This is a genomic window from Aeromonas sp. 9A, assembly GCF_963900955.1.
In the GTDB taxonomy this organism is placed as follows: domain Bacteria; phylum Pseudomonadota; class Gammaproteobacteria; order Enterobacterales; family Aeromonadaceae; genus Aeromonas; species Aeromonas salmonicida.
In genome coordinates this window covers 120537-178207 of sequence record NZ_CAWRFG010000001.1, presented here as the reverse complement: position 1 = coordinate 178207, position 57671 = coordinate 120537, and the positions used below count along the sequence as shown (strand labels likewise).

Sequence of the window (57671 nt, the reverse complement as noted above, 5' to 3'; positions counted from 1 at the left end):
GCGATGCAGGCTTCGATATTGGTGCGGGTGGAGTAAAGCGTCTTGAGGGCCGGGCCATAGAGGCTGTCCAGCTCCCGCAGGCGCGGCAGGGATCGATCCAGAATGGTGACATCAGCCCCCAGACCCAGCGCCATGCGCGCCGAGTTGACGCCCACCACGCCGCCCCCCAGCACCACTACCTTGGCAGGGGCCACTGCAGGCACACCACCCAGCAGGGTGCCATTACCCCCCTGCGCCTTCTCCAGACTGTGGGCGCCGGCCTGGATTGCCATCCGTCCCGCCACCTCGGACATGGGTGCCAGCAGCGGCAGACCGCCACGCTCGTCGGTCACCGTCTCGTAGGCGATGGCCACCGCCCCCGAGTGGACCAGCAGCTGGGTCTGCACCGGATCCGGCGCCAGGTGCAGATAGGTAAAGAGCAGCTGACCGGGGCGCAGCAGTTCACACTCCTCCGGCTGGGGCTCCTTCACCTTCACTATCATCTCGGCCCGGGCGAATATCTCAGCCGCACTCGCCACCAGCTCAGCACCGGCAGCCTGGTACTCAGCATCGGACAGCCCGATCGCCTCGCCCCCCTGCTGTTGCACCAGCACAGTGTGTCCCCGGGCCGCCAGTTCCTGCACTCCGGCGGGAGTCATGCCGACCCGGTATTCATGGTTTTTGATTTCCTTGGGTACGCCAATAATCATGCTCGCTCTCCTGCTGTGATCCCGCCGGTCGCCCTTTCGCTACCGGGCAGGATGCCCAAAAATTGTAACAACCACTGCATCATGGTGGCCGAATCCACCTCCCCCTCCAGCGAAGAGAGGCTGCTCTGATAACGATCATCGGACAAGAAGTCCCGCCGCCGCTCGATCAGCGCCCGGTTGTACTCCACCGAAAACTCCGGATGCCCCTGAATGGCGACTATGTGGTCCCCCTGCAAGAACATGAAGTTGGGACAAAAATCGTTGCCAGCCAGCCGGGTCGCACCGGGTGGCAACAGGGCCACCTGATCCTGATGGCTGGCCAGGATCCGGATCTGATCCAGCCCGGGCTGCATCCAGGATCCGGTCGCCAGCATGGGGTGAACCGAGACCCCCCGCCCCCCCCCCCGTCCCCTTTACACATCTCCCCGCCCCCCCCCACCCCTTGGTGGATTTCACCACCTCGCCCCCCAACGCCTGCGCAATCACCTGATGGCCGAAGCAGACCCCGGCCAGCTTGACGTCGGCATCGTGGGCCAGCCGGATCCAGGCGCGCAGTGCCTGGATCCAGGGCAGATCGCTGTAGGCATCGTGCCGCGAACCCGTGATGAGCCAGGCATCACACTCTTGCAGATCGTCCGGCAGCTCGCCATCGAGCGCCGACCAGATCCTGAACTCCAGCTCGGGGGCCAACGCCCGAAAGCCCTTGATAAACATCTCGGAGTAAACGGGGCCAAAATGATCCGCCAAATCGGGATCCAGCCGGTCACAATCGAGAATTCCCAGTCGCATCTGTTACTCCTTCAACAGGGATAGCGGGGCACTCCGGCAGCGTTTCACCACCGGGCCATGCCTGGACTAGCTGCTGCATGGTTGCTTACTTCATGGTCGGCATGGAGAACTCGGCACCGGCCCGCAGGCTCTGTGGCCAGCGCGCCGTTACCGTCTTCATCCGGGTATAGAAGCGCACCCCATCCGGCCCGTGCATGTTGAGCGGCCCGAAGATGGACCGTTTCCAACCCCCAAAGCTGTGAAACGCCATGGGCACGGGAATGGGGACGTTCACCCCTACCATACCGACCTGAACCCTGGCAGTGAAGTCCCGCGCAGTATCGCCGTCGCAAGTAAAGATGGCAGTGCCATTGCCATACTCGTGCTGGTTGATGAGCCCGAGCGCTGTCTCGTAATCCGGGGCCCGCACTATGGCGAGCACGGGGCCGAAAATCTCCTCCCGGTAGATGCGCATCTCGGGGGTTACCTCGTCAAACAAGCTGCCACCGATAAAGTAGCCTTCCCCGTGACTCACGCCGCGACCATCCACTCGCAGCAGGGCGCCCTCGGCCACCCCCTGATCCACATAATTCCGCACCTTGGCCAGATGCTCACGGCTGATGAGAGGCCCCATCTCGTTCTCCGGTACCTGACCCAGGCCAGGCCCGACCCGTAGTGCTTCCACCAGCGGTGCCAGCTTGGCAACCAGTGCATCGGCGGTCTCATCCCCCACCACCACAGCGACCGAAATGGCCATACAGCGCTCGCCCGCCGCCCCATAAGCCGCCCCCATCAGGGCGGAGACCGCCTGATCGAGATCCGCATCCGGCATCACCAGCATGTGGTTCTTGGCGCCGCCCAACGCCTGCACCCGCTTGCCGTGGGCCGAGGCGGTGGCATAGATATATTCGGCGATGGGAGTGGAGCCCACGAAAGAGACGGCGCCGACCCGCGGATCGGTCAGCAGCACATCCACCACCTCCTTGTCGCCGTTGACCACGTTGAGCACACCATCTGGCAAACCGGCCTGCTTGAGCAGCTCGGCCATGCGCAGGGAGAGGGATGGATCCTTCTCGGAGGGCTTGAGAATAAAGGTATTGCCGCAGGCGATGGCCACCGGGAACATCCAGAGCGGCACCATGGCCGGAAAGTTGAACGGGGTTATGCCGGCGCACACCCCCACCGGCTGCATCATGGAATGGCTGTCTACCCCCCGGCCCACATTGAGGGAGTGCTCCCCCTTGAGCAGATGGGGAATGCCGCAGGCAAACTCCACCACTTCCAGCCCCCGGGTCAGCTCACCCTGGGCATCGGAGAAGACTTTGCCATGCTCGCGGCTGATGAGCTCCGCAAGCTCATCCCTGTGCCGCTCCATCAGCTCTTTGAAGCGAAAAAGCACGCGCGCGCGCACCAGCGGCGGTGTCAGGGACCAGTCGGTGAAAGCACGCTCCGCCACGGCGATGGCCTCGCCACATTCGGCGGCGGTGGCGAGTGTCACACTCCCCTGCTGCTGGCCGGTGGCCGGGTTGAAGATGGCACCAAACCGCTCGCTGTGACTCTGTTGCAGCTGGCCGTCGATAAAATTGCTGACCCTGTATGTCATATATCCTCCATGATGAGTAATCCGCATTCCCCTGCGGGCCTACGGGCCGGGCACAGGGAGATGGCGCCCGACAAGCCGGGCGCCATGAAACAAGGTGAAAAAGGTCAGTCCTGGGTCTGCAACACATCCTGCAGCAGGGTGAAGAGGTCGTCGATCTGGCTGCGCTCGATAATGAGCGGTGGCGACAGGGCGATAATGTCCCCTGTCACGCGAACCAGGGCCCCCTTCTCAAAGCAGCGCACGAACACCTCGTAGGCACGCTTGCCAGGGGCATCGGGCATGGATTCCAGCTCGATACCCGCCACCAGACCGTAGTTGCGCACATCCTTCACATGCTTGCAGCCCTTGAGGGAGTGGGCCGCCTCTTCCCAGTAGCCCGCCAGATCGGCGGCGCGGGTGAGCAGGTTCTCGTTGCGGTAGATGTCGAGGGTCGCCAGCGCGGCGGCGGCGGCCACCGGGTGACCCGAGTAGGTGTAGCCGTGGAACAGCTCGATGGCACCCTTGCCGGCAGCCATCATGTCGTCATAGATGTGCTTCTGCACCAGCACGGCTCCCATGGGGATGGCGCCATTGGTGAGCCCCTTGGCACAGGTGATCATGTCGGGAATGACATCGAACTCCTGTGCCGCGAAGGGGGAACCGAGGCGACCGAAGCCAGTGATCACCTCGTCGAAGATCAGCAGAATGCCGTGTTTGGTGCAGATCTCCCGCAGCCGCTTGAGGTAACCCTTGGGTGGCATGATGACACCGGTACTGCCGGCTATGGGCTCGACGATGACAGCCGCTATGTTGCTGGCATCGTGCAGGAAGACGATCTTCTCCAGCTCGTCGGCCAGGGTCACGTCTTCGTCGGGCAATCCCCTGGTGAAGGCATGCTTGGCAATATTGAGGGTGTGGGGCAGATGATCCACCCCGGTCAGCAGGGAGCCGAACCACTTGCGGTTGCCGGGGATCCCCCCCACAGAGATGCCGCCAAAGCCGACTCCATGATAGCCACGCTCGCGGCCAATCAGCCGGGTACGGGTGCCCTGACCACGGGCCCGCTGCCAGGCCAGCGCTATTTTCAGCGCCGTATCCACAGATTCGGAACCCGAGTTGGTATAGAAGACTTGACCGAACCCTTGGGGGGCTATCTCCACCAGCTGGTTGGCCAGCTCGAACGGCAGGGGATGCCCCATCTGGAACGTAGGAGCAAAATCGAGGTGGGAAATCTGCTGGGAAACCGCCTCGGCGATCTCGCGGCGACCATGGCCCGCGTTGCAACACCAGAGCCCGGCAGTGCCATCCAGTATCTTGCGGCCATCCTCTGAGTGATAATACATCCCCTCTGCCGACTTCAGGATGCGCGGCGCCGCCTTGAATTGCTGGTTGGCGGTGAACGGCATCCAGAAGGCGGACATGTCGGAGGGCGTATTGATGTCGCTGATCGGTTTCATGGTCACCTCATCCTTAAGGTGTTTAGTAACTATCGGCTTATGCCTATTAAATTAAACACCTGAATCCATAAAAAAGGGCTCAATATTGCCCTGCTTGGTGTCACCCCGACCGGGGTGGTATAAGATATTTAACACAATTTTAATAATAGTAAACAGTCAAGGAGTGTCTATTGATGGATATAGGTCACCGCCTCAAGGCGGTTCGCACCAAGGCGGCCCTCTCCCAGCGCGAGCTAGCCAAACGCTCCGGTGTGACCAACGGTTTTATCTCCCAGATCGAGAAGAATCAGGTGAGCCCCTCAGTGTCCTCGCTGCGCAAGGTACTCGAAGGCATTCCCATGTCTCTGGCCAGCTTCTTCACCGAAGAGACAGAGATGGGGACAGAGGTGATCTTCCGCGCCAGCGACATGCCGGATCTTGGCACCCATCCCATCAGCTACCGACTGGTGGGCCACAGCCGCGCCAACCGTGCCATCGGCATGATGCAGGAGATACTGCCGCCAGGCGCAGACACGGGTGACGACATGCTGAGCCACGAAGGGGAAGAGTGCGGCATCGTCATTCAGGGGACGGTCGAGGTGACCATTGGCGAGCAGATCCACCAGCTGGCACCGGGTGATGGCTACTACTTCGACAGCCGCACGCCGCACCGTTTTCGCAACGTGGGCGAGCAGGAGTGCGTGCTGATCTCGGCCAACACGCCTGCCAGTTTCTAAGTCGCCATTTGACAGGGTTCAGACTGATCTCGGGCAAATCACGCCGGCCAGTTTCCAAGCCGCCATTTGACAGAATTCGGGCTGATCTCGGGCAAATCAAGCCGGCCAGTTTCCAAGCCGCCGTTTGACAGAGTTCGGGCTGATCTCAAACAGATCACATCAGCCACACAGAGTCGCAAGGCAGTATCATTGAACAGTGTTCGAGCCGCTCTCAGGTAAAGCATCCCGGCCAGTTTCTGACGGGAACAGCCTCAGCTGTTTAATAAAATGTTACAGGATGGATTTACAAGCGGCGGTATGTTTAGCATATTGATACGCGGATACCAATTCTTTGCCGGTTCAAGGAGTGAACATGAGTGACCTGACTCTGGCCCAGTGGCAACACAAGGCCGCCCATCTGACCCTGCCCTCCCAAGCCTTCATCGACGGCAGCTACCGGGATGCCATCAATGGTGCCACCTTCGACTGCATCAACCCGGCCAACGGCAAGTTGCTGACCAAGGTCGCCGCCTGCGATGCCGCCGATGCCGAGCTGGCGGTGCAGGCCGCCCGCGCCGCCTTCGATGACAAACGCTGGAGCGGGCTGGCCCCGAAACAGCGCAAGCTGATCATGCAGCGCTTCGCCGACCTGATGCGTCTGAACAAGGTGGAGCTGGCACTGCTGGAGTCGCTGGACATGGGCAAGCCCATCAGCGATGCCATGGGGTATGACGCTCCCGCCGCCGCCAACTGCATCGCCTGGAACGCCGAAGCCATCGACAAGATCTACGATCAGGTCGCACCGGTGGAAGAGTCCGCCCTGGCGCTGGTGACCCGCGAGGCGCTTGGCGTGGTCGCCGCCATTGTGCCCTGGAACTTCCCGCTGGTGATGGCCTGCTGGAAGCTGGGCCCGGCGCTGGCGACCGGCAACTCCGTCATTCTCAAGCCCTCCGAGAAATCCCCTCTCACCGCCCTGCGCATCGCAGGTATCGCGAAAGAGGCGGGCATTCCGGATGGGGTCTTCAACGTGTTGCCGGGCTTTGGCCATACGGTGGGCGAGGCGCTGGCCATGCACATGGACGTGGATTGCATCACCTTCACCGGCTCCACCAAGATCGGCAAACATCTGGTGGAGTGCTCCGGCAAATCCAACCTCAAGCGCGCCTTTATGGAGTGCGGTGGCAAGAGCCCCAACATCATACTGGCGGATGCGCCGGACCTGGACGCCGCGGCCAAGAGTGCCGCCGGCGCCATCTTCTACAACCAGGGTGAGGTGTGTACCGCCGCCTCTCGCCTGCTGGTGCAAAACAGCATCAAGCCGCAATTTATGGAACGGTTGCTGGCCCATGCCCGCGAGTGGATTGCGGCCAACCCGATCGATCCCTCCACCCGCATCGGCGCCATGGTGGATAACATCCAGATGGAGCAGGTGCTGCGCTACATCGATATCGGCCAGCAGGAGGGCGCCAAGCTGCTGCTGGGGGGCAAGCGCACCAATATGGAGAGCGGTGGCTTCTACATCGAACCCACCATCTTCGACGAGGTGACGCCCGAGATGCGCATCTTCCGCGAGGAGATCTTCGGCCCTGTGCTGGCGGTAACCGGCTTCGATAACTTGGAAGAGGCGATAGCACTCGGCAACGACACCGACTACGGCCTGGCGGCGGCTATCTGGACCGCTGACCTCAACAAGGCGATCAAGGGCTCCCGCGCCCTGCGTGCCGGCACCGTCTTCGTCAACAACTGGGATGGCGGCGACATGACGATGCCGTTCGGCGGCTTCAAGCAATCCGGCAACGGCCGCGACAAGTCACTGCACGCCCTGGAGAAGTACACCGAGCTGAAAAGCACCTGGATCCAGCTCGAATAGCATCAGAAATGACGCTCATTCGTGAAATAGGGGGAGAAATCCTCCTTTTTCATTTTTGCCCTTTCATCGCCCGCCTCAATCGATATAATCGTCAAATAGACAAGCCCTTAAATATAAAGATAAAAATGCTATTTTTTCTGGGAAGTGTACTGTTTCTGGTGATAGGACTTCCCCTGCTGTTCTACCTCTTGGGGCAGGGTGAGGCCTATGTGACCTGGGGTCCGTGGATCTCCGCCATCGCACTCATGCTGTGGTTGCTGGTGGACGTCGAGAAGATCCGTCGTGGGCGTTGATCACTCCCACTCATTATCAACCAGTTGATCGGCAACCTGTTTTTGCAAACCCAAGTTCAATGGTGTCAGCCTCATCTTCAATCCAAATGGCCGGAATACCTGATCGACCGTCTTCATTGAAGGAGTGGCAGTATTGCGTTCGATTGCTGACAAGGTGCGTCGACTGATGCCAATTAGACTGGCATAGCCCTCCTGATCCATCCCTAGCATCTCTTTGCGCAACTTACGTAGCAGGTCGCCTTCGTGGATGACGCCACAATGCAACTTGACCAACAGTTCACGCAGCAGCTCCTCACGCTCCTCTATAGATAGTTTTTTCATCCTCATGCCCCCCACTGCTCAATCCAGACTGTCAGCCTTTCATCGAGCGTATTGAAATTGAATGTCGGCATAGTCAGGATGGAAACGGGTACTCCACGTCGAGCTAAGCGTTCCGGTAACCCCTTGAGCCTTAGTGCCAGCTCGGTCAACGATGCCAACAAGACGTCAGGCTCAACCCGGTGTGACAGACGTTGCGCAATGGCTACCCAATCAAACTGCCCTCCCTCTTCGAGCCCCAACCCCCACTGTGTCGTGCGACGGATCCCCTCTGGATCGGCTTTCATGGGGGCAAAGTCGTAGACTGGTGCGAGCCAGATCCCCTCGTCGCTCTTGAGCAATGCCGTATTGCGGCCATGGTTGTCCGAATTTCCAAAGACCACGTTGAGTAAGTCACGTCTGACCCACTCGATCACAAATGCAGAGCCGTTAAAACGAGTGTTGCGCTGTCGGGCCTCACCCTCCAGCATGGGCAGCAAGGTATCGAGAATATCCAGATGGTTAAGGTCCGAGCCTGGAGCTGCGTCCATCACGCTGTAGACAGATTCCACTCCGAAGCGAACCAATTTTTGCTCCTGCACCGCTACATCAAAGCGGGGAAGCCACAACGAAGGGTATCTGCTCCCTTCGTCAAGACGCATGCCATGAATCGGAATCGTATCGATCCCTAAGGCATTAAGTTCTTGATAATAGTGATACTCAGCTCTGAGGATATCCTGATCAATGGCGCTGCGATTGTTACGCGGGAACTTGACCAGATAGAAATCATCCAGGCAGTAGGGATCATCCTGAAAAGTGTCTATCCACACCTCCTGATTGCGATTTTGCCGCAACAACAGCTTGGGAGCCTCTCCACCGGCCCCAGTCGCACCACCGCTGGCGGCCCCCATCTGCTGGGCATATTCCAGAAAATCGGTATCACGTTCCAACACCATCGCCACAGGGAAGCGCAGTTGCGTGACCTGGCTCTGCTCGGGTATCTGAGCCGCGACTCTCTCTACAGCCTCCTTGATGCGCAAGTTTCCGATCGGAGCAATAGTACCGAGAGCCAGAAGGGTACGGTCTTGTCCCTCTTCACCCAAATGTCCGATGTCGAGCTGCCTGACCCAGTAACGGCGCGCACTACCCGCTGGCATAATGTCATCGAGAAAACGAAACCAGCCACCATCATGAGGGATCATCAGCTCAATGGGGTACCTCAAGGCACAGGCGTGCCATCCCTGTGTTTGGTGCAGATATTCAAGGGCATAATCAAACTCATAGGCGAGCCGGGCCGAACGTTTCCCTCCCTCATTCAGCCGCAAACGGGCTGCATCGCACCACCCCTTTCCACCATAAATCTGGATAGTCAGTTCCATCACACCTCGCCATGTGAATTATTTTGCTCAAAATTATGACGCCTTTTATATTATGAGAATTATATTACTCAAAACATAGATCCTTCAGTTTTTTTTGAGCAAAATAATTCACATAAAAACATGGTTCTTTGATCCCGCTACGGTACTCGTTACACTCATTGCCCTGTGATCTCCATCACCCCCCAACAAGCCATAAGGCAACATTCACGCATGCAGCAACAAGTTCAGCGTCAGGGCATCATCTATGCCTTGTGCGCCTATACCCTTTGGGGTCTCGCCCCCATCTATTTCAAAACCCTTTCCACCGTACCGGCTGCCGAAATCCTGACCCACCGCATGATCTGGTCCTGCGTTCTGCTGATGGTGCTGACCCTGCTCGGGCGCCAGTGGCACAAGGTGCAGGCCGTGCTGCGCCAGCCAAAAGTGCTGCTCACCCTGGCCTTCACTTCGGTCACCGTCGGCGGCAACTGGCTGCTCTTTATCTGGGCCATCAACAACGGCCACATGCTGGATGCGAGCCTCGGCTACTACATCAATCCGCTGTTCAACGTGCTGCTCGGCATGCTGTTTCTGAGCGAACAGCTGCGCCGCCTGCAGTGGTGGGCCGTGGGGCTGGCGGTGATCGGTGTCGCCGTCCAGCTCATCGCCTTCGGCTCCCTGCCCTGGATAGCCCTGGTACTGGCCTCGAGCTTTGCCATCTACGGCCTCATTCGCAAGAAGCTGGCCCTCGATGCCCTCACCGGCCTGCTGATCGAAACCATGATCATGCTGCCGCCAGCCGCCATCTACCTGTGGGGATTTGCCAACAGCCCCACCAGCCATATGACAGAGAACGACTGGCACCTCAATCTGTTGCTGATCGCCGCCGGAGCCGTCACCACGGCGCCCCTGCTCTGCTTCACCGCAGCTGCCACCCGCCTCAAGCTCTCCACCCTGGGTTTCTTCCAGTACATAGGCCCCAGCCTGATGTTCATACTGGCGGTGACTTTGTACGGGGAAGCGCTGACACCGGACAAGCTGATCACCTTCGGCTGCATCTGGAGTGCGCTTGTGCTGTTCAGCCTGGACGGACTGCGCAGCGGCAAGCGGCGTCGGGCTGCCAGTCAGGGTTGACGGCATGGCGCGTCGACACTGCAATAATCTACAAGCCAATATTCAGGTTTCAGGTTATCAATAGCCGATGAGCGCTCCCCAATCCCGCATCCACTACTGGCAATCCCGGCTGCTGCCGGGGGTTGAACTCTCCCACTCCCACCACAGGGAGTTCAGCTATGGCCGCCACGTTCACCTGGACTATCACATAGGTCTGGTGCAGCAGGGCGGCCAGAAATTCATCCACAAGGGCAGCAGCCACAATCTGGTGCGCGGCGAGCTCTCCACCGTCAACCCGGACGAGATGCACGACGGCCTCAGCCTGCTGCCGGAAGGGTACGAGGTGCGGGTATTTGCCATCGCCCCCGAACAGCTGGCGCGCTGGCTGCCGGACAGTCCCGAGCCCTTCTTCGACAAGGGCTTGCAGAGCCGTCCCGACCTCTATCAGGGCTTCGCCCGGCTGCACATGTATCTGGACGGTTCCGAGCCAGACGGTCTGCTGGCGGAGAGCCAGTTGCTGGGCCTGCTCGGCGAGCTGCTGCACATAGCGCCGGAGCGCCACGCCCTGGCGGACCCCCAACTCAGATACCTGCGCGACTATCTGCTGGCCCGACTGGATGAGCGCCACAGCCTGGAGGATCTGGCTGCCCTGTTCGGGCTGGATCGCTTCGCCTTCCTGCGTCAGTTCAAGAAGAAGACAGGCATGACCCCCTATGCCTGGCTCAAGCGACTGAGACTGGAGCAGGGCAAGCGCCTGCTCGGCAGCGGCCTGCCGGTAAGCGAGGTGGCGCTGGCGGTCGGCTTCTTCGATCAGAGCCACTTCCACCACGGTTTCCGGCAGGCATTCGGGCTGACCCCCGCCGATTACCGCCAGCAGATGCAGTCTTTTACGGGCCAGCCCGGCTAGCCAGGTCCATGACAGCCCAGCCCGGTCGATGACCGGCAGCAGATGCAATCTTTTACAATCGCCTCCCCGCCCTGATCCCCCATGCTGTCCCCTCATACAGTTATCGAGGTTTCACCATGTTCACCAGCCTGTTTCTGACCATAGGTCTCATCCACCTGATCGCCCTGGCGAGCCCTGGGCCGGACTTCGCGCTGATCTTGCGTACCAGCCTGCACAGGCCAACGGCACTGGGGGCTGCGCTCGGCATAGCACTCGCCATCTTGCTGCACGCCACCCTCAGCCTGACCGGCATCAGCCTGCTGATCGCTGAACATCCCTGGCTCTTCATGGCGGTGAAGGTGGTCGGCGCCCTCTATCTGGGTTGGCTCGGCTGGGGGGCGCTCAAGGCCGCCTGGCACAGCTCGGCAACTCTGGCCCTCAAGGCTGGCGGTGAGCAGCAGGGCTGGCGCAAGGGGATAGGGAGCGGGCTTGCCACCAATCTGCTCAATCCCAAGGCGCTGCTGTTCTTCATGGGACTGCTGGCGGCCATGGTGACGCCGCAGGTGGATGGGCTGACGCGCGGCCTGCTGGTGCTGGAGCTGTTCCTGCTCTCTCTGGTCTGGTTCGGCGTGCTGGCCTGGAGCCTCTCCACCCCGCGGGCCCAACGCCTGCTTGGCCGGATCCAGCGTCCACTCAATCTGGTCACGGGCCTGCTGTTCGGCGCCGTCAGCCTCTCCATCCTGACCGGCATGGCTGGCGAGGCCTATGCCCTGGTCCCGCACTGATCTCCTCCCGGCCCCATGAAAAAGAGGGATGGCCTGAGCCATCCCTCTTTGCATTCACTCGGATAAAGACCCGCGTGGCAATCTGGTTCACACCGGGCACCACCGATGGTGGTGCTTGATGACCAGGCTATCCCGTCAGAACCACTGACCATGGCGCTTGATGTAGATGGTCTTGATCGCCTGGGTCAGCCCCATGTAGGCCAGCATGGTGATCACCAGCCACATGAAGTACCTGGGCGCCTCAAGGGTGATGAAGCCGAAGTGCTCCGCCAGCGGCGAGAACGGCAGGTAGCAGCCGATGGCGATGGCGATGGAGGTCGACAACAGCACCGGCAAAGTGGCCGTGCTCTGCAGGAAGGGGATCTTCCGGGTCCGCAGCATGTGCACCACCAGGGTCTGGGAGACCAGCCCCTCGATGAACCAGCCCGAGTTCATGATGGCCTGACCATTGACCAGGGGATCCATGCTGCCGTTGGCGGTGGCATACATGGCGCCGGCACCGAACACGAACCACATCAGGCAGAAGGTGCTGATGTCGAACACTGAGGAGGTCGGGCCGAGCCACAGCATGAAGCGCTTGATGTTGCTGGCCTCCCACTTGCGCGGGCGCTTGAGGAACTCGGGATCCATCTTGTCCCAGGGCAGCAGCATCTGGGATACGTCATACACCAGGTTCTGGATCAGCATCTGCATCGCCAGCATGGGCGCCCAGGGCAGCCAGGCGGAGGCGACCAGCACCGAGAAGACGTTGCCGAAGTTGGAGCTGGCGGTCATGTTGAGGTACTTGAGGATGTTGCCGAAGGTCTCGCGTCCCTTTATCACCCCCTCTTCCAGCACCATCAGGCTCTTCTCAAGCAAGATGATGTCGGCCGTCTCCTTGGCGATGTCGGCGCCGCTGTCCACCGAGATCCCCACATCCGCATCCCGCAGCGCCGGGGCGTCATTGATGCCGTCACCGAGGAAACCGACCGTGTTGCCGTTGGCCTGCAATGCCTTCATCACCCGCGACTTCTGCAGCGGGGTGAGCTTGGCGAAGATGGTGGTGTGCTTGACGACTGCGCACAGGGCCACGTCGTCCATCACCTCTATGTCCTTGCCGAGCAGCGGCACCCCCGGGTTCAGCCCCACATCGCGACACACCTTGCTGGTGATGATGGGGTTGTCGCCGGTCAGCACCTTGACCGCCACGCCGTAGTCATTCAGCGCACGGATGGCCGGGGCGGCTGAATCCTTGGGCGGATCGAAGAAGGTGAGGAAGCCGCGCACCACCAGTCCGGCCTCGTCACTGGTGCGGTAGCTCTGCTTGCACTCGGCGGCCGGGATATCGCGGGTCGCCACTATCAGCACCCGATAACCGTCGGCGTTGTACTCCTCGCTGCGGCGCAGCAGGGCACGGCGCTCAATCTCATCCAGCTCGCGGATCTGCTTGCCGTCGTCGATGTGGCTGGAGACGGAGAGCATCTCCTCCACTGCCCCCTTGGAGACCATCAGCTGCTGGCCACTCTCATCCTGCACTATCACCGACAGGCGACGGCGCACGAAGTCGAACGGCAGTTCATCCACCTTGCTGTAGCCAGCCGGTTTGCAGCCCGCCCCCAGCGCATCGGCGTGCTCGATCACGGCTATGTCCATCAGGTTCTTCATGCCGCTCTGGTGATGACTGTTGAGCCAGGCCAGCTGCAGTATCCTGTCATCTCGGCTGCCGCGCACGTCGTAGTGGTGCTCCAGGATGATCTTGTCCTGGGTCAGGGTGCCTGTCTTGTCGGTGCAGAGCACGTCCATGGCACCAAAGTTCTGCACCGAGTTGAGCCGCTTGACCACCACCTTGCGTTTGGCCATGGCCACGGCGCCCCGCGCCAGGTTGGCGGAGACTATCATGGGCAGCATCTCCGGAGTCAGCCCCACCGCCACTGCCAGCGCGAAGGTCAGCGCCGACATCCAGTCACCACTGCTGACGCCGCTCAGCATGAAGACCACGGGCACCATCACCAGCATGAAGCGGATCAGCAGCCGGGTGACGCTGTTCACACCCCGATCGAAGCTGGTTTCGATGCGCTTGTGGCTCACCACGTTGCGGGCCAGCGAACCGAAGTAGGTGTCGCTGCCGGTCGCCACCACCACCGCCTTGGCGGTGCCGCTCACCACGTTGGTGCCCATGAAGCAGATGTTGGGCAGGTCGAGCAGGCCCACCTCTCCCGTGCTGCTGCCGTCCGCCGACTTCTCGGCCACGGCCCCCAGGGTGTCGTACTTCTCCACCGGCAGCGCTTCACCGGTCAACACCGCCTGACTGATGAAGAGATCGCGGGATTCGATCAGCTTGATGTCGGCAGGGATCATGTCCCCCGCCTGCAGGTGCACTATGTCACCGGCCACCAGCTCGACCATCGCCACCTCCTTGCGCAGGGAGGGGGCCCCCGGCGAAGGGCGGCGCAGCACGGTGGCGGTGTTGCGCACCAGCGACTTGAGGGTTTCGGCCGCCTTGGCCGAGCGGTACTCCTGCCAGAAGCGGAGCAGGCCGCTCAGGCTGACCATGACGCCGAGGATGATCACCTTGACCCAATCCTCGTCACCCGGCTCGGCCATCAGCACGTCCATCACGTAGCTGACCAGTCCGAGCACGATCAGCACCATCACGAAGGGGTTCTTGAACGCCTGCATCAGCTGGATCAGCGGATGGGGCGGTTTGTCGTGGGTCACCTCGTTGGGGCCGAACTGGACCAGACGGTTGGCCGCCTCGGTCGAGGTCAGGCCGTCGATATTGCCGCGCACGGCAGTGAGGGTGTATTCGAGGGACTTGTCGGCCTCGTCGAGCACCCGTGAGGAGAGCTTCTCATTGGCACGGCCCGGGGAGACGAATCCCTTTTGCTTGTGCCGGCTGGCGGTATGTTGTTGCTTCATAAGTCTTTATCCTGATTTTCGCTTGCAGCAAGGCCCTGACGCGGGCCAGGCCAGGCGTCAGTTCTAATGTGAGACAGGCAATGGGCCCCGGTTGGTGCAGGCGCAGCATGGCGCCGCCAGACGATATGTCTGTCGGGCACGCTTGCCAGCAGGTAGGGGGCTCTCAGGGATCAGGACTCCGCATCCTGTTACCCGCAGGGGATCAGGCGTGGGGAGGCGTGGACCCCGAGGGTCGAGGCTTGGGCTCTTCGGTCATACGATATCCTCCGAGTGGGGTGGAGAGAGGGCCGTGCGCGGCCACTGACAGCCAGATACACTGTCGTTGGCGAGCATGACCCACGGGTCTGTATTATCGGCGGACGAGTCCGGTGATCCCGCCACCAGAGCGGCATACACCCATAAAGGAAATAAGGATAACGACAGCTTGAAATAACTGGATGCCGGGCAGGGAATAATATCAGCGATGCCGGGCGGGTGAAGATAACGGAGAAAACCGCGCCCCATGGAAATATTACGGCGCAACCTTTGCCACGACCGAAATATATTGAGCAATCACGTCAATTATTTTATTTCGCAACCTGTCCTATCGAAAACGAATCTGTTTTCAATATGGCATTGTCCATCTTGTTATTTTACGCTCGATCACTTCCCGGCCACGGTACGGATGCACGGTTCCGACGCTGTGGCGGCCCTGACGGGCAGCACCCGGGGCGCATGATGAAGCGTTCAATTGCAGGGTCGCGAGGCGGCATGGCTCGCAGATGGGCGGAACAATCCAGATTTACAACGGTAATCCCTGATGAAGGCCGGGATTAAGCGGTTGTGAGAGTCGAAGATGACTCATATAAATGCTGCACTCTATGCTGCACTCTGAGCAATCAGAGTGAGGGGGAAGAAAGGATATCAACCTCAGCTCTGGCAAGCCCACATCGCGATTTGCAATCGGCTACAACTGTCGCTTTCCATAATATCCTTCCATCTGTTGATAACACGCCGAGATTCTACCCAAAAGCATTCGATGGCGCAAAATTTAAATTCATCTTTTTCCATTTAATTAGTTTCACACTCGTCACACCATTATTTCCCACCCCTGAAATAGATTCATACTCATTTCGCCATGTGCCCTTGCCAGGAATTGATCTGGATAGGGTTTCGCTTTCATTTTCCGCCACAGGCACGGATCCGCGCTGGAATCGGACTCAATGTGGGAATAGGATGCACGGCTTCCACTCACACATGACGCACAGGAAACAACAAGATGAATCGAAAATGGTCGCTCCCCATCGTGGCAATCGCGGGGGGAGCGTTACTCTGGCTCGGCAACACCTTTGGTATGAAATGGGCCCTGATGGCCCTGTTAGGATTCGGCTTCGGCTTCACCCTCTCCTTCAGCCGCTTCGGCATCGTCTTCGGTTGGCGCGAAATGCTGACCAAGCGCAACAGCTACTATGTGCGGGTTCACCTGCTCACCATCGCCATCGAAATTCTGCTGTTCACCTGCTTCCTCTCCTTTAGCCACGCCCTGTTTGGCGACGCCATGGTGGGCAACGTGATGGCCATCGGCATTCCCTTCATCGTCGGCGCCTTCCTGTTCGGCATCGGCATGCAGCTGGCGGGCGTCTGCGCCACCGGCACCCTCTACTGCTGCGGCGAGGGGCAACCCCGCTTCTGGCTGGTGCTGATTTGCTACGGCATCGGCACCCTGATCAGCAACCAGTTCCGCCCCGAGCTGGAAGCTACCTTCTCCAGCCATGTAGTGCTGGCCAAGGATCTGACCGGCAATCTCTGGAGCGGCATGCTGCTCAACCTGGCGCTGGTCGCCGTGCTCTTCCTGCTGTTTCGCAAGAGCGAACTCAAACGCACCGGCGAGCTCAAGCCCCTCTTCAGCGGTGGCAACCTGTTCTGGCGCGACGGCCGCTTCACCGTGCTGACCGGCGGCATCCTCATCGCCCTGCTCAACTCCTCCGTGGTCGCCCTGCACGGCTCGGCCTGGACCATCACCGGCGCCGTCTATGACATGGCGCTGCGCGGCGCCTCCCTGTTCGGCCTGTTCGAGGGGAACCCGAAACTGGCGCAGCCACTCTTTATCAACCCCATGGTCGGCATGTTCTGGCTGGGGATCCTGGGGGCCATGCTGGCGCGCTGCATCAGCGGTGGCGGCAACTTCGCCCCGATGCGGCTCGGCAACAGCCTGGCATCCATCCTGGGCGGCCTGCTGATGGGGATGGGCGCCATGTACAGCGCCTGCAACCTGGGTGGCTTCTTCGACGGTACGGCGTCGGGCAGCCTGCACGGCTGGGTCTGGATGCTGATGGCCCTGGCCGGCAGCTTGATCGGCATTCGCCTGCGGCCGCTGTTCAAGCTCTGATCTACTTTCCATCCATATAAACAACAACGGGGGCCAAGCCCCCGTTGTTGTTTTGGCAAACGCCCCACCCCGGCATGGGGCGTCAGGCCGGCGCCATGCTCTCGATACGGTGGCAATGCAATCGCACCGAGGGATCACCAAAGTCCAGGTGATAAACAGAGTGACCAGCGTGCAAGGTTACCTCGGTTGCCCGGGTGGCGTGAAAGTACGGCGAGCGTTCGGCGAGCAGGGCCAGCCCCTGCTCGAAAAATTGCAGCATGGAGAGCCCCATGCCGTGATCCATGTTGCGAATGAAGTTGCCATCAATGCTGGACTCATCGAACAGGACCAACTCGGCGTTGAAGCCCCGCGCCAGCATGGCTCGCGCCATGGCCAGTTTTGCCTCGGTGGGGGCGATGGGATCATGGATGGCGTGCACCATGAGACAGAAGGTGGCCACCCCTCCTTGCGCCGCCATCTGATCGAGCTGGGAGGCACTGAAGGAGCGGATGATGAAGGCATCCACGTCAAACTCATGAGGGTGCCCGGCCACCATCCGCCAGGGAGAACACACGCACAACGCCAGCTCCACACCTCCTTGCAAAGTACACTGGTACTCCACCGCCCCTATATCCCGCCCTACCACATACGCCAGATTGGGCTCGGCCCAGGAGGAGTTGTCGAACAGGGCACGGGCATAACCGGGGCGAAACTTGTTGACCATTTGCGCCAGATAGCCGCCATAGGAAGATCCCACCAATATCAGGTTGTCGCGATTGCCATTGTAACGGCACATGGCATCTTCGATGGCGTTGAGGATATCGAGCGCCGCCATCACACCGAAGTTCTGGTAGGCGCCGTCGGGGGCGTGAGCAAACCATGAAAACGCAGCGGCTCGCGCGGCCGGAAACAGTCCAGCGCCCGCAGCAGGTCACTGTCTGCCGTCTCTGGTGACAATCCCAGCAAGGTGAGGGCTCGTGCCCGCTCGTCCGGCAGCAACGAGATACTTGCCCCTACTGACGGTCGCGACCGCATGCAAAAATAGTCGACGCAGAGGGCAGCCATGCCGTGGTGGCCGGCCACCTTCTCGCAAAATACCTCGCTATAAGCACCCAGATCGCCGCCAAATCCCGGTATATAGACCACAATCCCCGCGCTGGCCATCTCGGAGCCATGGATCCGGTAGCGCACCTTGCGCTCGCCGCAGAGCCCCAGCTCGGCATCGCGGTGACCAGCCACGCTGTGTTCGTAATAGGACACTATGTCTACCTCATAGACGGCGATGCAACCCGCATCGCCTCGACCATTCCAGACTGGGTCTTGGCTATCGCCATGCAATTCCCCCCAAAAGAACCGAGCATGCTGTATTACGAGCGTCAATAGAATCTGATTTTCACTGAGCCTACGTCTGGGAGGATAGAAGGGAACCCAGGCTAGCCCAGCCGCTCTTTATCAACTCCATGTCGGCATATTCTGGCTGGGGAGCCTGGGGGCGAGGCTGGCATCGGCAGCCGCCTGCGGCCGCTGTTCAAGCTCTAATGAAGTAACGGGATGGCGCACAAGTGCGCCATCCCGTTGAAATACCTTTCCTTATGTCCCGGCCTGATGGCTGCGGAGCTGGTGTCATACCAACAGCTCTCTCCTTTACTTCAGCCCAGCGCCCTCATCAGCAGCAGGATTGCGAAGCCGGTGAACATCACGGCCGACAACCGGTTGATACCTCTGGCGAAACGCTCGCCATACCCCTGCAAGCCCACCCAGCGAAACACCAGACAGTAGCCGCCGTGTACCACCAACACAACGGCGCTGAAGGTCAGCGCCAGCAGCATGCACTGGCCCAGCGCCCCCTGACGAAAATCGATGAACTGGGGAAACAGGCTGGTGAAGAAAATGATCGCCTTGGGATTGAGCAGGCTGATTAGCGCACCCTTGGCGAAACTGCGGCCGCAATCCCGATCGGTCGAGGCCCCGACGACCGGGCTGACCGCGCGCTGGCGCCAGGAGTTCACCCCCAGATAGAGCAGATAGAGAGCGCCCCCCAGGGTGAGAATCTGCTGTCCCTCGGCCAGCCAGCCGGTAAACCAGAGCACTGCCAGCGAGGCCAGGGTCGCCACCAGCAGGATCCCTACCGCCACCCCGACAAAACCGGCGATGGCGTGGCGGGTCCCCCGGGTCAGGGTGTTGCCTATGGTGTAGATCACCGCAGGCCCGGGGCTGAGCACAGTCCCCACGGCGAGCAGCAGGTAGAGGGCGTAATATTCGAGACTCATCACAGGGCATTCCATGGTCGGTGTGGTGCCGCCCAGTATATTGACAGCCGCTTCGCCAGCCAGACATAGTGGCGCTCGGCTTTATAAACCAGGAGTTTAGAGTGGACCGTCTGACCGCCATCGAGATCTTCGTCGAGGTCGCCCGCGCGGGCAGCTTCAGTGCCGTCGCGGAGAGATTCGAGATGACGCCGGCCATGATAGGCAAGTACATCAAGTGGCTGGAGGCCAGGGTCGGATCCCGTCTGCTCAATCGCAACACCCGCCGCCAGAGCCTGACCGAGGCGGGCAGAGAGTACCTCGGCGGTTGCCAGAACCTGTTGCAGCACTATCGGGAACTGGAGCAGAACACCCGGGCCCACACAGGTCAGGCGGCGGGCAAGATCCGCATCAATGCCCCCATCACCTTCGGCAACTATCGGCTGACCCCCTTGCTGTGCCGCTTCATGGCGCAGTATCCACAGATCCGCATCGAACTGGATCTCTGCGATCGGCTGGTCGATGTGATTGGCGACGGTTTTGACCTCATCTTTCGGGTCGGCACCCCCAAGGATGCCGCCTATATCGCTCGCCCACTGACCAGCTCAACCTCTGTGTTCTGCGCCTCGCCGCGCTATTTGCAACGCCACGGCACCCCCATGGCACTGGCTGACCTGGCCCGCCATCAGTGCCTGGGTTTCACCCCCTGGCTGACACAATCGAGCCTGGCCGAGGAGTTTCCCCTCGAACACCTGCACCTGTGGGACAGCCAGTTCATCAGCAACCATGGCAGCGCCCTCAAGGTAGCCGCGATCAACCATGCGGGCATAGTGCTGCAACCCAGGGCCCTGCTGACTCAGGAGCTGGAAAGCGGCGTCCTGCTGGAAATACTGCCGGATGCTCTACCTGCCCCTCGCCCTGTCAATATGCTCTATCCCGCCCGAGAACCCATGCCGCTGCGGCTTCGACTGCTGATCGACTACCTCAGCGAGCAGCGCCATGAACTGGATTAGCCCGCTCAAGAGGGAGACCAGGCCGGCTACTCCCCGCGCTGCTTCACCTTGCGCAGATAGACATAACCCTCACCCGGGCTGCCCCAGCGCTGATGGGCCTCGTTGTCGTAGGCGCGATCCAGCAATCTGACGCTGTCGGGGCCGACCCAGAGATATTGCACCAGTGTGCTGGCACCGCCGAAGTTGGTGGCGCAGCTGCCGACCTTGCTGTGGCCTGCATACTCCCCTGAGGGTTGACGGCTCAGCCAGACCTCGCAGCCCTGGCGCAAAGAGAGCTGTTGCGGGGTAAGGGAGTCAAGCAGTCCGGGGTCGCGCCAGGCACCGGCAAAGTCGACGGCTCTGGGCATGGTCAGTTCGGCCATCAGGATGCGGCCGTCGGGCACGGGAGAAAAACGGTAGATACGCTGACGGAACGGGCGCACCGATCGCTCGGTCAGGAACTGCTCGGCATAGACCCAGCGAAAGCCTTGATAACCGGGCCAAATCTCCACCAGCCGCAGCTCGGCGCTGGTGAAACGAGTGTCATAGCCGGCCTGCTCGCGACTGGAAAACTCACCGGTAAACCAGGAGAGCAACGGCTCCATGCCGGCCCGGGTCGTTGTCGCACTGGCCGCTGACGGGCCGGTCGGAATGGCGACAAAAGGTGTGGGTGCCGCCCATACCAGACTGGTGCAGAGCAGCCCGAACAGGGCCGCCATCAGCGTGACCATCGAATCCATCCGAATCATTTTCATGGCGGCGATTATATGAGCGAATGGCCGCAATAACCTCAACCTTGATCAAATCCTTACCAATCCAACGCAAAATCATGCTGTTAGCGCCAGCGCCTGCCTCCGGACCCGGCGGCCTGACGCCTTGGATGCAAGCTGAACCGGTCGGCACTCTCCCCTTGTGGGCGCTCTTTGGATCGGTTATCACTCTTGCCCTGCGCAGCGGATCTCAGAGTCGGGCAATTGACGAAATCAGGAGTCAAAGATGAAAAAAGCCTTAATCGTAGGCATGGTGGCCATGCTGTCAGGTGGTTGCGCAGTGAAGAATCAGGTCTCCTACAGCTTGCAGTCACTGCACACTGTCCCCTTGAGTGCCTTCCAGCCGAGTGAGAGCAACCCCAACCAGCGCGTCTACAAAGAGCCCGGTGTGGACCTGCGCCAATACCATGAGGTACTGCTCGATCCGCTGCAGTTTATCCGTCAGGAGAATGGCCAGTGGTATCTGCTGACAGCCAACGACCAGAACCAGATTGGTCGCTACTACCACGACACCTTCCAGAGTGAGCTGATCAAGCACGGCGTCAAGATTGCTACAGCACCCGGACCTAAGGTGATGCGGATCCAGGCGGCCGTCACCAACTTCGACCTGACCCGTCCCGACCCCAACCTGCGAGATCTGCTGCCCGCCAAGCTCGCCATCAACGTCACCCGCGAAGTGATCGGCAAGGAGCCCTATTTGCTCAAAGTGGGCAGCATGGCCCAGCTGCTCGACTCCCAAAGCGGCAAGCTGCTGGTACGGGTGATGGATGCCCGCGAGAGCCCGGATACCACCCACAAGGATTCACCCATCACCGCCGAGGAGATGGAGAAGATGATCGACCAGTGGGCTGCCAGTCGCGCCAAACAGCTGGCTGACAACCTGGGACGCTGACCCGGACCGAAAACAACAAAGCCTGCCACGGGGCAGGCTTTGTTGTCTCTGATGGGCGTCTTATTGCAGATTGAGCCCACCCAGATAGTCCCTCTTGCCGAGATCGACCCCAGCCCGGCGCAACAGGGCATAGGTCATGGTGAGGTGGAAGTAGAAGTTGGGAATACCGTACTCATAGACGCAGGTATGGCCGTCCATCCCCTTGCCACCGGCCCAGTAGGGGTAGTAATGGCCACTCGCATACTGGCTGAAGTCGGCCTCCAGCTTGCTCTGCAGATAGGCGATGGTCTTGGTCACGTGGGCACGCAGATCCGTCATCGTCTTCGGCTCATCCCCCAGTACCGGCAGCTCGCTGTGGCTGGCGGTGGCCACCACGGCGCGGGCGCTGTCGCAGCAGATCAGTACCTGTTTGGCCAACGGCAGCATGTCGACGATGAGGCGCTCATTGAAGAAATTGTCCACATTGAACTGCTTCGCCTCGGCGTGGGCCTCGGCCTTGGCCAGGCACTGGTCGAGGTTGGTCAGCATCTTGATAAACTGGGCTGCGATATCACGATTCATAATGCACTCTCGGTTGGTTGAAGGCAGTAAAACGAGCGGCACCACTATAGCGCATCCCCCCGTTTGTTCGAGCCCGCCCCCGTAAAAAGCAGAATCTACCTACCCTCCCAGCGACAGGATTGGACGACCACACTGCGCGGCAGGCACGCTCTCCTTCGCCGATCCACCGAGTCCCTCTTTGGCTGTTTTTTGATCTGCAACATGCATCACGCTTTTTCAGGGGCGTAGGCTGATCCCGCAGCCCGGGCCTCCAACCGGGTACAACACAAGAAAAGGAGAGTGCCATGAAAATCTATGACCGAAACCGCAATGCGCTGAAGCAGGGTCAGCGTGTGATGATTGCCGCCACCGGCGCCGTCGATTTTCTGAAAGAGGCCCACACCGACAACATGACCCCCTATCAGGCGGAGCATGAGAAGTGCGTGCTGCTGGCAAACACTCAAGAGCGTTACGCGCCCATCGAGTTGATTAGACTAGGCTGATCCCTTTCCCTGTCACCCTACTCTTTACAATTCACCCGGCCACCGCGCCCCATCTGGTGGCCGGGTTTCTGATCTCCCCTCTCTGTTTTACCCACCCTTCTATTGCACTGCTTCAAGCCGGTTTGAGTCTTCGAGTAGGTTCGATTAGCGAAGCGTAATCGGACGATCGAGTAATCGGACGATCGCGTAAGTAACATCCGCGTCATCACGGCCTGCAAGCAGATCGAAGTGAGGCAAGGCTATGCTTGGCTTTTCGACCTATGCGAGGGGAAGGGCATGGCCAATTGGCGACGGGCGTGGTGGCCCGGAGGAACCTGGTTCTTTACCGTCAACCTGCTGGAGCGGCGCAACAACCGGTTGCTGGTGGAGCAGATCGACCTGCTGCGCCACTGCGTTGCCAAGGTGCAACAGGCTCACCCCTTCGCCATTCACGCATGGGTGGTGTTGCCCGACCATCTCCACTGCATTCTCTCTTTGCCGGAAGGGGACAGCGATTTCCCCCTGCGTTGGCGGCTGATCAAAAGCCACTTTTCCCGCGCATTGCCTGTGAACGAGCGGCGCAGCCAGACCCGGTTACGCCACGGGGAGCGGGGAATCTGGCAACGCCATTATTGGGAACACCTGATCCGGGATAAGCAGGATTACCGCCGCCATATGGATTACGTCCATATCAACCCGCTCAAGCATGGTCATGTCACACGGGTGGCCGATTGGCCGTATTCCACCTTCCATCATTACGTGGCGAGCGGCGTCTATCCGCTGGATTGGTGCGGGCCAGGGGATGGGCCGTTGGAGAGATTGGAGTAACCCCTTGAAAGGATTTTTCCGCCGCAAGCGCCGATTACGCGATCGTCCGATTACGCTTCGCTAATCGAACCTACGACACCTATTGGTGTCGTGGCAAATAGCCGTTTGCCGAGATGGCGGATCAGCAGCAGAGACGGCAGCAACGTGAGCAGCAACCAGTGGGTATGGGGCAGGATAAAGGTCCAGATGATCTCGTGCGGCAGCCAGGTCGAAGCGGTTGCCGTCATAAAGGCGAGGTCATAGGTTTGCCACAACCAGAGTCCGGCAAAGAGCGGCAGCAACAGCGTGCGTGGTGTCAGCAAAAACAGGGGCAAGAAAGCACAAGCGAGCACAACGCTGAACTCCAGCATGGTCGGGGCCAGTTCGGCAAAGGTATGCCCTGAAGAGAGGCCACTCCATTCGAGGGACGTATCCTCGGTCAGTGCAGGCAACCAGGATGCGTATTGAAACAGGGTGAACGAGATCATAAACAGCAGGCTGGTCAGCAGCGCCAGCGCCGTTTTTCGCAAAAACCAGCGCCCCATCCGGCGCAGTGTCGGTATCCATTTAGACATTAATGACTCCCATCTTTGACGGGGCAGTATGCCGCGGCTCGTAGCACAGTCAAAGTGCCGCACTATGCCGGTTAATTGTCGGAATATTGAATCCCGTCACACCGGCTGCGGTTTGAGTGGTTGCCCGGCAACCAAGCCCCATGCGAACCTTTCTTCTCCGTTCACTCACTAAAAAAATCACTATGTTCAGGCAAATAATGATGAGTGCCGCTCTGCTGTCGGCGGCCCTGCTTTCCGGTTGTGCTTCCGTTCCCATGGCCGATGCCACCGCTGACGCCCAGGCCAAGCAGTTTGTGGCACCCAAGGATGCGGCCAACCTCTATATCTATCGCAACGAGACCTTCGGCACTGCCGTCAAAATGCCGGTGCTGGTGGATGGCTTTGCCGTAGGCGATACGGTGGCCCACAGCTATATCCTCAAGCAGGTGACGCCGGGCAGCCACACCATCACCTCCAAGTCGGAGAACGATGCTACCCTGACCCTCAGCACCGAGGCGGGTAAAAACTACTACGTCTGGCAGGAGGTCAAAATGGGCCTGCTGATGGCCCGCTCCAAGCTGAGTCAGGTCAGTGAAGAGGAGGGCAAACAAGGGGTGATAGAGAGCAAGCTGGTTAAGTGACTAGACTTGCTCTCTTTACTTAAAGAGCACGGCGTAGCTTCACAGCTACGCCACCGTCAAAAACGTGGGTGTCCCAGATTCTCATTTCTATATTTTCCTTTCATCATGATATAGTCTTTGAAATACATGCATAAAAGTCAGGTAACGGTATGATTTCCATTAGTTTTTTTAATAATAAAGGTGGTGTGGGTAAAACCACTTTACTATGTAACGTCGCAGCCTATCTCAGTCAAGAAATGGGATTCCGTGTGTGTATAGTTGATTGTGATCCACAGTGCAACGCATCTCAGTATATATTCCATGATGATAAGTTAGAGCAGATCATAAATAATGAATCAAGAAACATTGATTTTATTTTCAAAGGCGTTATAGAAGGCACTGGTTATGCCAATAGAATCCCTGTTGAGCGGTCTGCATCATTTAATGTAGATGTTATCTGTGGTAGCCCTAGGTTATCTATGGCTGAAGATTTTCTTGCTGAAGAATGGGCTCAGATACATAAAGTTAGGGGGCTTTCTAGCACGTTAATATATGAAGATTTGTTATCTAGGCTTACAGACTACGATTTTGTTCTTTTTGACGTAAGCCCTTCACTTGGCGCAATAAATCGTTCCATTCTTCTCTCAACCGACTTCTTTGTTAGTCCGCTATCCGTGGATATATTCTCCCTCAAGGCATTTGAAAACATTAGTGAATGGATGAATAAATGGAGAACTCAATGGAATTATTCAATAAATAGTCCTTCATTGGATGGTAATGACCCTGTGGTTAAGAGGGCCAAAAAAACCTGTGGTGCTAAATTCCTTGGTTATGTTTCACAGCAATACATTGCTAAGAGAGACAGTAATGGTGAAAGTAGACCAGTAAAGTCATATGAAGAAATAATTAGGCAAATAGACTATCAAATAGAGAGTCACTTTGACGGTGCACTCAAGCCGATATCTCCATTTGAAATAGGTAAGATTCCTAATTTATATAGCTTAGCACCAATGTCTCAATCTAGAAGAAAGCCTGTTTTTGCACTGACGTCACAAGATGGTATAGTTGGAGCACATTTTGCGAAGGTTAAAGAGTCTAAAGATATTTTTGGAAAAGTAGCAAAAGAAATTGCAGACAGATCTGGGGCGGAGTAATTCTAAATGTTACTAGATACATGGCCACCCCGATTAATAGAGGATCTTGCACGCCGTAGAACAATCATTGTTATCGGCTCTGGAGTCTCAAAACATGCTATAGCAGCTGATGGCGTAACAAGGCCTCCTGTCTGGAAAGAATTTCTTCAGTCTGCTATTGAACGCTATGATAGAAATGAAAGAACCGAGCATATTTATAATGCTATAAATTCTGGTGATTTACTGCATGCGTGTGAGTGGATAAAAGATCTATATGATGAAGATTGGTCTTCATATTTAAGATCTCAGTTTATTACGCCGAGATTTTCTCCTGGAAAATTGCATGAGTTAATTGCCCTTATTGATACAAGAGTTGTTTTTTCGTTGAATTTTGATGATATTTTTGAAACAAAATCAAGAGAAATAAATGACACATCTCAATTTGTTAAACACTATTATGACACAGATATTGTTGAGTTTTTAAGAGGGGAGTCAAGATATATCGTTAAGGTGCATGGCAGTTTATCCTCTACAGCAAATCTGATCTTTACACAGAAAGAGTATGCTCAAGCAAGAAGTAAACATAATTTATTTTACGCTGCGTTTGATGCTGCACTTATGTCTCATTCCTTCTTGTTTATAGGCTGTGGTCATAATGATCCAGACATAAATATTTTATTAGAAAATCAGTGCTTCAGCACTGTTCAAGGTTCAAACAACCCCCATTACTTCTTAACCGGAGAAGGTATCAATAGCGATCTGAAAAAATCTTTGAGAAACAACAGAAATCTAAAAACAATTACCTATGACCCTAGAGATGAGCATCACTCAGGTTTAGTTGATTTTGTATCAGAGCTTTATGATAAAGTTGGCGAAAAGCGTGAAGAATTAATAGAAACTAGGAATTGGTGAAAATTGTATAACGATTGAGTCCTTAAATCTATAGATATGGCTAATATAAAAACACCAACCCGGCCTAAGCCGGGTTGGTTATTTCAAAAGACGGGAAAAATCACAGCGCCTCAAGGCGGGCATACGCCGTCACCAGCCACTTGGCGCCGACGTCGTCGAACTGGATCTGCACCCGGCTCTGCTGGCCGACCCCTTCGAAGTTGAGCACTATCCCTTCCCCGAATTTCGGATGCAGCACCCGCTGGCCGAGCGTGATGCCGCTGGCGTCGAAGCTCTGCTGCACCTCATTCTGGCTAAAGCGGCCGTACTGGGTGGGTCTGCTCACCTGAGTGCGCAGCCGGATCTCTTCCAGACACTCGGCGGGCATCTCGCGAATAAAGCGGCTCGGCTTGTGGAACATCTCGCGGCCGTAGATGCGGCGGCTCTCGGCATAACAGATGTAGAGCTTCTCCATGGCGCGGGTCATGCCGACGTAACAGAGGCGCCGCTCCTCTTCCAAGCGGCCCGACTCCTCGGTCGATTGCTGGCTGGGGAACATGCCCTCTTCCACGCCCACCAGCAGCACCAGCGGGAACTCCAGCCCCTTGGCGCTGTGCAAGGTCATCAGCTGCACAGCGTCGGCATATTCATCCGCCTGATTCTCGCCGGATTCCAGCGCCGCGTGGGCGAGGAAAGCGGAGAGATCGCTCATCTCTTCCAGCTCGTCCGGGCGCTGGTATTGACGGCAGGCAGTGACCAGTTCCTCCAGGTTCTCTACCCGTGCCTGGGATTTCTCGCCCTTTTCCGCCAGATACATGGCCTTGAGGCCGGAATGCTGGATGGCGATATCCGCCTGCTGGTGCAGCGGCAGCATGCCGACCTGTTCCTCCAGCGCATCGATCAGATCGACAAAGCCGCGCACAGCATTGCCGGCACGACCGGTCAGCACCTTGTCATTGAGCAGCCCCTTGGCCGATTGCCAGAGGTTCTGTCCCTGATCCCGGGCGTTGGTGCGCAGGATCTCGAGGGTGCGATCACCGATGCCACGGGTCGGGGTGTTGACCACCCGCTCGAAGCTGGCGTCGTCGCCGCGGTTGTTGATCAGCCGCAGGTAGGCCATGGCGTCCTTGATCTCTTGCCGTTCGAAGAAGCGCAGGCCGCCGTAGATGCGGTAGGGCATGGCGTCCTGCATCAGCGCCTCTTCCAGCACCCGCGACTGGGCGTTGGAGCGATAGAGAATGGCGCAGTCGGCCAGCAAGCCGCCCTTCTCTTTCCAATCCTTGAGGCGACCGACCACGAAGCGTGCTTCGTCCACCTCGTTGAAGGCGGCATAGAGGGAAATCGGGTCACCCTCGGCCCCCTCGGTCCACAGCTCCTTGCCGAGCCGCTCCGAGTTATTGGCAATGACACAGTTGGCGGCTTTGAGGATATTGGCGGTGGAGCGGTAGTTCTGCTCCAGGCGAATGGTCTGCGCCCCCTGATAGTCGGTCAGGAAGCGCTGGATGTTCTCTATCTTGGCGCCGCGCCAGCCGTAGATGGACTGGTCATCGTCGCCGACGATCATCACCTTGCCGCTGTCGCCCGCCAGCATCCGCAGCCAGGCGTACTGGATGCCGTTGGTATCCTGAAACTCGTCCACCAGTATGTTCTGGAAGCGATCCCGGTAGTGCTCGAGGATGTGGGGCTTGCCCAGCCACAGCTCGTGGGCGCGCAGCAAGAGTTCTGCGAAGTCCACCAGCCCGGAGCGATCGCAGGTCTCCTGATAGGTCTTGTAGATCTGCTGATAGGTGCGGGTGACGGGGTCGCCGTAGAGATCGATGTCACCGGGGCGCAAGCCCTCGTCCTTCTTGCCGTTGATGTAGCTCATCACGGCGCGGGGGGCCCAGTGCTTCTCATCGAGGTTGAGCGCCTTGATGACGCGGCGGATCAACCTGTACTGGTCGTCGGAGTCGAGGATCTGGAAATCCTGCGGCAGACCCGCATCCAGATGGTGAGCCCGCAGCAGACGGTGGGCGATGCCGTGGAAGGTGCCGATCCACATGCCGCGCTGCATGCTGCCCAACACCTTCTCGACCCGGCCGCGCATCTCGGCGGCGGCCTTGTTGGTAAAGGTCACGGCTATGATGGAGAAGGGTGAGCAACGCTCCACCTGCATCAGCCAGGCAATACGGTGCACCAGCACCCGTGTCTTGCCCGAGCCGGCGCCCGCCAGCACCAGCAGATTGCTGCGAGGGGCCGCCACCGCGTCTCTTTGCTTGTCGTTGAGCCCGTCGAGCAGGGTTGAAACGTCCATCACCACTCCTGTTTATTTATACAGGCGGGGATTATACGACCTGTGGCGCCACAGACCAAATCCGAGTGAATGACGAGCCGCTGCGCTTGTACAGGGGCGGCTTGGTGGCGGGCCGGGACCGGGAAAATCATGAACCGGCACCAATAGAAACCGCTTCTCCTCCGTCCAGACGAAAACGCTTGCTTATAACCATATGAATGTAAACAAAAATGTCGTTTGAAGCCTGAATCTCACAGAATTTAAATCTAAAAAAAGACATTAAAACAAACACTTATAAATTGATCTGCTTATATTTCAAACCGTTACCGCAAACGTTTTTCCTTTATGATCTGCTTGACCCGCTCCATGGCTCACTTACAGTTAGCCAGCGTGCTTTATGCCTGCTCCGGCAGGCTGTGGACCCTCACATAACAATCAAGGATACGATCGTGACTAAAGTGCTCAAGCTGGCCACCGTGGCCGCCCTCACTCTCGCTGCCCTCTCTGCCCAGGCAGCCACCCAACCCGCCGTCATCTATGACACCGCCGGCAAATTCGACAAGTCGTTCAACGAAGCCGTGTTCCGCAACGGCGTCGAAGTCTACAACAAGGACAAGGGGGTCAAGGTCAAGGAGTTCGAACCCCAGAACGAAGCCCAGCGCGAGCAGGGTCTGCGTCGTCTGGCCAGCCGTGGCAACGGCCCCATCGTCGCCGTCGGCTTCAACATGGGCTCGGCCGTCGAGAAAGTGGCAACCGAATTCCCGAAAACCCAGTTCACCATCATCGACATGGTGGTCGACAAGCCGAACGTGCAATCCATCATCTTCAAGGAGCATGAAGGCTCCTTCCTGGTGGGTGCGCTGGCTGCCATCGCCTCCAAGAGCGGCAAGGTCGGCTTCGTGGGCGGCATGGACATACCGCTGATCCGCAAGTTCCAGTGCGGCTACGAGCAGGGTGCCAAGTACGTCAATCCGAAGATCGAAGTGTTCCAGAACATGACAGGCTCCACACCGGCGGCGTTTGCTGACCCGGCCAAGGGTGCCGAGCTGGCCAAATCCCAGTTCGCCAAGGGTGCTGATGTGGTCTATGCCGCCGCTGGCGGTACCGGCATCGGTGTTTATCAGGCCGCCAAGGACGAAGGCAAGTTCGCCATCGGCGTTGACTCCAACCAGAACCACCTGCAACCGGGCACCATGCTGACCTCCATGGTCAAGTCGGTCGGTCTGGCCGCCTACCAAACCTGGGATGATGCCGCCAAAGGCACCTGGAAACCGGGGATCAAGAACCTGGGCCTGGCCGAGGGCGGTGTGGATTGGGCACTCGACAAGGACAACGAGAAGCTGATCACCCCCGAGATGAAAGCCAAGGTGGAAGCCATCAAGGCCGACATCATTGCCGGCAAGGTCAAGGTGCATGACTACATGAGCGACAGCACCTGCAAATACTGAGTTACCGCTACGACTCTCAACCCGATGACCGGCCCGCACGGGCCGGTTTTTAGTCTCTTTTCATGACTCGCAAGGACTGCATCATGGACCAGACAGATCGCTATGCCATCGAATTAAGGGGTATCGATAAGCGGTTCGGCGACGTTTACGCCAACAAGCAGATCGACCTCAAGGTTCAAAAAGGCAGTATTCACGGCATCGTCGGCGAAAATGGCGCCGGCAAGTCGACCCTGATGAGCATCATCTACGGTTTCTACCACGCCGACAGAGGCGAGATGTTCATCGACGGCAACCCCTTCAACCCCCATGGCTCACAAGATGCGATCACCGCAGGCGTGGGCATGGTGCACCAGCACTTCATGCTGGTGAACAATTTTTCCGTGCTGGAGAACGTCATCCTCGGCGCGGAGAACGGCTGGCACCTGGGCCAGAGTCTGGCGGCGGCCGAGAAGCTGCTCGGCGAGCTGGCGCGGGACTATGGTCTCGACGTACCGCTGCACGAGAAGATCGAAGATCTGCCGGTGGGCCTGCAACAGCGGGTCGAGATCCTCAAGGCGCTCTATCGCGGCGCCCGCATCCTGATCCTCGACGAGCCGACCGGCGTGCTGACCCCGCAAGAGGCGGATCACCTGTTCGAGGTGCTGAAAAAGCTGCGAGATCAGGGCGCGACCATCATCCTCATCACCCACAAATTGCGGGAGATCCTGGCCATCACGGATCAGGTCTCCATCATGCGCCGCGGCGAGATGGTGGCCCACGTGGCGACCAAGGATACCGACAAGGAGCAGCTGGCCGAGCTGATGGTGGGCCGCAAGGTACGCCTCAAGGTCGACAAGGGCCCGAATCTGCCGGGGGCAGCCAAGCTCAAGGTCAACGGCCTCAGTTATATCGATGACGCCAGGGTGGAGCGGGTCAAATCCGTCAGCTTCGAGGTGCGAGCTGGTGAAGTGGTCGGCATCGCCGGCGTATCCGGCAACGGCCAGTCCGAGCTGCTCAGCCTGCTCGGCGGCATCCTCAAGCCCAGCAAGGGCAGTTTCACCATCACCAACGACGGCAAGACCCACGAGGTGAGCCTGGCTCATCCAGCCGACCCTGAGCGGGTGCGCAACTATGGCCTCGGCCATGTGCCGGAAGACAGGCACAAGATGGGACTCATCAACCGCTTCGAGGCGAAAGAGGCCTTTATCCTCGGCTATCACCGCCGCCCCCAGTACAACAAGGGCTGGCTGCAGAACAAGGAGGCGATCCAGCAGGATTGTCAGGCCAAGATGGAGAAGTGGGATGTGCGTCCGCCCCACCCCGATCACAAGACGGCCAACTTCTCCGGTGGCAACCAGCAGAAGCTGGTGATCGCCCGGGAGGTGGAGCAGGACCCGGATGTGCTGCTGATCGGCCAGCCGACCCGCGGGGTCGACATAGGTGCCATCGAGTACATCCACCAGCAGATCATCGCCATGCGCGACAAGGGCAAGGCTGTGCTGCTGGTGTCGGTGGAGCTGGACGAGATCATGAGCCTGTCTGACCGGATCCTGGTCATCGCCGACGGTCGCATCGTCGGCGAGCTGGATGCCGCCAAGGCGGATGAGCGCACCATAGGGCTGATGATGGCGAACATAGTTCCCGATGAGGTGGCGGCAAGCCAGTCCCAAGGAGCCACAACATGAATGTTCTCTCTAGCTGCATCGGATCTGGTTGGATGATGGCACAGCGGGTGCCTGACGAGATTGCCAAGGAGGCCCACTGATGAGCCAAGCACGTATTCCTGCCTGGATCTCCGTGGGCGTGCTGCCCGCGGTCAATATCCTGCTGGCCTTCCTGGTGTCGGCCATTTTGTTCTATTACCTCGACATCAATCCAGTCGATGCCGCCCAGATCATGTGGTACGGCGCCTTCGGTACCGGTGAAGGGGTCGGTTTCACCCTCTACTACGCGACCGGTTTCATCTTCACCGGCCTGTCGGTAGCGGTGGCCTTTCACGCTGGTCTGTTCAACATCGGCGGTGAAGGTCAGGCCTATATCGGCGGCCTCGGAGTTGGCATGGTCTGTCTGCTGCTCGGCGACACCTTGCCGTTTGCGCTGCTGCTGCCGCTCTCCATCATAGCCGGTGGTCTGTTCGGTGCGGCCTGGGCTTTTATCCCGGCCTGGCTGCAAGCCAAGCGTGGCAGCCACATCGTCATCACCACCATCATGTTCAACTTCATCGCCGCCTCCCTGATGGCCTATCTGCTGGTCGAGGTGTTCAAGCCGCCCGGCTCCATGGCCACCGAGAGCAAGGTGTTTGCCGTCACGAGCTGGCTGCCCAAGATGAGCGAGCTGGCGAGCGGTGTTGGCATGGAGATGCCGAACAGCCCGCTCAACATCAGCTTTTTCTGGGCGCTGATCTGTGCGGCCCTGGTGTGGGTCTTCATCTGGCATACCCGCTGGGGGTACGAGATCCGGGCAGTCGGCGCGAGCCAGAGTGCCTCCGCCTACGCGGGCATCTCTTATCCCAAGGTGGTGATCCTGGCCATGGTGATCTCCGGCATGCTGTCGGGCTTCTTCGCCCTCAACGTGCTGCAGGGGGAACTGCACCAGATCAAGCTCAACTTCGTGGAAGGGTTCGGCTTCACCGGTATCGCGGTAGCGCTGATGGGTCGCAACCATCCGGTCGGCGTCATCATCGCCAGCCTGCTGTTTGGCTTCCTCTATCAGGGGGGGGCAGAGCTCAGCTTCGAGTTCGGGGTCGACCGCAACATAGTGGTGGTGCTGCAAGGCTTGGTGATTCTGTTCTGTGGCGCCCTTGAGCACATGATGCGTCCGCGCATCGAGCAGCTCTATCTGGCGTTTGCCAATCGCTCAACCGCGCAAGCCAAGGGAGTGTGATCATGTTTGAACTGCTGATCCTGATGCTGGATGCGACCATTCGTACCGCACCGCCGCTCATTCTGGCTGCGATGGCTGGCATGTTTTGCGAACGCTCCGGTGTGGTCAACATAGCGCTGGAGGGCAAGCTGCTGGCCTCCGCCTTCGCCGGGGGAGCGGCCGCGGCTGTTTCCGGCTCTGCCTGGGTAGGTCTGGGCGCCGGCGTGGGTGTCTCCATCCTGTTCGCCCTGATGCACGGCTTTGCCACCATCACCCACAGAGGCGATCAGGTGGTAAGCGGCATGGCCATCAATATACTGGCGGCCGGTCTGACCGTGACCCTGGGCCGTTACTGGTTCGATCAGGGTGGCCAGACTCCGGCGCTATCCGGTGCGGCCCGCTTCGCCCCCATAGATCTGCCCTATGCCAGGGAGCTGTATGACGTGCCCGTGATAGGCCAGCTCTACAGCGAGCTGCTGAGCGGTCACTCCCTGCTGGAGTACGTGGCATTTGCCTGCGTGCCGCTGGCCTGGTGGGTGCTGTTTCGTACCCGCTTCGGTCTGCGCCTGCGGGCGGTGGGCGAGGCCCCGGCAGCGGTCGATACCGCAGGTATCTCTGTGGTGCGGATGCGCTACACGGCGCTCATTATCGGCGGCCTGCTGGCCGGTATCGGCGGCACCTATCTGGCAGTAGCCCAGACGGCCCAGTTCATCCCCAACATGAGCGCGGGAAAGGGCTTTATGGCACTGGCGGCACTGGTGTTCGGCAAGTGGAAACCCTGGAGTGCCATGGCAGCCTGCCTGCTGTTCGGCTTCCTCGATGCGGTCGCCATCCGGCTGCAAGGGGTCAGCATAGGTGACTTCGCCATTCCAGTGCAGGCCATAGAGGCGTTGCCCTACATACTGACGGTGTTCCTGCTGGCCGGTTTCATCGGCAAGGCGGTGGCCCCCAAGGCGCTCGGTACCCCCTACGTCAAGGAGCGGGAGTAACCCTGCTGCTCTCAGCAAGAGGCCCACGGAAGTGGGCCTCAACCTGATGCCCTGGATACGCTGACTTGAGCAATGAAAAGAACCCACTCTTTTTCAAAGAGTGGGTTCTTCCGCAATCCGAGATGTTTATTAGAGGATTGCTAATTACCAGAATAAGCTATCTGCTAGAACCATACCTTTTTATTGATGATATAGGTCTGCTCAAATTCTTCATCTGATTTAGATATATAAATAACAAATTCGATGAAGGCAATAAGCCCGATAATGACCGATGGCAAACCTAACAGAATAAAACCAAACAAGAAAATCAGCAGCATGATCACACCTTGCTTGGTGTAGCCAAGATAAAACTTATGCGCACCGAAGGCACCCAGGAAAAACGCAAACAATGCAGCGGCCACCTTCTTGGATGCCCCAACATTAGAGGCGATGGCGTAAATGGCTTTTGCGTGCTCGCCTTCAATAGAGAAATCAACTTTCAAGCCATTCTTAGGCAGTTGGCTGCCTTTCCACTCAGTAATATCAAACTGATATCTATTACTATCATCCCCAGAAATCAAACCGGTACGAGCTGTTTCATTAAAATCAATAACCGTGCCTTTCATTATTATCTGTCCTTTAGCAAGAAGAGGAAAAAAGACCAAGCATGAGCAGGTCTAATTCGGCTGACAGGCTACATCAAGAAAGGCTCATATGAAACAAAAATCCATCTGGATACATTGGTATTCTGCCCGCCCCCTGTGGTCCCTCTCTTTTATACATACAGCTACCCCTATCAGCCAACCGGGCGAACCAGGGCGGGTTGGTTAGGATCGCTCAGCCGCTCGGCCAGATAGTCCACCAGCAGCCGTACCTTGGGGGATAGGTGGCGGTTGTGGGGATAAAGTGCCCAGATCCCCTCCTCCGGTGCCCGCAGCTCAGGCAGCAGCTCGATAAGCTCCCCCCGGGCCAGGTGGTCACTCACGTAGTAGTCCGGCAGCTGGATGATGCCGATCCCCTTGAGCGCCGCATCCAGCAGGGCGTGGCCGCTGTTGCACTGCAACAGACCGTGCACCCGCACGCTGTGAGGGCGGCCATCCAGGGTGAAGTACCACTCGTCGCCATTGCCCACCAGACAGGTATGGCGGGTCAGCTCGGAGAGGCTGTTGGGCATGCCGTGGCGGGCTGTGTAGGCTGGCGAGGCGCACACATAGGGCACCCGTTGCGCCAGCTTGCGCGCCACCAGACTCGAATCCTTGAGGTGGCCAAGCCGGATCGCCAGATCGTAACCTTCGTGCACCAGATCCAGCAGCTGGTTGGTGAGGTTGAGAGTGACCTCCAGCTGGGGGAAACGCACCATGAAGTCGTTTACCAGTGGGGCAATGCGGCTTTCACCGTAAGAGACGGGCGCCGTGATGCGCAGGGAACCCTGCGGCACCGCCTGATGGCGTCCCACCGCCAGCTCTGCCTCGTAGAGGTTGTCCAGCAGCTGACGGCAGTGGCGATAGTAGATCTCGCCCAGCTCGGTAAGCCGCACCTGACGGGTGGTGCGCAACAACAGCTTGGCCTGCAACCTGTCTTCCAGTTGTGCCACCTGCCGGCTGACTTGCGCCACCGACACCCCCAGCTTGCGCGCAGCCGGGGTAAAGCCTCCCTGCTCCGCCACGCTGACAAATTCACAGATCCCTTCCCAGCCGAGCATTATTACCTGTGTGTAAAAGTGATTTGATATTTAGCCTTATTATCACCAAATCGAAGGGAAACTACACTGCATACCTGAGTTCATCTCTGTTCACCTACCGCAACAAGAAGGATGTCATTCATGGCACAGGTTCAAAGCATCAAGTGTAAAGCCGCCATCGCCTGGGGACCGGGCCAGCCCCTCTCCATCGAAGAGGTGGAGGTCATGCCACCCCAGGCCGGTGAAGTGCGGGTGCGGATCGTCGCCACCGGCGTCTGCCACACAGATGCCTTCACGCTGTCCGGCGAAGATCCGGAAGGGGTCTTTCCCTGCATCCTGGGCCATGAAGGCGGCGGCATCGTCGAGTCCATCGGGGAAGGTGTCACCAGCGTCAAGGTGGGTGATCACGTGATCCCGCTCTACACCCCCGAGTGCGGCGAGTGCAAATTCTGCAAATCCGGCAAGACCAACCTGTGCCAGAAGATCCGCACCACCCAGGGCAAGGGACTGATGCCGGACGGCACCACCCGCTTCTCCAAGGATGGTCAGCCCATCTATCACTACATGGGCACCTCCACCTTCAGTGAGTACACAGTCCTGCCCGAGATCTCCATCGCCAAGGTGGACCCGGCCGCTCCGCTGGAAGAGGTGTGCCTGCTCGGTTGCGGCGTCACTACCGGCATAGGCGCCGTGATGAACACCGCCAAGGTGAAGGAAGGTGAGAGCGTCGCCATCTTCGGGCTGGGTGGCATTGGCCTCTCCGCCGTGATCGGTGCCCGCCTCGCCAAGGCTGGTCGCATCATCGCCATCGACATCAACGAGAGCAAATTCGATCTGGCCCGCAAGCTGGGCGCCACCGACTGCATCAATCCGAACGATTACGACAAGCCCATCCAGGAGGTCATCGTCGAGATGACCGACGGTGGCGTCGACTTCTCGTTCGAGTGCATCGGCAACGTCAAAGTGATGCGCGCGGCGCTGGAGTGCTGCCACAAGGGCTGGGGCGAGTCGGTCATCATTGGCGTCGCAGGAGCGGGCCAGGAGATCAGCACACGTCCGTTCCAGCTGGTCACCGGCCGGGTCTGGCGCGGCAGTGCCTTCGGTGGCGTACGCGGTCGCAGCGAACTGCCGAGCTATGTGCAGCGCTACATGCAGGGGGAGTTCAAGCTGGACGACTTCATCACCCATACCATGGGGCTTGAGCAAATCAACGAGGCGTTCGAGCTGATGCACCAAGGCAAGAGCATCCGCACCGTCATTCACTACTGAGCATGATCACCCCGCCCGTCCTTCGACGGGCGGGGAGCAGGAGTTCCTCGATGAATCTGGACATTATCAGCAGCAACAAGAGCTTCGATGGCTGGCACAAGCGCTACAGCCACAGCTCCAGCGTGCTCGGCTGCGAGATGCGCTTTGCCATCTATCTGCCGCCCCAGGCCCTCACCGGCCAGAAGGTGCCTGTGCTCTACTGGCTCTCCGGCCTCACCTGCACCGATGAAAACTTCATGCAGAAGGCGGGGGCGCACCGCATCGCCGCCGAGCTCGGCATCGCCCTGGTGGCACCGGACACCAGCCCCCGCGGTGAAGGAGTGGCGGACGATCCCGCTTACGATCTCGGCATGGGAGCAGGCTTTTACGTCAACGCCAGCCAGAGCCCCTGGCGTGATCACTACCAGATGTATGATTACGTCACCCGCGAGCTGCCTGACCTGATAGAGACCCACTTCCCGGTCTCGACCCGCCGCGCCATCAGCGGCCACTCCATGGGGGGGCACGGGGCCCTGATCGCCGCCCTGCGCGAGCCCGGTCGCTACCGATCCGTGTCAGCCTTCAGCCCCATCAGCCATCCGAGCCGCTGCCCCTGGGGGCAGAAGGCGCTCGGCGCCTACCTCGGCAACAATCCCCTGCTGTGGCAGGAGTGGGATGCCTGCCAGCTGCTGCGCCACCACCCGGTAACACCGCTGCCGACCCTGGTGGACGTGGGGCTGGACGATCCCTTCCTCGCCGAGCAGCTGCACATCGATGCCCTGGCGGATATTGCCGCCAGCAAGGCCTGGCCGCTGGAGCTCAATCGCCACCCCGGCTATGACCACAGCTACTACTTTGTGGCGAGCTTTATCGAGGCACACCTGCGCTTCCACGCCCGCCATCTCTGATCAAAACAGGCCCATGCAGGGCCTGTTTATTTTCTATTTTCGATTATCTGCTTGCGGTCAGGCTTCAGCTGCCCTGGCGGGTCACGTCCCCCGAGCCTGCGATCTCGCTCTGCAGCTTGGGATCTCCCCAGTAACTGACCGAGCCGGATCCGGCGATGCCGACCTTGAGCCGCGCCTGCGCCCGTACCTCCACATCCCCGCTGCCTGCTATGTTGACCTCGACATCTTCGCTGGCGAGCCCGGCCCCCAGAACATCGCCGGAACCGGCGATGTTCAGCGCCATGGCTTTGGCTGATCCCTCACCCAGATCCAGGCTGCCCGAGCCGGCTATGTTGCCCTCCAGACGGGTCAAATCCAGCTTGCTGGCGACTATGTCACCCGTTCCGGCCACAGACAGCACCAGCCTGTCCCCCTTGAAGCCATGCAGATCACCACGGCCCGTGCCCGCCAGCGCCAGTTCATGGAGCTCGGGCAGAGTGATGGTCAGATCCAGCGGCTCCGTGGGGTCAAGCCGGTAGCCATCCTTCACCTCTATCTCCAGCTTGCTGCCACTCTCGGTCAACTCCAGATAGGGCAAGAGGTTCTCCTGTCCCTTGATATGAATGCCGCTCGCCTCACCCGCCACCAGATGAATATTGGCGGGCACGCCGGCCAACACCCGGGTCACCTGTTTGCCCATGGGTTGATGCTGCTCGATGACAGCCCCCGCCCCGGTCACCCGTGTCTCATCCAGCCAGCTGCAGCCACTGAGCCCCATGGCCAGCATCATTCCCATTATCAGTTTCATCGTCACTATCCTCGTTGTGTTCTGGCCGTGTCCGGACCCATTCGGTCTCAAAGAGGGCAAACATCGTGCCATATAACCAACTATATGATTTTTATGGATATACCTATTATTCATGGCATCGTCATCAAAGTGTAGAGAGCCATTCAGACCATAAGTTGGTAAAACTGACCATGCCCGAATGGGGGCAAGTCCCGGTCAGCTTGCAACCGCCCGCCGGGCTACCCAGCTGACGGGCCAGGGAAGTTTTTGGTTGTCGCACCTGTCTGTTGAGCCAATAGTGATACCTTGTGCGTATAAAGCTCTCCATTGCGGTAATCCATTTACTACTGCCAACAAGGAGTCAGAGTGTGACCCAAGTCAGCACCCAGTTTTCCACCGCCGTCGGCCTGCCCGCGCCGACCCGTACCCCGCTGCTGACCGGCAGCGATCCCGAGCAGAAGCGCCGCGAACTGCTCGGCTACTTCTGCCAGACTTTCGATCTCTACGAGAGTCTGTTCGATTGCCTGGCCGATGAGCACGCCTGGTTCAACAAGGCGATCCCGCTACGCCATCCACTCATTTTCTACTACGGCCACACAGCTGCCTTCTTCATCAACAAGCTGCTGGCAGCCCGGCTCATCGATAGCCGCATCGACGCCCGCATCGAGGCCATGGTCGCCATCGGGGTGGATGAGATGAGCTGGGACGATCTGGATGAAACCCACTACGACTGGCCCAGAGTGGCCGAGCTGCGCAGCTACCGTGCCAAAGTACGCACCCGCGTGATTGACTTCATCCGCCACATGCCGCTGACCCTGCCCATCGACTGGCAGAGCCCGGCCTGGGTCATATTGATGGGGATAGAGCACGAGCGTATCCACCTCGAGACCTCCAGTGTATTGATCCGCCAGCTGCAGCTGGCCTGGGTGCAGCCACAGCCTTATTGGCCCGCCTGCACAGAAGCTCGCCACCGGATTGACGAGGTGCCTGCCAACAGCCTGCTGCCAGTGGCCGGTGGTCAGGTGCGCCTCGGCAAACGGGACGCTACTTATGGCTGGGACAACGAATATGGCGAGCGCCACATCGAGATCCCCCCCTTCCAGGCCAGCCGCATGCTGGTGAGCAATGCCGAATACCTCGACTTCGTTCAGGCCGGCGGCTATCAACAGCAAGAGTGGTGGGATCAAGAGGGCTGGGGTTGGTGCCAGTATGCCAGGGCGCGCATGCCCACCTTCTGGGTCGGTGACCCTGCCGAGCCTGAGCAGTTGCAGCTGAGGTTGATGACGGAGCGGGTAAGCATGCCCTGGGATTGGCCCGCCGAGGTGAACCAGCTGGAAGCTGCCGCCTTCTGTCGTTGGAAGTCGGCCCAGACCGGACTACCCATCCAGCTGCCGAGCGAAGGGGAGTGGATGCTGCTGCGGGAACAGCTGACAGGGGATCAACCGGACTGGATCGACGCGCCCGGCAACATCAATCTTGCCCGCTTCGCCTCCTCCTGCCCGGTGGATGCCTGCCCCCAGGGCAGCTTCTTCGATCTGGTGGGCAACGTCTGGCAGTGGACCAGCACCGCCATCGATGGCTTCAACGGCTTTCGGGTTCACCCGCTCTACGATGACTTCTCTACACCCACTTTTGATGGCAAGCACAGCCTCATCAAGGGCGGCAGCTGGATAAGCACAGGCAACGAGGCGCTCAAGTCGTCCCGTTACGCCTTTCGTCGCCACTTCTTCCAGCATGCGGGCTTCCGCTATCTGGTCTCACGTTATCAGGAACCCGTCATAGTGAATCCTTACGAAACCGATACCCTGGTCGCCCAATACCTGGACTTCCAGTACGGCCCGACCCACTTTGGTGTCGCCAACTACGCCAAGACCCTGGCAGATCTTGCCAGCGAGCTGTGCAGCAATCACCAACGGGCGCTGGATATTGGCTGCGCCACCGGTCGTGCCAGCTTTGAACTGGCTCGCCACTTTCAGCATGTGGACGGGGTGGACTACTCGGCCCGCTTCATCGACGTGGCACTCTCCCTCGCCAGTCAGGACAGCTTCCGCTATGCCGTACCGCTGGAGGGAGATCTGGTGGAGTATTGCGAGGCGCGTCTGTCGAGCCATCAGCTTGGCACCGAGCAGACCGAACGGGTCCACTTCAGTCAGGGGGATGCCTGCAACCTCAAGCCCAAGTACGACCACTACGATCTGGTGCTCGCCGCCAACCTGATCGACCGACTGCGTGAACCGGTCCGCTTCCTGCGGGACATTGCCCCTCGTCTGCGCAGCGGCGGCCTGCTGGTGCTCACCAGCCCTTACACCTGGCTGACGGAGTACACACCAAAGGCCAACTGGCTCGGTGGCATCCGTGAAAATGGCGAAACCCTCAGCACCTATCAGGCGTTGCAACGGCTGCTGGCAGAGGAGTTCGAGGAACACTGCCCACCGCGAGATGTTCCCTTCGTCATCCGCGAGACCGCCCGCAAGTATCAACATACTGTGGCGCAGCTGACCGTCTGGCGTAAGCGTTGAACTGACGTTGCGGGTGACACAAACCGGAGAAACAAGAGAGGGAGGCCAGCTGGCCTCCCTCTCTTTTCAACTCGGGTGACGTCACCCCTCCCGGCTTGGAACAAGGGGGCTGGTCTCCTGCTCATGATAACGGCGCGCCAGCACGGCGCAGACCATCAGCTGGATCTGGTGGAAGATCATCAGCGGCAGCACCATGACCCCGACGCTGACGGCCGGGAACATGACGTTGGCCATGGGCACCCCGTTGGCCAGGCTCTTCTTGGAGCCGCAGAAGACGATGGTGATCTCGTCCGCCTTGTCGAAACCGAGGCGGCGGCTGATCCAGACGTTCCAACCCAGCACCAGCGCCAGCAGTACGCAACTCAGCAGCACTATACTGGCCAGATCGTACCAGCCTACTTGATGCCATATCCCCTGCACCACGGCCTCACTGAAGGCCACATAGACCACCAGAAGAATGGAGCTCTGATCCAGTTTGCCGATGAGCGGGCGATGGCTGTCGACCCAGCGGCCGATGAGTGGCCGGGAAAGGTGGCCCACCACGAACGGCAGCATCAGCTGCACCATGATGGCCTGGATGGAGTGCCAGGTATCGATCCCCTCTCCCTGCACATGGATCATCAATCCCACCAGTACCGGTGAGAGAAAGATGCCGAGGATACTGGAGGCCGAGGCACTGCACACCGCCGCCGACACATTGCCCCCCGCCATGGAGGTAAAAGCGATGGCCGACTGCACTGTGGCAGGCAGAGCGCACAGATAGAGGAAGCCGAGGTAGATGGCCGGGCTCAGCCAGAGCGGCACCAGCGGAGTGAGCAGCATTCCCAGCAGCGGGAACAGCACGAAAGTGCTGGCCATCACCACCAGATGCAGTCGCCAGTGGCCGAGGCCCGCCAGCAGGTTCTGGCGCGACAGCTTGGCACCGTGCATGAAGAACAGCAGTGCCACCGCCAGCTTGGTCAGCAGACCGAACCAGACGGCCACCGGCCCCTCGCAGGGGAAGAAGGAAGCCAGGGCCACCACAGCAATCAACACAGAAGTAAAGGGATCCAGACGCATAAGGAATCTCCATCAGAAGCGCATCCCCCTCTCAAGAGACTAGGGACCGGGGACAACAAGAAATGCAATACTAGGGCAGGCCCCCGTTGCAACGCCCAACAGCTTATCCCGATAACCAACAGGCATAAAGTTGGAGCAGCCAGAAGACCATGCCTGTTGCGCTGCTCACATTGAGCGCAGACCGAACGGAAAAGATCGCATCAAGACATTATCGACATGCCGCCATAGTGATACAGACTACAGTTGGAAACAGGGTTACATCACGGTATAGAGTAGGTTTTCATGCCTGTTGCGCTGACGTTACCAAGGCGTCGTATCTAATATCTCAACCCCAGTACTGAACGACGGGCCGGGAGAGCCCAGAGCCAGGCGAGAGTCTACCGATGGTATATGACCATACTCGAGGGACCAGAAATGAAATCGCTCAGAATTATTTTTCTCCTTTTTCCCTTCCTCACACAGGCAGATGAAATAACGGTAGCCGTTGAAGCTTGGCCTCCCTACGTTCAGAAAGACCATACAGGTGTTGCAGACACCATTGTCCAATGTGCGCTGACGGTCCGGGGTCATCGGCTGGTATACAAGAGTTATCCATGGCCACGAATATATTCAATGATAAAGAATGGCCTGGTTGATATCAGTTACCCTTGGAACATGACCGGAGACAGGGTCAAAGAGGTTCTGTTCAGTGAACCTCTGTTTGAGGCCAAAGAGGTTTTTGTTTACCTAAAAGGAAACGACTTCAAATGGAATACAGCTAATGATTTGAAAAAGTACAGTATTGGAGCCTTGATCGGATACAGCCATACGGAGCTACTGCTGAAAAACAAGATCCCCATTCAACTGGTCAAAAAGGAGAGTCAGCTCTTTGGGCTGTTGTTTTCAAAAAGAATCGATGCTTTCCCGATCAATTTTTCGATACTGACAAGCATGCTTAAAACCATGCCCACAGAAGAAATCTCGCGAATAGCCCTTCACGAAAAGGCTTTTTCTAACAACATGCTACGTGTCATCACCACCAATAACGCCAGAGGGCGTTTCTTGATTGATGAATTAAGCAAAGGTGTTTTAACGCCAGCCTGTCGTGAGTCGGAGCACTAAAATGTCCCTTCCCCCCAGAGTGGAAACATCGTAAAGACGGGTGGCCCTGGCTACCCGTCATGCATGCGGCTTCAGCCGTCAACTCTGCTCCACCAGCATGGCGCTTGCTGTGCCAACAGCCTGCTTGCGGGCCTGACGCTTCTCGAAGCGGGAGATCCACCAGTAGGCCAGCGCCGAGAAGACTGCAGTCATAAAGACGTTGATGAAGAAGGCGCGTACCAGATCCACCCCGCTCGGGAAGGCGGAGGCGCTCATGCTCACCACGAAGATGGTGATCAGCACCGACACCACCGCCATGCCGAACTTGCGCGAGCCCATACGGAAGTCGCGGGGGGTGTCGTCATGTTTCCAGCGGAACACGAAGTAGGCCACCATGATGAAGATCGGCGGCAGCATGGCAGTACCGGCGGTCAGGTTGATGGCGGTGTTCATCATCTGCTGCACCGACTCGGAGCCAAAGCCATTGACCACCAGCATCACGAATACGAAGACAAACTGCCACCAGGCGGCGCGCACCGGCACCCCGTGCTTATTGAGGCGGGTAGTCTTGTCGCCGTAGACACCCTGCGGGATCTCGGAGAAGTGGATCTTCACCGGCGCTGAGGTCCACATCATCATGGAACCAAACATGGCGATGAACAGCACGATACCGACCGCGCGACCTACCAACGTCTCGGAAAGCCCGAAGTACTGGGCCATACCGGTGAAGATCTCCACCATGCCGCCGGCATAGGTGAGGCTCTCGCGCGGCACGAACACGTTCACCAGCAGGGAACCCAGCGCATACATGGCACCGATGAGAATACCGGCAGAGATAATCACCTTGATAAAGGACTTCTGGCCGCCCTTCACGTCATTGAGATAGGCCGCCGCAGTCTCGGCACCCCCCGCCGCCTGGAAGATCCAGCACATGATGCCGAGTGTCGCCCAGTTGATGGTGGGGGTCATGGCTGCCATGGTGATGGGTTGGGCCGCCACATGATCACCACCGAGGGCCATCAGGGCCCCCAACACATAGATGGCGAACAAGGCAAACACGCCGTAGGCCACCAGTTCGGCAATCTTGCCCAGCCAGGTCGCCCCCTTGGTGGAGATATGGGTCGCCGCCGCGAACAGCACGATGGAGATGATCGAGGTAACCATGGGCGAGAAGCTGTACTCATAGCCCAGCATGGCGTAGGAGGCGTAGGCGATGACATTGGGCAGCAACGAGATAAACCAGAACAGGTTCACAAACCAGTAGAGAAACGAGCCCAGATAGGCCATCCGGGTGCCGAGGGGTTTTTTAAGCCAGTCGTACATCCCGACTCGGAGTTTTTGTTGGCCGAGACGAACTCGGCAATGATGAAGACGAATGGCACGAAGTAGACGAGCGTGGCCAGCAGGAAGATGGGAGCTGAGCTGAGCCCCAGCTCTATGTTGTTGTTGACGATGTTGCGCACGTTGAACACGGCGGCAAAGGTCATCGACAACAGGGCAAACTTGCCTATGGTGCCGCGTACTGATTCAGACATGATGTCCTCCGGTGGATTCACGCCCCTTCGTACGGGGCGCTATGACTCTGAATGTGTTCGGCGCCTGCCAGCTGGCCGCGCCGTTTACTCTCTTGTTATGGTCAGAGGGGCAGCTCATGGCGCCCCTTCACACACCGGCGCAACCCTGCTGCCCCGGCGTTTAATCCGTGGTTCAGACGATCGGGGTACCCGGCACCATAGGCACCCTGGGTTGCAGCAGCACGCTCTGGCTCTCGTCCGGGGTCTCGGCGCAGAGCAACATGCACTCGGAGCGCTCGCCGCGCATCTTGGCGGGTTTGAGGTTGGTCAGCACCACCACCTGGCTGCCCATCAGCTCATCTTCGCTGTAGTGGGGCACCAGACTGGTGACCGTCTGCAGCGGCCGCTCGCCGCCCACGTCGATCTGGACGATATAGAGCTTGTCGGCCCCGGGATGGCGCACCACCTCCAGTACCTTGCCCACCTTCATCTCGACCCGTTTGAATTCGGCAAACTCGATCGTCTCGCTCATTCCATTCTCCTTCTGTTCTGTGGTTCAACCGGTCACGGGTGGCCGCCGCCACCCGCTTTCTCTCTTAGCCACTCGGGCCGGCTTGCGCTGGGGATCAGGAGGCCTGGATGGACACCTGAGCGGCCGGCAGGGCCTCTTTCGCACGTGCTTCCTCGCTCAGGGAGGCTTCGTATCTGTTGTATTTCCACCAGGCGAAGCCGAGGAAGATCACGATCCCGCCGACGTTGTAGAAGACGATGGTCATGATGTCGGCGCCGGTCGGGAAGGTGGAGGCGAGGAAGCCCACCGAGAAGATGGCGATCAGCACCGAGACCACGGCGATACCGGTAGTGCGCGAACCCATCTTGAAATCCCGCGGCAGGTGGTCCAGCTTCAGGCGCAGATTGAGGTAAGCCAGCATGATGAACAGCGGCGGCAGCATGGAAGCGGCGGCGGTCATGTTGATGACGGTATTCATCAGCTCTTGCGCGGTGTTGGAGCCCAAGGTCGGGATCAGCATCAGCGGAAATACGATCAGGTACTGGATCCAGGCTGCACGGGCAGGCACGCCGTTCTCGTTCAGCTCGACCGTCTTCTTGCCGAAGATGCCAGCCGGGATCTCGGAGAAGAAGATCTTCACCGGCGTAGCCGTCCACATCAGCAGGGAACCGAACATGGCGGTAAAGGAGACCAGACCAACGAAGCGGTTCATAAACACGGCGGGCAGACCGAAATGGGCCGCCATCCCCTCGAACACCTGTACCGAGCCACCAGTGAAATGCAGGGTATCGCTCGGAACAAAGACGTTGATCAGCAGGGAGGCGATGGAGTAGAGCACCCCGATAAAGAGCCCGGCGATGATGATCACCTTCACGAACGACTTGGAGCCCCCTTTCACGTCATTGACGTAGACAGCCACCGACTCGGCGCCGCCGGCCGCCATAAAGATCCAGGTGGTAATGCCGAGGAAGGCCCAGCTGAAATCGGGGATCATCGCCTCCACCGTGATGGGGTCGGCCGGTTGTACACCACCAACTAACGCCACACCTGCCAGCAGAATGTAGGAGAGGGTCAGCAGCAACATCAGGGACGAAGTCACCGAGGTGATGGGGCCCAGCATCTTGGCGCCGTTGGTGGAGACATAGGTGGCAAAGGCAAACAGCACCATGCTCAAGGCCGTGGTCGCCACCGGGGTGAGAATGTACTCGTAGCCGAGGAAGGCATAGGAGGCGTAGGCGATAACCCGCGGCAGCAGCGAGGTGAAGAAGAAGAGGTTCACGAACCAGTAGGTGTAGGCGGAGATAAAGGCCCAGCGACCGCCGAGGGAACTCTTCACCCAGGCATACACCCCCGCTTCGGAGTTTTTGTTCAGTGACACAAATTCCGCAATGATCAGGCAGAACGGAATGAAGTAAAAAATGGTGGCCAGAAAGAACATCGGGGCCGAAGCCAGACCGATTTCGATATTGTTATTGATGACGTTGTTGAAGCTGAATACCGCCGCGAAGGTGAGCGACAGCAGACCAAACTTGCCTATCGTATTGCGTTTGGAATCAGACATGGTGCATCTCCAGACCTGTAGTTATTGCAGCGAAAGGGCGGGGCATGGTTTGTAGGGTGTGCCCCGCCCTTCCGGCTTTTATCAGTGCAGAACCGGCGGCTTGTTATTTGTTCTTGAAGTAGCCGCCTTCGACGGTGACCTTGATGATCACCTTGCGCACCGGCCCGTCGCCGACGAACCGGTAGGCCTCGTCGTTCTCGAAGATCACCACCTGACCGTTGCCGACCTGCTGGCGCTCACGCACCTCACCGGCCAGCCACTCGCGGTCGGTGGTGTCGTCATAGCCCTGCTCGACTCCCAGCTCGCTCTTGGCAGCCCACTCCACCGTCTCTGCCCCTTCCAGGTAGTAGTGGATGTCGAAGTAGCGGCGCTGCCCCTCGAACAGGGAGGTGGCCGGGCTGGCCCCCTCCTGCAAGCGGTAGGTGAGGGAGTCACCGATGGAGTGGCAGATGCCGGGCTTGAGGTTCGGCAGGTTGTTGATGGCCTCCACGCAGCGGCCCCACTTCTTGCCCTCCCGGTAGATGTTTTTGAACAGGGTCAGGTTGTCCAGGGTGATCATGCGAGGCTCCTCCCGCCGTTGATGGTGAGATCGAGCCCGGCCAGCGCAGCCGGATTGAGGTTGCCACGGGCAATGGGCAGCAGGGTCAGGCCGAAGCTGAACGGCTCGAAGCGCACCCGCCAGGAGTCCAGCACCTCGGAGCCCCAGGAGTTGGAGCCGAGCCCCAGCACTTTGAGATCCAGATTGAGGGTGAGATAACCGCAGGGCTCCAGCTCGTTGATGTGCTGCGCCGCGTGGATATGCTCCCAGCTGTAGGGCCAGACGCTCAGGTTGATGGGGGCATCGGGCCGCACGTAAAGACCGGCGCCGTGGCGGTTGGTCAGGGTCGCCCAGCGCACCTGCTGACGGTTGCCGTTGTCCTGCGGGAAGGGGTAGTGCTCCCACATCTCGCCCACTGTGCTGTTGAAACTGTCGATCCAGTTGCTCTGGCGGCTGTCCTGATAGTTTTCACCCGGGCCCATGCCGTAGTAGTGCACCCGATCGAGATCCTGACGAATACCCAGCTCGAGGCCGATCTTGGGAATGATGTCGTCATAGCCGCCGTAGGGTTGGCCACAGAGCGCCACGTGCAGCTGGCCGTTCGGGCTCAGGGTGTAGACGTAGCGGCAGCGCATGCCGAAGTCGAACACCGGCGGTGCAATCAGGCTCTCGACCGTCACCTCGACCGCGTCACCCAGCTGACGCCAGCTCAGGGTGCGGAAGTGCTCCTGCATGATTTGCAGGTGGTTCGGGTGCCACAGGCTCTCGTACTCCTGCTTGTGGTTGTCGATCATCGGCTTGAAGAAGGTGAGGCGCGGCGAGCGCTCGATAAGCTCATTGCCATCCTGCTGCCAGCTCACCAGCTTGCCGTCGAGGCGCGAGAAGCGCAGGGCAAAGCCGCTGCCGCTCAAGGTCAGCGCAAGCCGCTCATCGGCAATCTGCAACGCCGTGGCGTTGGGATTGGCAAAGGGCTGCAGCTGACGAGTCGATGCCTTCAGCTGGAACTGGTACTGGCCCAGTTCGTGCTCCGCCGCGCTGTAACGGGTAGCGGTGGCCTTGATGACCCGCAGCTGGACGAAGGTTTCCCGCCCATCGAGGGATGGCAGTTCGAGTTGCAACTCGGTGATGGCACCGGGAGCCACCCCTTCCAGCCGGATTTGCTGGCTGGCCAGCAACTCGCCCTCGGCCTTCACTTCGACCAACAGGCGGATGTCGTCGAGATTGGAGAACCAGTAGCGGTTTTCCAGCTCAAGCTTGCCGCTCGCCAGATCCAGCGCCCGCACCTTGACCGGGCAGATCACCTGCTTGTATTCACGCAGGCCCGGCCCCGGGGTCTGATCCGGATAGATGAGGCCATCCATGCAGAAGTTGTAGTTGTTGGGGTAGTCGCCGTAGTCGCCACCGTACTTGTAGACGGGGCGGCCCTGCTCGTCCTGATCCAGAATGCCGTGATCGCACCACTCCCAGATGTAGTGACCCTGAATGTGGGGATGACGGTCAAACACCTGCTGATATTCGCTAAGACCACCCGGGCCATTGCCCATGGCGTGGGCGTATTCGCAGAGGATGCGCGGCTTAGTCATAGGGAATTCGCCGAAGCAGTTCATCTGGGAGACGCGGGAGTACATGGTGCTGACCACATCCACCACCTCGGCATCGCGATCCTCTTCGTAGTGCACCAGCCGGGTCGGGTCGATCGCCTTGCAGCGCTGGTACATGGCTCTGATGTTGCAGCCGTAGCCGGACTCGTTGCCGAGCGACCAGATGATGATGGAGGGGTGGTTCTTCTGGGCGTGAACGTGGCGCTCGATGCGATCCACGAACACCGGCTCCCAGAAGGGGTCGTCGGTAATGCGGCTGAGATCGCCAACGTTGGCAAAACCGTGGGTCTCCACGTCGGTCTCCGCCATCACGAACAGACCGTACTGGTCACACAGCTCGTAGAAGCGCGGGTCGTTCGGGTAGTGAGCGGTGCGGACCGAGTTGAGGTTGTGCTGCTTCATCAGCACGATATCGCGTTCAACCCGATCCATGCCGACTGCGCGACTCTTGAGGTGGTCGTTGTCGTGGCGGTTCACCCCGTGCAGCTTGAGGTAGTGGCCGTTGACGTAGAAGAGGCCATCTTTGACCTTGATTTCACGCACCCCGACCCGCTGCGGGATCACTTCCAGCAGCTCGCCCTGACCGTTGTAGAGGGAGAGTTGCAGCTGGTAGAGGTAAGGGTCTTCGGCGCTCCACAGATGGGGGGTGGCCAGATCCAGCGTGAAGCGGCAATCACACTCGCCGTCGATGGCGAGATTGTCGAGTGTGCCACTGGCGATCTCGCTGCCCTGATCCAGCAGCGACCAAACCAGACTGTGATCACGGGCAGCCGCCCCCAGATTTTCCAGCTGGATATCGCAGCTCAAGGTAGCGCTCTGGTTGTCATCGGCCAGCGCAGTGCGGATGAAGAAGTCCTGCACATGGGCGGCCGGTTTGCCCACCAGATAGACGTCACGGAAGATCCCCGCCATCCACCACATGTCCTGATCTTCGATATAAGTGGAGTCGGCCCACTGCATCACCCGCACCGACAGCAGGTTCTCGCCGATGTTGGCGTAAGCGCTGATATCGAACTCGGCGGTAAGGCGGCTCCCCTTGCTGAAACCGACGTAGTGACCGTTCACATAGACCTCGAAGTAGGTCTCCACCCCGTCAAACTTGATGATCACCTGCTCGCCGTCCCAGGCCGGGCTCAGCGTGAAGCTTCGCTGATAGGCGCCGGTGGGATTGTTGGTCGGTACAAAGGGCACGTCGATGGGGAAGGGAAAACCCTCGTCGGTGTACTGCAGCTGGCCATGCCCTTCCATCTGCCACATGTTGGGCACGGTGATCTGGCCCCACTCACTCATGGAGCTGTGATAGAAGGCCTCCGGCACCTGCAGAGGGTGGTCGAAGTAGTGGAACTGCCACTGGCCGCTCAAGGACAGAAAACGGCGGCTCAGCTCACGCTGCATGGTGGCCGCCAGCGCATGGTCGGCATAAGAGAAGAAGTAGGCACGCGGAGCCAGCCTGTTTTCACCAACGAATTGGACGTTTTCCCAGTTATTCACATGTCCTCCCGGAACAAGGCAACGTTAACTGGGTAAACTCTAGATAAACATTTACTAAATATCAGCTTTGGATTGGTAAAGTTTTAACCTGATCACAATGCACAGATGGTTTTGTGAGCGAGATCAGAAGCGGAAGATAAAAGGGTGTAAAGCAGGTAGTGATGGCATGAATGTTGATTAACACGGGCAGAGATTGGCTAAAACAAGAGTAAAACAATGCATTATGAATTTATCAGGAGATGGATTGGAGAGGATGATGAAGGGAAGGAGTCGCGCCACCGTGAGATGGCGTAACTAAAATAGGTTTTTTTACTAAAATCAGCGAGTGGTACCACGCAGCGTCAAGCGACTCGGTACCAATACCCGAAGGGGAATCTCACGCTCGTCACGCAGCCGTTCGACCAGCAGATTGACTCCCTGGGAGCCCATCAACTCGGAGTGGATCCGCACCGTGGAGAGCGGCGGGAAGGTGAACTTGGCGGTCGGGATATCGTTGACGCTGATCAGCTCAATCTGCTGGGGAATCGCCAATCCCTTCTCGTGGATGGCACGCAGCACCCCGATGGCAATGGAGTCGGAGGCGATAAACAGCGCCTTGGGCCAATCCCCTGCCAGCATCTCTTTTGCCAAGCGATAGCCGGATGCACTGGAGAAGTCGCCGCGATAGATATCGTTCTCCTGCACCACACCCAGTCGCTGGCCATAATCCCGGAAAGCCAGCTCACGCAGGTCCGGATTCTCATCCTGTCCGCCGATATAGCCGATACGCTGGTACCCCTGAGCAATAAAGTAATCAACCACTTGCTGGCTGATCAGGGCGAGATCCACGTCGACCGAGTCGAATTCCTCCATTGCCCGGCAATCGACAAAGACCAGCATGTTAGAGCAGGTTCGCAGCTGCGCCAGACGCTCGGCAGAGAGGCTCCCCACCACCAGGATACCGTCCACCGCGGTCAGCTCGCGCCCTTCACCACCGTTGTAGAAATGGGTCAGCTCGATATTGAGGCGGGCACACTGGGTCTCGATGCCATAGCGAATGGCGAGATAGTAGGGATCGTTGACCTCGGTACTCTGCGGATAGGAGTAGACCACCAGAAAGTGCAGCTTGCTCTTGTGAACCCCCTTGCGAGCACTGCTGGTCTTGTACTCCAGTCGCTCGGCAATCTCGAAGATCCGCTGCTTGGTCTCTTCCTTGACGCTCAAGCTGGGATCCTCGTTCAGTACCCGGGATACCGTGGCGAGCGACACCCCCGCCTCCTGTGCAATTTCCTTCAACGTAGCCATCAATACCTCTCTGGCAGCATCACTTGTTAATCGGTAACGGCTAAAGAGTAACGGGCAATCCCTTGATAGCCCAGCATTTTTACTAAAATGCCGGCAGCAGAGCCAGGGCAGATTTTGGAACGCACAAATGCAAAAAGGCCTCCCGGATGGGAGGCCTCTTCTAAATAGGTGCCTGACAGTGTCCTACTCTCGCATGGCGAATGCCACACTACCATCGGCGCTACTGCGTTTCACTTCTGAGTTCGGCATGGGATCAGGTGGTTCCACAGCGCTATTGCCGTCAGGCAAAAGCTTTAAAACTGGTGCTGATACCCAGAGTCGAACTGGGGACCTCATCCTTACCAAGGATGCGCTCTACCAACTGAGCCATATCAGCACACTAACCGGTAAAGACCGCACTGCGTGCGTTATCTAAAACTCTCGTCCGCAACAACCTTACGTTGTCACACGACCAACCACATCGCTGTGATTGCTTAATTGAAGCCTGGCAGTGTCCTACTCTCGCATGGCGAATGCCACACTACCATCGGCGCTACCGCGTTTCACTTCNGCTTCTATCGTCTCTGGCAGTTGTGGCCACTTCTTGCGTGCCTGCGGACTGGTCTTGAGCTGCACCAGTGCATCCTGGCGCCCCAGCTTGCGCACCACCTCGTATTGCGTGCCCTTTTTGAGTGGCAGCAGCCAGTGACGCTCGTTGCCGGTGGTTTGCCAGGTGTGGAGCAGGCCGAGGGAGTAAAACCCCTTGTCGAACAGGGTCAGCGAGTGGTCCGGTGTGCGTGCAATGAGCTGTTCGGCCAGCGCCATCTCGTTGACGGCGCAGCTCTCCATGACGGCCTGAACAAGCAGGTGACTGGTCAGCTCCATCTGGCAGAGCATGCGCACCTGCGGATAAGCGGTCTCCCCATGCTGGGTACCGGGCTTGGCAAACGCGGCGGCATTGTCCGGGGTATCAGGCGTGCGCCACATCACGCCATCGACGGCGAGCAGTTGCAACCCGGCCCAGCCGGGGTGATTGGCCTGCTGGTGCCAGCCTGCGGCGGTGTCGTGAAACAGCCGCTCAATGCTCTTGTGGCCAAGCTTTTGGCGAGCTTGCAGGAAGGCGCTAGGGGCGACAAAGGGGCGGTCACCGGGCAAGAGGATATCGAGCTGATTGACCAGCTGGGTCATGGGGACGTGGCGGAACATGGCCATGCCGATGATGGCCCAGACCAAACGCTCCATGGGCATGCGGCGACGGCNGGCGTGCGCCACATCACGCCATCGACGGCGAGTAGTTGCAACCCGGCCCAGCCGGGGTGATTGGCCTGCTGGTGCCAGCCTGCGGCGGTGTCGTGAAATAGCCGCTCAATGCTCTTGTGGCCAAGCTTTTGGCGAGCTTGCAGGAAGGCGCTGGGGGCGACAAAGGGGCGGTCACCGGGCAAGAGGATATCGAGCTGATTGACCAGCTGGGTCATGGGGACGTGGCGGAACATGGCCATGCCGATGATGGCCCAGACCAAACGCTCCATGGGCATGCGGCGGCGACGGCGCAGGGTAGCGACGCCCTCTTCGGCGAGCAGAGTGGTGATGAGCTCGTTGGGAATGAGGTCGGAGAGTGACTCAAACTGGGCAGCATTGCTGGCGTGAAGGAAGTCGAGGGCCTGTTCGATACGCATAAAAAATCCGAAACCAATCAATAGGTTTCGGATTTTTACACATCAGCAGGATCGGTCAATGGATCCTTAACTGATCGGCATTAATTGAAGCCTGGCAGTGTCCTACTCTCGCATGGCGAATGCCACACTACCATCGGCGCTACCGCGTTTCACTTCTGAGTTCGGCATGGGATCAGGTGGTTCCACGGCGCTATGGCCGCCAGGCAAATTACTTCANAATGCCACACTACCATCGGCGCTACCGCGTTTCACTTCTGAGTTCGGCATGGGATCAGGTGGTTCCACGGCGCTATGGCCGCCAGGCAAATTCTTCATCGATTTGTCCGGAACAAATCGAAACCGCCGAAGGCGGGCTCGAAGAGTGAGGTTCAGGACGAACCGAATAATCTGAGAAAGCTGACGTGAATAACGATTTGCCTGTTGGCTTCGCTATCACTGAATTAGGTAGTAGTTCTTCAATTTGCTACAAGCCTTAGAACACTTCTTGGGTGTTGTATGGTTAAGCCTCACGGGTAATTAGTATGGGTTAGCTCAACACATCACTGCGCTTACACACCCCACCTATCAACGTTGTGGTCTCCAACGATTTGCTACAAGCCTTAGAACACTTCTTGGGTGTTGTATGGTTAAGCCTCACGGGTAATTAGTATGGGTTAGCTCAACACATCACTGCGCTTACACACCCCACCTATCAACGTTGTGGTCTCCAACGGCCCTTTAGGACCCTCAGAACACTTCTTGGGTGTTGTATGGTTAAGCCTCACGGGTAATTAGTATGGGTTAGCTCAACACATCACTGCGCTTACACACCCCACCTATCAACGTTGTGGTCTCCAACGGCCCTTTAGGACCCTCAAGGGGTCAGGGATGACTCATCTCAGGGCTCGCTTCCCGCTTAGATGCTTTCNGGGTGGGTTTCCCCATTCGGAAATCTGTGAGTAATAGCGTCTCTTACCGACTTCTCACAGCTTATCGCAGGTTAGTACGTCCTTCATCGCCTCTGACTGCCAAGGCATCCACCATGTACGCTTAGTCACTTAACCATACAACCCCAAGAAGTGTCGTCGAAACGGCACGGCTTGTTGAAGTACAACAAGGACCAAAATAAATTTTGGTTTTCGCCAAGAAGTTTCCAAAGCACTTGTAACAAATGTTTGAGAACTACTTTTTAAATCAGCTTTCCAGATTGTTAAAGAGCATGTTTGCAACGGCTCAAGGCCGAAGGACATAAACATTACATGCTTATGTCTGCATTCTTTGAGCTGCGAAGAGAAGTGGCGTCCCCTAGGGGATTCGAACCCCTGTTACCGCCGTGAAAGGGCGGTGTCCTAGGCCTCTAGACGAAGGGGACCCAAAATCATCTTTGCGCTGCGTTAGCAGTGCAGATTTTGGGTAATGGCGAGTGCTGAGCCTGCGAGGCCGAGCGCCATTATTCACATCCCAAAACCCAATGNGACCAAAATAAATTTTGGTTTTCGCCAAGAAGTTTCCAAAGCACTTGTAACAAATGTTTGAGAACTACTTTTTAAATCAGCTTTCCAGATTGTTAAAGAGCATGTTTGCAACGGCTCAAGGCCGAAGAAAACAGACATAAACATTACATGCTTATGTCTGCATTCTTTGAGCTGCGAAGAGAAGTGGCGTCCCCTAGGGGATTCGAACCCCTGTTACCGCCGTGAAAGGGCGGTGTCCTAGGCCTCTAGACGAAGGGGACCCAAAATCATCTTTGCGCTGCGTTAGCAGTGCAGATTTTGGGTAATGGCGAGTGCTGAGCCTGCGAGGCCGAGCGCCATTATTCACATCCCAAAACCCAATGACAGGGCTTCTCTCATCTGACCTAAGCCAGATAAGCACTGACGCTTGTGCATCAGGTCTTTGCTCTAACTACTTTGAATCAAGGCAATCTGTGTGAACACTCAACAACTTCGACATCTTAAGGTAAGGAGGTGATCCAACCCCAGGTTCCCCTAGGGTTACCTTGTTACGACTTCACCCCAGTCATGAATCACACCGTGGTCTGAGCCATGATCAAACTCTTCAATTTAAGTTTGGTTTGCGTTCATTCATTACCGAGGCAATGAACTTCAGCGGCTCAATGAATTGCTGAAATAAACTGTTCGACTTCTTATTGCTAAGAAATCGTCTTGGTCACTTCACCAGACATTGAAAATCAACAAAATTGTTTGATGTTCGATGCTGTGAACTTCAGCGGCTCAATGAATTGCTGAAATAAACTGCTCGACTTCTTATTGCTAAGAAATCGTCTTGGTCACTTCACCAGACATTGAAAATCAACAAAATTGTTTGATGTTCGATGCTGTGAGTGCCCACACAGATTGCTTGATTCAAATTGTTAAAGAGCGACATAAAAATCTATGGTCAGCCTGAACTTTGCAAGGCCAGATTGATGATGAGTACTGACAGGGCAGGCTTGCTCTAATCTATCCGGATTCTTGGTGGGCTATCATGCCCGATCCATGATGTGAGCCGCGCCTGAGGGACCTCAAAAAACCGTCAGTCTTGAAGACTGTTTTTTATGTCAGGTTTACCCTCAGGCCGTTGGGCCAGTTGTCGTCATCATTTTCTGAACATCGCAAAAGCAGGCGTGTTACTTCATGTCGCCGGGGAAACTCGGCGATGTGTTACTTACCTTCAGGCAGCATTGGGGTTCGGACGATACTCCTCCCCCTTCACTAGCACTGCCCATACGATCCGTGCCAGCTTGTTGGCCAACGCACAGGCCACCACATTCGAGTGCCGTCGTGTCATCAACTGCTGCGTCCACTGCGCCACCGCACTTTGCCATTTGGCAGCGTTCTGCATCACCACCCGAGCGCACTGCACCAGTAACCGCCGCAGCGATTTGTCCCCCCGTTTGCTGATCCCCAGCAGTTTGCTCTTACCACCCGTGGAGTGTTGGCGCGGTACCAGCCCAAGGGACGCGGCAAAATGGCGTGCCGAGCCATAGCTCTGCGCGTTGCCTGCATCGGCAGCCAGCTGGCTTGCAGTGATGGGGCCTATGCCGGGAATGGTCATCAATCGACTGGTCAACGCATCGGCCTTGGCTTGCGCTCCAATCTGGCTATCCAGCCCGGCAATCAACTCTGCCAGGTAGCGATAGTGCTCATACTGTGCCGAGAGGATCCGGCGTGCAGCGTGTGGGAGGTCAGCACTAGCATTCATAACGATATCAGGGACTTGCTTGATGCCCCGCGCCCCTAGCGGCAGCACAATGCCAAACTCGAGCAGCAGGGCGTGGATTTGATTAGCGGTTTGCACCCGGTCGGCAATGCGGGCTTCGCGCAGTCGATGCAGTGCCGAGCTGGCCTGCTGTTCGGGTGTTTTGACGCCGACATAGCGCATGGAGGGACGGGAAGCCGCTTCACAGATGGCGTGCGCATCAAGGAAGTCGTTCTTGTTGCCGGTGACAAAAGGGCGCACATACTGTGGTGCGATCAATTGCACCTGATGGCCGAAACCAGCGAGTTGACGGGCTAGCCAGTGTGCGCCACAGCAGGCTTCCATCACAATGCGACAAGCGGGGTGCTGAGCGAGGTAATGAATGAGGCTAGAACGAGTGAACTGGCGTTTGAAGACGGGTTTGCCGTTGGCATCCTGTCCGACGAGATGAAAGGAGTGCTTGCCGATGTCGAGTCCAAAGAGTGCGATAGTTGCCATGATGCTCTCCTGAAGTAGAAAAGAAACAGCCCAGCAAGCGTAGCCTGCTGGGCTGTGGGTCAGGCTGACCATCACATTAAACC

Annotated in this window: 46 protein-coding genes, 3 tRNA genes, 3 rRNA genes, 3 pseudogenes and 2 other annotated features (1 of these 57 only partly in view); of the genes and pseudogenes, 22 read left to right on the top strand and 33 right to left on the bottom strand. The window is 58.3% G+C overall.

Going from position 1 to position 57671, the window contains the following annotated elements:
- The 4 genes and pseudogenes from ald to AACX78_RS00820 all read right to left on the bottom strand — a co-directional run.
- A protein-coding gene (gene ald, locus AACX78_RS00835; protein WP_034523563.1) for an alanine dehydrogenase crosses the window boundary here: on the bottom strand, nt 1–689 show its 5' portion. It extends 427 nt beyond the left edge of the window; only the first 689 of its 1116 coding nucleotides appear in the window; its start codon is at nt 687–689; its stop codon lies off the left edge, out of view.
- Nucleotides 686–1478 (bottom strand): annotated as a pseudogene (locus tag AACX78_RS00830) (glutamine amidotransferase-related protein). Before AACX78_RS00830 ends, ald begins: the two are co-directional and overlap by 4 nt.
- Before the next feature lie 85 nt (nt 1479–1563).
- The gene (locus AACX78_RS00825; RefSeq protein WP_159165130.1) at nt 1564–3060 is read right to left on the bottom strand and encodes a CoA-acylating methylmalonate-semialdehyde dehydrogenase; all 1497 of its coding nucleotides are present in this window, start codon (nt 3058–3060) and stop codon (nt 1564–1566) included.
- A 104-nt stretch (nt 3061–3164) separates the two neighbouring features.
- On the bottom strand, nt 3165–4496 hold the full coding sequence (locus AACX78_RS00820; protein WP_159165129.1) for an aspartate aminotransferase family protein: 1332 nt from the start codon (nt 4494–4496) through the stop codon (nt 3165–3167).
- Nucleotides 4497–4669: 173 nt separating this feature from the next.
- On the opposite strand from AACX78_RS00820, the gene AACX78_RS00815 reads away from it, so the two are divergent.
- The 3 genes from AACX78_RS00815 (at nt 4670) to AACX78_RS00805 (ending at nt 7354) form a co-directional block, all read left to right on the top strand.
- Nucleotides 4670–5212: a cupin domain-containing protein gene (locus AACX78_RS00815; protein WP_005319966.1), complete on the top strand. Its 543-nt coding sequence runs from the start codon at nt 4670–4672 to the stop codon at nt 5210–5212.
- A 352-nt stretch (nt 5213–5564) separates the two neighbouring features.
- Nucleotides 5565–7061 (top strand): aldehyde dehydrogenase, encoded by a 1497-nt coding sequence (locus AACX78_RS00810; RefSeq protein ID WP_159165128.1) that lies wholly within the window; start codon nt 5565–5567, stop codon nt 7059–7061.
- 125 nt (nt 7062–7186) lie between these two features.
- Nucleotides 7187–7354: a hypothetical protein gene (locus tag AACX78_RS00805; protein ID WP_193557867.1), complete on the top strand. Its 168-nt coding sequence runs from the start codon at nt 7187–7189 to the stop codon at nt 7352–7354.
- Here AACX78_RS00805 and AACX78_RS00800 read toward each other — a convergent pair whose 3' ends face one another.
- Together AACX78_RS00800 and AACX78_RS00795 are read right to left on the bottom strand one after the other, a co-directional pair.
- Nucleotides 7355–7675, bottom strand: a complete 321-nt coding sequence (locus AACX78_RS00800) for a helix-turn-helix transcriptional regulator (RefSeq protein WP_236556276.1) — start codon at nt 7673–7675, stop codon at nt 7355–7357. It lies immediately after the preceding gene.
- Between the two features lie 2 nt (nt 7676–7677).
- On the bottom strand, nt 7678–9030 hold the full coding sequence (locus tag AACX78_RS00795) for a type II toxin-antitoxin system HipA family toxin (RefSeq protein WP_159165126.1): 1353 nt from the start codon (nt 9028–9030) through the stop codon (nt 7678–7680).
- A gap of 210 nt (nt 9031–9240) precedes the next feature.
- On the opposite strand from AACX78_RS00795, the gene rarD reads away from it, so the two are divergent.
- From rarD to AACX78_RS00780, 3 genes are all read left to right on the top strand, one after another.
- On the top strand, nt 9241–10143 hold the full coding sequence (rarD, locus tag AACX78_RS00790) for an EamA family transporter RarD (protein ID WP_159165125.1): 903 nt from the start codon (nt 9241–9243) through the stop codon (nt 10141–10143).
- A 67-nt stretch (nt 10144–10210) separates the two neighbouring features.
- A complete protein-coding gene (locus tag AACX78_RS00785; protein WP_159165124.1) occupies nt 10211–11029 on the top strand; it encodes an AraC family transcriptional regulator in 819 nt (272 codons plus the stop codon).
- 116 nt (nt 11030–11145) lie between these two features.
- The gene (locus AACX78_RS00780) at nt 11146–11793 is read left to right on the top strand and encodes a LysE family translocator (RefSeq protein ID WP_005319980.1); all 648 of its coding nucleotides are present in this window, start codon (nt 11146–11148) and stop codon (nt 11791–11793) included.
- A 135-nt stretch (nt 11794–11928) separates the two neighbouring features.
- Here the strand turns inward: AACX78_RS00780 and mgtA are convergent, their stop codons facing one another.
- Nucleotides 11929–14691, bottom strand: a complete 2763-nt coding sequence (mgtA, locus tag AACX78_RS00775; protein WP_159165123.1) for a magnesium-translocating P-type ATPase — start codon at nt 14689–14691, stop codon at nt 11929–11931.
- Nucleotides 14692–16024: 1333 nt separating this feature from the next.
- Here mgtA and AACX78_RS00770 point away from each other — a divergent pair.
- The gene (locus AACX78_RS00770) at nt 16025–17059 is read left to right on the top strand and encodes a YeeE/YedE thiosulfate transporter family protein (RefSeq protein ID WP_099994689.1); all 1035 of its coding nucleotides are present in this window, start codon (nt 16025–16027) and stop codon (nt 17057–17059) included.
- An 82-nt stretch (nt 17060–17141) separates the two neighbouring features.
- On the opposite strand, the gene AACX78_RS00765 is transcribed toward AACX78_RS00770, so the two are convergent.
- The 3 genes from AACX78_RS00765 to AACX78_RS00755 form a co-directional block, all read right to left on the bottom strand.
- Nucleotides 17142–17873 (bottom strand): DUF2920 family protein, encoded by a 732-nt coding sequence (locus AACX78_RS00765; protein ID WP_265342320.1) that lies wholly within the window; start codon nt 17871–17873, stop codon nt 17142–17144.
- Nucleotides 17873–18298 (bottom strand): DUF2920 family protein, encoded by a 426-nt coding sequence (locus AACX78_RS00760; protein WP_265342319.1) that lies wholly within the window; start codon nt 18296–18298, stop codon nt 17873–17875. The genes AACX78_RS00765 and AACX78_RS00760 overlap by 1 nt, the downstream gene beginning before the upstream one ends.
- Nucleotides 18299–18687: 389 nt before the next feature.
- Complete coding sequence (locus AACX78_RS00755; RefSeq protein ID WP_159165122.1) at nt 18688–19308, bottom strand: LysE family translocator; 621 nt, start codon at nt 19306–19308, stop codon at nt 18688–18690.
- A gap of 101 nt (nt 19309–19409) precedes the next feature.
- On the opposite strand from AACX78_RS00755, the gene AACX78_RS00750 reads away from it, so the two are divergent.
- Nucleotides 19410–20297 (top strand): LysR family transcriptional regulator, encoded by an 888-nt coding sequence (locus AACX78_RS00750; RefSeq protein ID WP_159165121.1) that lies wholly within the window; start codon nt 19410–19412, stop codon nt 20295–20297.
- A 26-nt stretch (nt 20298–20323) separates the two neighbouring features.
- On the opposite strand, the gene AACX78_RS00745 is transcribed toward AACX78_RS00750, so the two are convergent.
- Nucleotides 20324–21007 (bottom strand): chromophore lyase CpcT/CpeT, encoded by a 684-nt coding sequence (locus AACX78_RS00745; RefSeq protein ID WP_192895816.1) that lies wholly within the window; start codon nt 21005–21007, stop codon nt 20324–20326.
- A 265-nt stretch (nt 21008–21272) separates the two neighbouring features.
- Between AACX78_RS00745 and AACX78_RS00740 the strand changes: the two genes are divergently transcribed.
- Nucleotides 21273–21938 (top strand): DUF3313 domain-containing protein, encoded by a 666-nt coding sequence (locus tag AACX78_RS00740; RefSeq protein ID WP_159165119.1) that lies wholly within the window; start codon nt 21273–21275, stop codon nt 21936–21938.
- A gap of 60 nt (nt 21939–21998) precedes the next feature.
- On the opposite strand, the gene AACX78_RS00735 is transcribed toward AACX78_RS00740, so the two are convergent.
- On the bottom strand, nt 21999–22499 hold the full coding sequence (locus AACX78_RS00735; protein ID WP_159165118.1) for a DUF1993 domain-containing protein: 501 nt from the start codon (nt 22497–22499) through the stop codon (nt 21999–22001).
- Nucleotides 22500–22783: 284 nt separating this feature from the next.
- Here AACX78_RS00735 and ydfZ point away from each other — a divergent pair, with 284 nt between their 5' ends.
- Together ydfZ and AACX78_RS00725 are read left to right on the top strand one after the other, a co-directional pair.
- Nucleotides 22784–22981 (top strand): putative selenium delivery protein YdfZ, encoded by a 198-nt coding sequence (ydfZ, locus tag AACX78_RS00730; protein ID WP_159165117.1) that lies wholly within the window; start codon nt 22784–22786, stop codon nt 22979–22981.
- A gap of 276 nt (nt 22982–23257) precedes the next feature.
- Nucleotides 23258–23788, top strand: a complete 531-nt coding sequence (locus tag AACX78_RS00725) for an REP-associated tyrosine transposase (protein ID WP_159165116.1) — start codon at nt 23258–23260, stop codon at nt 23786–23788.
- 50 nt (nt 23789–23838) lie between these two features.
- On the opposite strand, the gene AACX78_RS00720 is transcribed toward AACX78_RS00725, so the two are convergent.
- Nucleotides 23839–24312: a hypothetical protein gene (locus AACX78_RS00720; protein ID WP_201302922.1), complete on the bottom strand. Its 474-nt coding sequence runs from the start codon at nt 24310–24312 to the stop codon at nt 23839–23841.
- A gap of 212 nt (nt 24313–24524) precedes the next feature.
- Here AACX78_RS00720 and AACX78_RS00715 point away from each other — a divergent pair, with 212 nt between their 5' ends.
- From AACX78_RS00715 to AACX78_RS00705, 3 genes are all read left to right on the top strand, one after another.
- Nucleotides 24525–24962 carry a DUF2846 domain-containing protein gene (locus tag AACX78_RS00715; protein ID WP_159165114.1) on the top strand — a complete coding sequence of 146 codons (438 nt, stop codon included), beginning with the start codon at nt 24525–24527 and terminating at the stop codon, nt 24960–24962.
- A 149-nt stretch (nt 24963–25111) separates the two neighbouring features.
- Complete coding sequence (locus AACX78_RS00710; RefSeq protein ID WP_159165113.1) at nt 25112–26095, top strand: ParA family protein; 984 nt, start codon at nt 25112–25114, stop codon at nt 26093–26095.
- A gap of 6 nt (nt 26096–26101) precedes the next feature.
- Nucleotides 26102–26986: an SIR2 family NAD-dependent protein deacylase gene (locus AACX78_RS00705; RefSeq protein WP_159165112.1), complete on the top strand. Its 885-nt coding sequence runs from the start codon at nt 26102–26104 to the stop codon at nt 26984–26986.
- A gap of 100 nt (nt 26987–27086) precedes the next feature.
- Here the strand turns inward: AACX78_RS00705 and uvrD are convergent, their stop codons facing one another.
- On the bottom strand, nt 27087–29258 hold the full coding sequence (gene uvrD, locus AACX78_RS00700) for a DNA helicase II (RefSeq protein WP_159165111.1): 2172 nt from the start codon (nt 29256–29258) through the stop codon (nt 27087–27089).
- A 428-nt stretch (nt 29259–29686) separates the two neighbouring features.
- On the opposite strand from uvrD, the gene AACX78_RS00695 reads away from it, so the two are divergent.
- The 4 genes from AACX78_RS00695 (at nt 29687) to AACX78_RS00680 (ending at nt 34515) form a co-directional block, all read left to right on the top strand.
- Nucleotides 29687–30685, top strand: a complete 999-nt coding sequence (locus AACX78_RS00695; RefSeq protein ID WP_017412538.1) for a BMP family lipoprotein — start codon at nt 29687–29689, stop codon at nt 30683–30685.
- A gap of 83 nt (nt 30686–30768) precedes the next feature.
- The gene (locus AACX78_RS00690; protein WP_159165110.1) at nt 30769–32349 is read left to right on the top strand and encodes an ABC transporter ATP-binding protein; all 1581 of its coding nucleotides are present in this window, start codon (nt 30769–30771) and stop codon (nt 32347–32349) included.
- A 79-nt stretch (nt 32350–32428) separates the two neighbouring features.
- Nucleotides 32429–33547 (top strand): ABC transporter permease, encoded by a 1119-nt coding sequence (locus tag AACX78_RS00685; RefSeq protein WP_059113998.1) that lies wholly within the window; start codon nt 32429–32431, stop codon nt 33545–33547.
- A 2-nt stretch (nt 33548–33549) separates the two neighbouring features.
- Nucleotides 33550–34515, top strand: a complete 966-nt coding sequence (locus AACX78_RS00680; protein WP_113721080.1) for an ABC transporter permease — start codon at nt 33550–33552, stop codon at nt 34513–34515.
- Between the two features lie 164 nt (nt 34516–34679).
- On the opposite strand, the gene AACX78_RS00675 is transcribed toward AACX78_RS00680, so the two are convergent.
- Together AACX78_RS00675 and AACX78_RS00670 are read right to left on the bottom strand one after the other, a co-directional pair.
- The gene (locus AACX78_RS00675; protein ID WP_021141250.1) at nt 34680–35120 is read right to left on the bottom strand and encodes a TM2 domain-containing protein; all 441 of its coding nucleotides are present in this window, start codon (nt 35118–35120) and stop codon (nt 34680–34682) included.
- Nucleotides 35121–35290: 170 nt separating this feature from the next.
- A complete protein-coding gene (locus AACX78_RS00670) occupies nt 35291–36196 on the bottom strand; it encodes a LysR substrate-binding domain-containing protein (RefSeq protein ID WP_005320039.1) in 906 nt (301 codons plus the stop codon).
- A gap of 120 nt (nt 36197–36316) precedes the next feature.
- On the opposite strand from AACX78_RS00670, the gene AACX78_RS00665 reads away from it, so the two are divergent.
- Both AACX78_RS00665 and fghA read left to right on the top strand, forming a co-directional pair.
- The gene (locus tag AACX78_RS00665; RefSeq protein ID WP_159165109.1) at nt 36317–37444 is read left to right on the top strand and encodes an S-(hydroxymethyl)glutathione dehydrogenase/class III alcohol dehydrogenase; all 1128 of its coding nucleotides are present in this window, start codon (nt 36317–36319) and stop codon (nt 37442–37444) included.
- A 50-nt stretch (nt 37445–37494) separates the two neighbouring features.
- Nucleotides 37495–38331, top strand: coding sequence for an S-formylglutathione hydrolase (gene fghA, locus AACX78_RS00660; RefSeq protein WP_021141253.1), 837 nt, complete (start codon nt 37495–37497; stop codon nt 38329–38331).
- Nucleotides 38332–38395: 64 nt separating this feature from the next.
- Here fghA and AACX78_RS00655 read toward each other — a convergent pair whose 3' ends face one another.
- The gene (locus tag AACX78_RS00655) at nt 38396–39118 is read right to left on the bottom strand and encodes a head GIN domain-containing protein (protein WP_159165108.1); all 723 of its coding nucleotides are present in this window, start codon (nt 39116–39118) and stop codon (nt 38396–38398) included.
- 347 nt (nt 39119–39465) lie between these two features.
- Between AACX78_RS00655 and ovoA the strand changes: the two genes are divergently transcribed.
- Nucleotides 39466–41616 (top strand): 5-histidylcysteine sulfoxide synthase, encoded by a 2151-nt coding sequence (ovoA, locus tag AACX78_RS00650; protein ID WP_159165107.1) that lies wholly within the window; start codon nt 39466–39468, stop codon nt 41614–41616.
- Between the two features lie 81 nt (nt 41617–41697).
- On the opposite strand, the gene AACX78_RS00645 is transcribed toward ovoA, so the two are convergent.
- A complete protein-coding gene (locus tag AACX78_RS00645; RefSeq protein ID WP_159165106.1) occupies nt 41698–42675 on the bottom strand; it encodes a bile acid:sodium symporter family protein in 978 nt (325 codons plus the stop codon).
- 390 nt (nt 42676–43065) lie between these two features.
- Between AACX78_RS00645 and AACX78_RS00640 the strand changes: the two genes are divergently transcribed.
- Nucleotides 43066–43776: a substrate-binding periplasmic protein gene (locus AACX78_RS00640; protein WP_159165105.1), complete on the top strand. Its 711-nt coding sequence runs from the start codon at nt 43066–43068 to the stop codon at nt 43774–43776.
- Nucleotides 43777–43854: 78 nt separating this feature from the next.
- Here AACX78_RS00640 and AACX78_RS00635 read toward each other — a convergent pair.
- From AACX78_RS00635 to AACX78_RS00570, 15 genes and pseudogenes are all read right to left on the bottom strand, one after another.
- Nucleotides 43855–45290: pseudogene (locus AACX78_RS00635) on the bottom strand (amino acid permease).
- Nucleotides 45291–45462: 172 nt separating this feature from the next.
- Nucleotides 45463–45801, bottom strand: coding sequence for a tRNA-binding protein (locus AACX78_RS00630; RefSeq protein ID WP_159165104.1), 339 nt, complete (start codon nt 45799–45801; stop codon nt 45463–45465).
- Nucleotides 45802–45895: 94 nt separating this feature from the next.
- The gene (locus tag AACX78_RS00625) at nt 45896–47341 is read right to left on the bottom strand and encodes an amino acid permease (RefSeq protein WP_159165103.1); all 1446 of its coding nucleotides are present in this window, start codon (nt 47339–47341) and stop codon (nt 45896–45898) included.
- 103 nt (nt 47342–47444) lie between these two features.
- Nucleotides 47445–47900, bottom strand: coding sequence for a beta-galactosidase subunit beta (locus tag AACX78_RS00620; RefSeq protein WP_159165102.1), 456 nt, complete (start codon nt 47898–47900; stop codon nt 47445–47447).
- Nucleotides 47897–50971, bottom strand: a complete 3075-nt coding sequence (gene ebgA, locus AACX78_RS00615) for a beta-galactosidase subunit alpha (protein WP_159165101.1) — start codon at nt 50969–50971, stop codon at nt 47897–47899. Before ebgA ends, AACX78_RS00620 begins: the two co-directional genes overlap by 4 nt.
- Before the next feature lie 318 nt (nt 50972–51289).
- Nucleotides 51290–52255, bottom strand: coding sequence for a transcriptional regulator EbgR (ebgR, locus tag AACX78_RS00610; RefSeq protein WP_159165100.1), 966 nt, complete (start codon nt 52253–52255; stop codon nt 51290–51292).
- A 170-nt stretch (nt 52256–52425) separates the two neighbouring features.
- Nucleotides 52426–52540: ribosomal RNA gene (gene rrf / locus AACX78_RS00605) — 5S ribosomal RNA — on the bottom strand.
- 15 nt (nt 52541–52555) lie between these two features.
- Nucleotides 52556–52631: transfer RNA gene (locus AACX78_RS00600), tRNA-Thr, on the bottom strand.
- 146 nt (nt 52632–52777) lie between these two features.
- Nucleotides 52778–53506, bottom strand: a pseudogene (locus AACX78_RS00595) (IS4 family transposase); the annotation flags it as partial.
- Nucleotides 53419–53910 (bottom strand): transposase domain-containing protein, encoded by a 492-nt coding sequence (locus AACX78_RS00590; protein ID WP_201302740.1) that lies wholly within the window; start codon nt 53908–53910, stop codon nt 53419–53421. The gene AACX78_RS00590 and the pseudogene AACX78_RS00595, both read right to left, overlap by 88 nt.
- 89 nt (nt 53911–53999) lie before the next feature.
- Nucleotides 54000–54114: ribosomal RNA gene (gene rrf, locus AACX78_RS00585) — 5S ribosomal RNA — on the bottom strand.
- A 6-nt stretch (nt 54115–54120) separates the two neighbouring features.
- Nucleotides 54121–54213, bottom strand: a 5S ribosomal RNA gene (rrf, locus tag AACX78_RS22130).
- Between the two features lie 210 nt (nt 54214–54423).
- Nucleotides 54424–54496, bottom strand: a sequence feature (23S ribosomal RNA rRNA prediction is too short).
- Nucleotides 54497–54532: 36 nt separating this feature from the next.
- Nucleotides 54533–54953, bottom strand: a sequence feature (23S ribosomal RNA rRNA prediction is too short).
- Nucleotides 54954–55185: 232 nt separating this feature from the next.
- Nucleotides 55186–55261, bottom strand: a tRNA-Glu gene (locus AACX78_RS00580).
- Between the two features lie 287 nt (nt 55262–55548).
- A tRNA-Glu gene (locus AACX78_RS00575) sits at nt 55549–55624 on the bottom strand.
- 938 nt (nt 55625–56562) lie between these two features.
- On the bottom strand, nt 56563–57588 hold the full coding sequence (locus tag AACX78_RS00570) for an IS110-like element ISAs24 family transposase (RefSeq protein WP_099368890.1): 1026 nt from the start codon (nt 57586–57588) through the stop codon (nt 56563–56565).
- Nucleotides 57589–57671 lie beyond the last annotated feature (83 nt).

Excerpts from the sequence above, each read along its gene's own strand:
- AACX78_RS00825 (WP_159165130.1), bottom strand. The coding sequence starts at position 3,060 with ATGACATACAGGGTCAGCAATTTTATCGACGGCCAGCTGCAACAGAGT.
- AACX78_RS00820 (WP_159165129.1), bottom strand. The coding sequence starts at position 4,496 with ATGAAACCGATCAGCGACATCAATACGCCCTCCGACATGTCCGCCTTC.
- AACX78_RS00815 (WP_005319966.1), top strand. The coding sequence starts at position 4,670 with ATGGATATAGGTCACCGCCTCAAGGCGGTTCGCACCAAGGCGGCCCTC.
- AACX78_RS00810 (WP_159165128.1), top strand. The coding sequence starts at position 5,565 with ATGAGTGACCTGACTCTGGCCCAGTGGCAACACAAGGCCGCCCATCTG.
- AACX78_RS00805 (WP_193557867.1), top strand. The coding sequence starts at position 7,187 with ATGCTATTTTTTCTGGGAAGTGTACTGTTTCTGGTGATAGGACTTCCC.
- AACX78_RS00800 (WP_236556276.1), bottom strand. The coding sequence starts at position 7,675 with ATGAAAAAACTATCTATAGAGGAGCGTGAGGAGCTGCTGCGTGAACTG.
- AACX78_RS00795 (WP_159165126.1), bottom strand. The coding sequence starts at position 9,030 with ATGGAACTGACTATCCAGATTTATGGTGGAAAGGGGTGGTGCGATGCA.
- rarD (WP_159165125.1), top strand. The coding sequence starts at position 9,241 with ATGCAGCAACAAGTTCAGCGTCAGGGCATCATCTATGCCTTGTGCGCC.
- AACX78_RS00785 (WP_159165124.1), top strand. The coding sequence starts at position 10,211 with ATGAGCGCTCCCCAATCCCGCATCCACTACTGGCAATCCCGGCTGCTG.
- AACX78_RS00780 (WP_005319980.1), top strand. The coding sequence starts at position 11,146 with ATGTTCACCAGCCTGTTTCTGACCATAGGTCTCATCCACCTGATCGCC.
- mgtA (WP_159165123.1), bottom strand. The coding sequence starts at position 14,691 with ATGAAGCAACAACATACCGCCAGCCGGCACAAGCAAAAGGGATTCGTC.
- AACX78_RS00770 (WP_099994689.1), top strand. The coding sequence starts at position 16,025 with ATGAAATGGGCCCTGATGGCCCTGTTAGGATTCGGCTTCGGCTTCACC.
- AACX78_RS00765 (WP_265342320.1), bottom strand. The coding sequence starts at position 17,873 with ATGGCGGCGCTCGATATCCTCAACGCCATCGAAGATGCCATGTGCCGT.
- AACX78_RS00755 (WP_159165122.1), bottom strand. The coding sequence starts at position 19,308 with ATGAGTCTCGAATATTACGCCCTCTACCTGCTGCTCGCCGTGGGGACT.
- AACX78_RS00745 (WP_192895816.1), bottom strand. The coding sequence starts at position 21,007 with ATGGTCACGCTGATGGCGGCCCTGTTCGGGCTGCTCTGCACCAGTCTG.
- AACX78_RS00740 (WP_159165119.1), top strand. The coding sequence starts at position 21,273 with ATGAAAAAAGCCTTAATCGTAGGCATGGTGGCCATGCTGTCAGGTGGT.
- AACX78_RS00735 (WP_159165118.1), bottom strand. The coding sequence starts at position 22,499 with ATGAATCGTGATATCGCAGCCCAGTTTATCAAGATGCTGACCAACCTC.
- ydfZ (WP_159165117.1), top strand. The coding sequence starts at position 22,784 with ATGAAAATCTATGACCGAAACCGCAATGCGCTGAAGCAGGGTCAGCGT.
- AACX78_RS00725 (WP_159165116.1), top strand. The coding sequence starts at position 23,258 with ATGGCCAATTGGCGACGGGCGTGGTGGCCCGGAGGAACCTGGTTCTTT.
- AACX78_RS00720 (WP_201302922.1), bottom strand. The coding sequence starts at position 24,312 with ATGGGGCGCTGGTTTTTGCGAAAAACGGCGCTGGCGCTGCTGACCAGC.
- AACX78_RS00715 (WP_159165114.1), top strand. The coding sequence starts at position 24,525 with ATGTTCAGGCAAATAATGATGAGTGCCGCTCTGCTGTCGGCGGCCCTG.
- AACX78_RS00710 (WP_159165113.1), top strand. The coding sequence starts at position 25,112 with ATGATTTCCATTAGTTTTTTTAATAATAAAGGTGGTGTGGGTAAAACC.
- AACX78_RS00705 (WP_159165112.1), top strand. The coding sequence starts at position 26,102 with ATGTTACTAGATACATGGCCACCCCGATTAATAGAGGATCTTGCACGC.
- uvrD (WP_159165111.1), bottom strand. The coding sequence starts at position 29,258 with ATGGACGTTTCAACCCTGCTCGACGGGCTCAACGACAAGCAAAGAGAC.
- AACX78_RS00690 (WP_159165110.1), top strand. The coding sequence starts at position 30,769 with ATGGACCAGACAGATCGCTATGCCATCGAATTAAGGGGTATCGATAAG.
- AACX78_RS00685 (WP_059113998.1), top strand. The coding sequence starts at position 32,429 with ATGAGCCAAGCACGTATTCCTGCCTGGATCTCCGTGGGCGTGCTGCCC.
- AACX78_RS00680 (WP_113721080.1), top strand. The coding sequence starts at position 33,550 with ATGTTTGAACTGCTGATCCTGATGCTGGATGCGACCATTCGTACCGCA.
- AACX78_RS00675 (WP_021141250.1), bottom strand. The coding sequence starts at position 35,120 with ATGAAAGGCACGGTTATTGATTTTAATGAAACAGCTCGTACCGGTTTG.
- AACX78_RS00670 (WP_005320039.1), bottom strand. The coding sequence starts at position 36,196 with ATGCTCGGCTGGGAAGGGATCTGTGAATTTGTCAGCGTGGCGGAGCAG.
- AACX78_RS00665 (WP_159165109.1), top strand. The coding sequence starts at position 36,317 with ATGGCACAGGTTCAAAGCATCAAGTGTAAAGCCGCCATCGCCTGGGGA.
- fghA (WP_021141253.1), top strand. The coding sequence starts at position 37,495 with ATGAATCTGGACATTATCAGCAGCAACAAGAGCTTCGATGGCTGGCAC.
- AACX78_RS00655 (WP_159165108.1), bottom strand. The coding sequence starts at position 39,118 with ATGAAACTGATAATGGGAATGATGCTGGCCATGGGGCTCAGTGGCTGC.
- AACX78_RS00645 (WP_159165106.1), bottom strand. The coding sequence starts at position 42,675 with ATGCGTCTGGATCCCTTTACTTCTGTGTTGATTGCTGTGGTGGCCCTG.
- AACX78_RS00640 (WP_159165105.1), top strand. The coding sequence starts at position 43,066 with ATGACCATACTCGAGGGACCAGAAATGAAATCGCTCAGAATTATTTTT.
- AACX78_RS00630 (WP_159165104.1), bottom strand. The coding sequence starts at position 45,801 with ATGAGCGAGACGATCGAGTTTGCCGAATTCAAACGGGTCGAGATGAAG.
- AACX78_RS00625 (WP_159165103.1), bottom strand. The coding sequence starts at position 47,341 with ATGTCTGATTCCAAACGCAATACGATAGGCAAGTTTGGTCTGCTGTCG.
- AACX78_RS00620 (WP_159165102.1), bottom strand. The coding sequence starts at position 47,900 with ATGATCACCCTGGACAACCTGACCCTGTTCAAAAACATCTACCGGGAG.
- ebgR (WP_159165100.1), bottom strand. The coding sequence starts at position 52,255 with ATGGCTACGTTGAAGGAAATTGCACAGGAGGCGGGGGTGTCGCTCGCC.
- AACX78_RS00570 (WP_099368890.1), bottom strand. The coding sequence starts at position 57,588 with ATGGCAACTATCGCACTCTTTGGACTCGACATCGGCAAGCACTCCTTT.